Origin of the sequence: Franconibacter sp. IITDAS19, from assembly GCF_023079515.1 — a bacterium.
GTDB classification, from domain to species: Bacteria; Pseudomonadota; Gammaproteobacteria; order Enterobacterales; family Enterobacteriaceae; genus Franconibacter; species Franconibacter pulveris.
On the sequence record NZ_JALJCP010000010.1, the window covers coordinates 112,013 to 161,513 of the forward strand.

At 55.6% G+C, this 49,501-nt stretch carries 47 protein-coding genes (1 of these 47 only partly in view); 18 read left to right on the plus strand and 29 right to left on the minus strand.

Features of this window, described 5'->3' with window-relative positions; translation table 11 throughout:
* Window positions 1-130, minus strand: partial view of a carboxymuconolactone decarboxylase family protein gene (locus tag MT962_RS20215; RefSeq protein ID WP_024556832.1) — the start only. It extends 179 nt beyond the left edge of the window; 130 of the gene's 309 nt are visible here — the first part of the coding sequence; the start codon lies at window positions 128-130; the stop codon falls past the left edge of the window.
* 100 nt (window positions 131-230) lie between these two features.
* Here MT962_RS20215 and MT962_RS20220 point away from each other — a divergent pair, with 100 nt between their 5' ends.
* From MT962_RS20220 to MT962_RS20230, 3 genes are all read left to right on the plus strand, one after another.
* A complete protein-coding gene (locus MT962_RS20220) occupies window positions 231-1,112 on the plus strand; it encodes a LysR substrate-binding domain-containing protein (RefSeq protein ID WP_247366310.1) in 882 nt (293 codons plus the stop codon).
* Between the two features lie 179 nt (window positions 1,113-1,291).
* A complete protein-coding gene (locus MT962_RS20225) occupies window positions 1,292-2,032 on the plus strand; it encodes a hypothetical protein (RefSeq protein ID WP_247366311.1) in 741 nt (246 codons plus the stop codon).
* A 34-nt stretch (window positions 2,033-2,066) separates the two neighbouring features.
* Window positions 2,067-2,633, plus strand: coding sequence for an NADPH-dependent FMN reductase (locus tag MT962_RS20230; RefSeq protein WP_024556835.1), 567 nt, complete (start codon window positions 2,067-2,069; stop codon window positions 2,631-2,633).
* Window positions 2,634-2,679: 46 nt separating this feature from the next.
* Here MT962_RS20230 and MT962_RS20235 read toward each other — a convergent pair whose 3' ends face one another.
* Window positions 2,680-4,017, minus strand: a complete 1,338-nt coding sequence (locus MT962_RS20235; RefSeq protein WP_247366312.1) for an NCS2 family permease — start codon at window positions 4,015-4,017, stop codon at window positions 2,680-2,682.
* Between the two features lie 168 nt (window positions 4,018-4,185).
* Between MT962_RS20235 and yieH the strand changes: the two genes are divergently transcribed.
* Window positions 4,186-4,851 carry a 6-phosphogluconate phosphatase gene (gene yieH / locus MT962_RS20240; RefSeq protein ID WP_247366313.1) on the plus strand — a complete coding sequence of 222 codons (666 nt, stop codon included), beginning with the start codon at window positions 4,186-4,188 and terminating at the stop codon, window positions 4,849-4,851.
* Window positions 4,852-4,957: 106 nt separating this feature from the next.
* Here the strand turns inward: yieH and MT962_RS20245 are convergent, their stop codons facing one another.
* A complete protein-coding gene (locus MT962_RS20245) occupies window positions 4,958-6,073 on the minus strand; it encodes an alpha/beta hydrolase-fold protein (protein WP_247366324.1) in 1,116 nt (371 codons plus the stop codon).
* 346 nt (window positions 6,074-6,419) lie between these two features.
* Between MT962_RS20245 and MT962_RS20250 the strand changes: the two genes are divergently transcribed.
* From MT962_RS20250 to MT962_RS20275, 6 genes are all read left to right on the plus strand, one after another.
* Window positions 6,420-6,848 (plus strand): PTS mannose transporter subunit IIAB, encoded by a 429-nt coding sequence (locus tag MT962_RS20250; protein WP_024556839.1) that lies wholly within the window; start codon window positions 6,420-6,422, stop codon window positions 6,846-6,848.
* Window positions 6,845-7,315 carry a PTS sugar transporter subunit IIB gene (locus tag MT962_RS20255; protein ID WP_024556840.1) on the plus strand — a complete coding sequence of 157 codons (471 nt, stop codon included), beginning with the start codon at window positions 6,845-6,847 and terminating at the stop codon, window positions 7,313-7,315. Before MT962_RS20250 ends, MT962_RS20255 begins: the two co-directional genes overlap by 4 nt.
* A 10-nt stretch (window positions 7,316-7,325) precedes the next feature.
* Window positions 7,326-8,069 (plus strand): PTS mannose/fructose/sorbose/N-acetylgalactosamine transporter subunit IIC, encoded by a 744-nt coding sequence (locus MT962_RS20260; RefSeq protein ID WP_024556841.1) that lies wholly within the window; start codon window positions 7,326-7,328, stop codon window positions 8,067-8,069.
* A 2-nt stretch (window positions 8,070-8,071) separates the two neighbouring features.
* A complete protein-coding gene (locus MT962_RS20265) occupies window positions 8,072-8,938 on the plus strand; it encodes a PTS system mannose/fructose/sorbose family transporter subunit IID (protein WP_024556842.1) in 867 nt (288 codons plus the stop codon).
* A gap of 15 nt (window positions 8,939-8,953) precedes the next feature.
* Window positions 8,954-10,015 carry an SIS domain-containing protein gene (locus MT962_RS20270; RefSeq protein WP_247366314.1) on the plus strand — a complete coding sequence of 354 codons (1,062 nt, stop codon included), beginning with the start codon at window positions 8,954-8,956 and terminating at the stop codon, window positions 10,013-10,015.
* Between the two features lie 65 nt (window positions 10,016-10,080).
* On the plus strand, window positions 10,081-11,070 hold the full coding sequence (locus MT962_RS20275) for an SIS domain-containing protein (protein WP_024559898.1): 990 nt from the start codon (window positions 10,081-10,083) through the stop codon (window positions 11,068-11,070).
* Between the two features lie 30 nt (window positions 11,071-11,100).
* On the opposite strand, the gene MT962_RS20280 is transcribed toward MT962_RS20275, so the two are convergent.
* The 22 genes from MT962_RS20280 to asnC all read right to left on the minus strand — a co-directional run bounded on the left by MT962_RS20280 (window position 11,101) and on the right by asnC (window position 35,065).
* Window positions 11,101-13,824, minus strand: a complete 2,724-nt coding sequence (locus MT962_RS20280) for a sigma-54-dependent transcriptional regulator (protein WP_247366315.1) — start codon at window positions 13,822-13,824, stop codon at window positions 11,101-11,103.
* Window positions 13,825-14,050: 226 nt separating this feature from the next.
* Complete coding sequence (gene phoU, locus MT962_RS20285) at window positions 14,051-14,776, minus strand: phosphate signaling complex protein PhoU (RefSeq protein ID WP_024556846.1); 726 nt, start codon at window positions 14,774-14,776, stop codon at window positions 14,051-14,053.
* Between the two features lie 58 nt (window positions 14,777-14,834).
* Window positions 14,835-15,608 (minus strand): phosphate ABC transporter ATP-binding protein PstB, encoded by a 774-nt coding sequence (gene pstB / locus MT962_RS20290; RefSeq protein WP_024556847.1) that lies wholly within the window; start codon window positions 15,606-15,608, stop codon window positions 14,835-14,837.
* Between the two features lie 47 nt (window positions 15,609-15,655).
* Window positions 15,656-16,549, minus strand: coding sequence for a phosphate ABC transporter permease PstA (gene pstA / locus MT962_RS20295; RefSeq protein ID WP_029696825.1), 894 nt, complete (start codon window positions 16,547-16,549; stop codon window positions 15,656-15,658).
* Window positions 16,549-17,508: a phosphate ABC transporter permease PstC gene (pstC, locus tag MT962_RS20300; RefSeq protein ID WP_024556849.1), complete on the minus strand. Its 960-nt coding sequence runs from the start codon at window positions 17,506-17,508 to the stop codon at window positions 16,549-16,551. Before pstC ends, pstA begins: the two co-directional genes overlap by 1 nt.
* A gap of 192 nt (window positions 17,509-17,700) precedes the next feature.
* Entirely contained in the window at window positions 17,701-18,741 is a 1,041-nt protein-coding gene (gene pstS, locus MT962_RS20305; RefSeq protein ID WP_024556850.1) for a phosphate ABC transporter substrate-binding protein PstS, read from the minus strand.
* Window positions 18,742-19,042: 301 nt separating this feature from the next.
* A complete protein-coding gene (locus tag MT962_RS20310; RefSeq protein WP_247366316.1) occupies window positions 19,043-19,627 on the minus strand; it encodes a hypothetical protein in 585 nt (194 codons plus the stop codon).
* An 85-nt stretch (window positions 19,628-19,712) separates the two neighbouring features.
* Window positions 19,713-21,542, minus strand: a complete 1,830-nt coding sequence (gene glmS, locus MT962_RS20315; RefSeq protein WP_024556852.1) for a glutamine--fructose-6-phosphate transaminase (isomerizing) — start codon at window positions 21,540-21,542, stop codon at window positions 19,713-19,715.
* Window positions 21,543-21,725: 183 nt separating this feature from the next.
* On the minus strand, window positions 21,726-23,096 hold the full coding sequence (gene glmU / locus MT962_RS20320; protein ID WP_024556853.1) for a bifunctional UDP-N-acetylglucosamine diphosphorylase/glucosamine-1-phosphate N-acetyltransferase GlmU: 1,371 nt from the start codon (window positions 23,094-23,096) through the stop codon (window positions 21,726-21,728).
* A gap of 519 nt (window positions 23,097-23,615) precedes the next feature.
* Window positions 23,616-24,035, minus strand: a complete 420-nt coding sequence (locus MT962_RS20325; RefSeq protein ID WP_024556854.1) for a F0F1 ATP synthase subunit epsilon — start codon at window positions 24,033-24,035, stop codon at window positions 23,616-23,618.
* 20 nt (window positions 24,036-24,055) lie between these two features.
* Entirely contained in the window at window positions 24,056-25,438 is a 1,383-nt protein-coding gene (gene atpD, locus MT962_RS20330) for a F0F1 ATP synthase subunit beta (RefSeq protein WP_024556855.1), read from the minus strand.
* Window positions 25,439-25,464: 26 nt separating this feature from the next.
* On the minus strand, window positions 25,465-26,328 hold the full coding sequence (gene atpG / locus MT962_RS20335) for a F0F1 ATP synthase subunit gamma (RefSeq protein ID WP_024556856.1): 864 nt from the start codon (window positions 26,326-26,328) through the stop codon (window positions 25,465-25,467).
* Window positions 26,329-26,378: 50 nt separating this feature from the next.
* Entirely contained in the window at window positions 26,379-27,920 is a 1,542-nt protein-coding gene (gene atpA / locus MT962_RS20340; RefSeq protein ID WP_024556857.1) for a F0F1 ATP synthase subunit alpha, read from the minus strand.
* A 12-nt stretch (window positions 27,921-27,932) separates the two neighbouring features.
* A complete protein-coding gene (gene atpH / locus MT962_RS20345; RefSeq protein WP_024556858.1) occupies window positions 27,933-28,466 on the minus strand; it encodes a F0F1 ATP synthase subunit delta in 534 nt (177 codons plus the stop codon).
* A 14-nt stretch (window positions 28,467-28,480) separates the two neighbouring features.
* Complete coding sequence (gene atpF, locus MT962_RS20350; protein WP_024555015.1) at window positions 28,481-28,951, minus strand: F0F1 ATP synthase subunit B; 471 nt, start codon at window positions 28,949-28,951, stop codon at window positions 28,481-28,483.
* Window positions 28,952-29,016: 65 nt separating this feature from the next.
* Window positions 29,017-29,256 carry a F0F1 ATP synthase subunit C gene (gene atpE, locus MT962_RS20355; protein ID WP_000429386.1) on the minus strand — a complete coding sequence of 80 codons (240 nt, stop codon included), beginning with the start codon at window positions 29,254-29,256 and terminating at the stop codon, window positions 29,017-29,019.
* A 51-nt stretch (window positions 29,257-29,307) separates the two neighbouring features.
* Window positions 29,308-30,126 (minus strand): F0F1 ATP synthase subunit A, encoded by an 819-nt coding sequence (gene atpB, locus MT962_RS20360; RefSeq protein WP_024556859.1) that lies wholly within the window; start codon window positions 30,124-30,126, stop codon window positions 29,308-29,310.
* 8 nt (window positions 30,127-30,134) lie between these two features.
* Entirely contained in the window at window positions 30,135-30,515 is a 381-nt protein-coding gene (atpI, locus tag MT962_RS20365; protein WP_024556860.1) for a F0F1 ATP synthase subunit I, read from the minus strand.
* Window positions 30,516-31,130: 615 nt separating this feature from the next.
* The gene (gene rsmG / locus MT962_RS20370) at window positions 31,131-31,754 is read right to left on the minus strand and encodes a 16S rRNA (guanine(527)-N(7))-methyltransferase RsmG (protein WP_024556861.1); all 624 of its coding nucleotides are present in this window, start codon (window positions 31,752-31,754) and stop codon (window positions 31,131-31,133) included.
* 52 nt (window positions 31,755-31,806) lie between these two features.
* The gene (gene mnmG / locus MT962_RS20375; RefSeq protein WP_024556862.1) at window positions 31,807-33,696 is read right to left on the minus strand and encodes a tRNA uridine-5-carboxymethylaminomethyl(34) synthesis enzyme MnmG; all 1,890 of its coding nucleotides are present in this window, start codon (window positions 33,694-33,696) and stop codon (window positions 31,807-31,809) included.
* A gap of 379 nt (window positions 33,697-34,075) precedes the next feature.
* Window positions 34,076-34,516, minus strand: coding sequence for an FMN-binding protein MioC (gene mioC / locus MT962_RS20380; RefSeq protein WP_247366317.1), 441 nt, complete (start codon window positions 34,514-34,516; stop codon window positions 34,076-34,078).
* Between the two features lie 90 nt (window positions 34,517-34,606).
* Window positions 34,607-35,065, minus strand: a complete 459-nt coding sequence (gene asnC / locus MT962_RS20385) for a transcriptional regulator AsnC (RefSeq protein WP_024556864.1) — start codon at window positions 35,063-35,065, stop codon at window positions 34,607-34,609.
* Window positions 35,066-35,218: 153 nt separating this feature from the next.
* On the opposite strand from asnC, the gene asnA reads away from it, so the two are divergent.
* Window positions 35,219-36,211, plus strand: coding sequence for an aspartate--ammonia ligase (gene asnA, locus MT962_RS20390; RefSeq protein ID WP_247366318.1), 993 nt, complete (start codon window positions 35,219-35,221; stop codon window positions 36,209-36,211).
* 3 nt (window positions 36,212-36,214) lie between these two features.
* On the opposite strand, the gene viaA is transcribed toward asnA, so the two are convergent.
* Both viaA and ravA read right to left on the minus strand, forming a co-directional pair.
* Complete coding sequence (viaA, locus tag MT962_RS20395; RefSeq protein ID WP_247366319.1) at window positions 36,215-37,666, minus strand: ATPase RavA stimulator ViaA; 1,452 nt, start codon at window positions 37,664-37,666, stop codon at window positions 36,215-36,217.
* Window positions 37,660-39,156: an ATPase RavA gene (gene ravA, locus MT962_RS20400; RefSeq protein WP_024559895.1), complete on the minus strand. Its 1,497-nt coding sequence runs from the start codon at window positions 39,154-39,156 to the stop codon at window positions 37,660-37,662. The genes viaA and ravA overlap by 7 nt, the downstream gene beginning before the upstream one ends.
* A 220-nt stretch (window positions 39,157-39,376) precedes the next feature.
* Here ravA and kup point away from each other — a divergent pair, with 220 nt between their 5' ends.
* From kup to rbsR, 7 genes are all read left to right on the plus strand, one after another.
* The gene (gene kup / locus MT962_RS20405; RefSeq protein ID WP_247366320.1) at window positions 39,377-41,245 is read left to right on the plus strand and encodes a low affinity potassium transporter Kup; all 1,869 of its coding nucleotides are present in this window, start codon (window positions 39,377-39,379) and stop codon (window positions 41,243-41,245) included.
* 172 nt (window positions 41,246-41,417) lie between these two features.
* Entirely contained in the window at window positions 41,418-41,837 is a 420-nt protein-coding gene (rbsD, locus tag MT962_RS20410) for a D-ribose pyranase (protein WP_024559893.1), read from the plus strand.
* Between the two features lie 7 nt (window positions 41,838-41,844).
* Window positions 41,845-43,350: a ribose ABC transporter ATP-binding protein RbsA gene (gene rbsA / locus MT962_RS20415; RefSeq protein ID WP_024556870.1), complete on the plus strand. Its 1,506-nt coding sequence runs from the start codon at window positions 41,845-41,847 to the stop codon at window positions 43,348-43,350.
* 5 nt (window positions 43,351-43,355) lie between these two features.
* Window positions 43,356-44,321, plus strand: a complete 966-nt coding sequence (gene rbsC, locus MT962_RS20420) for a ribose ABC transporter permease (protein WP_024556871.1) — start codon at window positions 43,356-43,358, stop codon at window positions 44,319-44,321.
* Window positions 44,322-44,347: 26 nt separating this feature from the next.
* On the plus strand, window positions 44,348-45,238 hold the full coding sequence (gene rbsB / locus MT962_RS20425) for a ribose ABC transporter substrate-binding protein RbsB (RefSeq protein ID WP_024553605.1): 891 nt from the start codon (window positions 44,348-44,350) through the stop codon (window positions 45,236-45,238).
* Between the two features lie 66 nt (window positions 45,239-45,304).
* A complete protein-coding gene (gene rbsK / locus MT962_RS20430) occupies window positions 45,305-46,234 on the plus strand; it encodes a ribokinase (RefSeq protein ID WP_024556872.1) in 930 nt (309 codons plus the stop codon).
* Between the two features lie 3 nt (window positions 46,235-46,237).
* Complete coding sequence (gene rbsR, locus MT962_RS20435; protein ID WP_024556873.1) at window positions 46,238-47,230, plus strand: ribose operon transcriptional repressor RbsR; 993 nt, start codon at window positions 46,238-46,240, stop codon at window positions 47,228-47,230.
* On the opposite strand, the gene mdtD is transcribed toward rbsR, so the two are convergent.
* Entirely contained in the window at window positions 47,227-48,621 is a 1,395-nt protein-coding gene (gene mdtD, locus MT962_RS20440; protein WP_024556874.1) for a multidrug transporter subunit MdtD, read from the minus strand. The two genes, rbsR and mdtD, sit on opposite strands and share 4 nt — an antisense overlap.
* Window positions 48,622-48,638: 17 nt before the next feature.
* Window positions 48,639-49,340 (minus strand): FadR/GntR family transcriptional regulator, encoded by a 702-nt coding sequence (locus MT962_RS20445; protein ID WP_048887573.1) that lies wholly within the window; start codon window positions 49,338-49,340, stop codon window positions 48,639-48,641.
* Window positions 49,341-49,501 lie beyond the last annotated feature (161 nt).

Consider the following 49,501-nt stretch of genomic DNA (forward strand, 5'->3'; position numbering starts at 1 on the left):
TTATCAGGCTGCGTTCGCGGGGCGTCAGTTCCGGACGTTGCCAGATATCGCCAAACAGCACCTGCTGGCTAAGTTCAGCGAGTTTCGGGGCGAGATCCGCCAGCGTGTGTTGATCAAGGCGTTGCGGCATAGCTTTTCTCCTCTGCTTACGATGACGCCATTGTGCGCAGCTGATAGGATTTAAAAAATCGCAATATTCAGAACCCATCATCCCGAAAAACAGGACTGTTATGGAGAAGCTTCCCGTCGCGCTGGATACCGACGCCCTGCGCAGTTTCGTCACCGGCATTGAGCTTGGCAGCTTTGCGCTGGCGGCCGGGCGCCTGTGCCGCTCTACTTCCGCCGTCAGCGCGCAGCTACGCAAGCTGGAACAGCAATGCGGCACAACGCTTGTGACAAAACAGGGGCGCGGGCTTGCGCTTACGCCAGGCGGCGAGCTGCTGTTGAGCTACGCCAGAAGGCTGCTGGCGCTGAATGACGAAGCGCTGCTGGCGGTGAAAGGCGAACTGTTGCAGGGCGAGATAAGCCTGGGAATGCAGGAAGATTTTGGCGAAACGCTGATGCCGGAAATTTTAGGGCAGTTCAGCCGCCAGCATCCCGGCCTGCGCCTTACCGCACACGTGGCGCGCAACAAAGCGCTGGTGGAAGGCATAGCGCGCGGCGAGCTGGATCTGGCGCTGGCCTGGCAGCCGGAAACGCTGCCAGCCGGGGCTTGTCTGTTAAAACAGCTGGAGCTGCAATGGATAAGCCACCCGATGCTGGATCTTAGCGCTTACCTTAACGGAAGCGCGCCGCTGCCGCTGGTGGTCTTTGACGCCCCCTGCCTGATGCGCAGCCGCGCCATCGCCGCACTCGATCGGGCGAACATTGCCTGGCGCATCGCCTTTACCAGCCGCAGCCTGAGCGGCATCTGGGCGGCGGTCAGCGCTGGTCTTGGCGTAACGGTGCGTACGCGGCTGGGCATGCCCGCTTCGCTTATGCCGCTACCTGCGCTAACGCTTCCTTCTCCGGGTTCGCTTGGCGTTGCTCTGCTGAAGGCGGATAACCGCGCTTCGCCGCCGCTCACTCAACTAAGCGACGTGGTGAAAAAGGCGGTGCAAAACAGCATCTGAAGCGTGTCGCACGCCTCACGGTAAAGATATATTTGTAAAGATGCTTCAACCGGTCTGGTCAGCTTCCCTTTTTCGCATTAAAACCTAAACATAAGTTTGCTGACTGGATTCTGATCTACCATTCACAGATTCTATGTTCTAAGCCTTATCATTATCTGACCATTATCACGGAGCGACGAATGGCAACGCATTTCGCACGAGGGACGTTTAACGCCGATCACCTAATCTCGCCCAGGCTCTCCGAGGAGTGCTATAACGAAGCGCGGGAGCTGCCTGAACATCGCCGTCACCGCTTTCTGGCTTCTCGCTCGCTGCTGGCGGAGCTCATGTTCATGCTTTACGGCTTAAAAACGTTGCCCTCTTTAAGTCGCGACGAGCAGGGGCGCCCGCACTTCAGCGATGCAGGTCTTGCGGATTTTTCTCTCTCGTATGCCGGAAATCTGGTCGGCGTGGCGCTGACGACCGAGGGGCGCTGCGGTCTGGGTATGGAACTGCAGCGCATCGCCCGCAACCTTTCGCACCCGCTCGCCTCGCGCTGCGAACCCGGATTAACCAGCAATGAAACCATCTGGATAGCCAATCAGAACGATCCCGTCGAGGCAAAATCTCAACTGATGACGCTGCGCCGCAGCGTGCTGAAACTCACCGGCCAGCCGAAGCAGGAACTGCAACTGCTGCCCGGCGCCGGCAGGCTGCGCGTGGCCGATACGCCCAACGTCGAAGCGGTCTGCGATGCGGAAGACGTGCTGGTCTGGGCGATAGCGGTATCGCCGACCACGGATAAGCTCAAAGTCTGGGAATTCGATATGCAACAAGGCTGGCGCGGCCTGCCGGATACGCAAAAGCGCACCCAGGGGGCCGAGGCGCGCCTGATGCGCTTCACCAGCCTGCCCGCCGAGAAAGCGCTTATACTCAACTGATCGTTTATTGCTACCGCTTACCGAAGGAGAGACCATGTCCGAAACGCTGAAAGTTGTCACGCTGCTGGGCAGCCTGCGCAAAGGTTCCTTTAACGCCATGGTGGCGCGCACGTTGCCAAAAATCGCCCCGGCGGGGCTGGAAGTGAGCGCGCTGCCCTCAATCGGCGATATTCCGCTTTATGACGCCGATATTCAGCAGGAAGAGGGCTTTCCGCAGAGCGTGGAAGCGATAGCGGAGCAGATCCGCCAGGCGGACGGGCTGGTAATTGTGACGCCGGAGTATAACTACTCGGTGCCAGGCGGCCTGAAAAACGCCATCGACTGGCTTTCGCGTCTGCCGGAACAGCCGCTGGCGGGCAAACCGGTGCTTATCCAGACCAGTTCCATGGGCGCCATCGGCGGCGCGCGCTGCCAGTATCATCTGCGCCAGATCCTGGTCTTTTTGGACGCCATGGTAATGAACAAGCCGGAATTTATGGGCGGGGTGATTCAGAACAAAGTCGACCCGCAGACGGGCGAAGTGATAGATCAAAGCACGCTGGACCATCTCACCGGCCAGTTGACCGCCTTCGCCGACTATATCCAGCGGGTGCGCAACTAACAAAAAGGGCCAGCGATGCTGGCCCTTTTCTTTTAACGCTCAGGCTTTAGTGCGCGTCGATAAAGACAATCTTCAACACGAACAGCAGCGCGACAACCACGACGCAGAGGCTGAGGTCTTTAAAGCGACCGGTGAAGATCTTCATGATGCAATAAGAGATAAAGCCCAGCGCGATGCCTTCGGTAATCGAGAAGCTAAACGGCATCATCACGGCGGTGATAAATGCCGGCACCGCTTCCGTCAGGTCATCCCATTTCACGCGCGACAGGCTGGAGGTCATCAGCACCCCGACGTAAATCAGCGCGCCAGCGGCGGCGTACGGCGGCACCATGCTCGCCAGCGGCGAGAGGAAAATCACCACCAGGAACAGCAGGCCCACCACAATCGCCGTCAGGCCGGTGCGCCCGCCAACGGAGACACCGGAAGAGGATTCGATATAGGCGGTTACCGAAGAGGTGCCGATAAACGACCCGGTTACGGAAGAGATACTGTCCACATACAGCGCCTGCTTCATGCGCGGGAACTTACCCTGCTCGTCGGTGAGACCCGCTTTATCCGTCACGCCAATCAGCGTACCGGAGGAGTCGAACAGGTTTACCAGCATAAAGGAGAAGATAACGCCCGCGAGACCAATATTCAGGGAGCCGGCGAGATCCACCTGGCCTACGACAGAGAGCACGCTCGGCGGCGCAGAAACAATGCCAGTGTAATGCACATCGCCCAGCATCCAGCCCAGCAGGGTGGTGACGATGATGGAAACCAGCACCGCCGCATGAATGTTACGCGACGCGAGAATGGCGATAATGAAGAAGCCGAGCGCCCCCAGCAGCGTGCTATGGGACGTAAGGTTGCCGATGCTGACCAGCGTTTCCGGATTCGCGACAATCACGCCTGCGTTTTTCAGGCCCATCATGCCGATAAACAGGCCAATGCCGCTGGTGATACCGACGCGCAGGCTCAGCGGAATATTGGCGATCATCCAGTAGCGCACGCGGAAAATCGTCAGCAGCAGCAGGCCAACGGCGCCCCAGAAAATCGCGCCCATGCCCACCTGCCAGGAGAGACCCATTGCGCCTACCACTACAAAAGCGAAAAAGGCGTTCAGCCCCATCGCCGGCGCCAGTGCGACCGGCAGGTTCGCGAACAGGCCCATCAGGATGCTGCCGAAGGCGGCAATCAGACAGGTGGTGACGAAGACCGCGTGGGTGTCCATCCCCGCCGCGCCCAGGATTTGCGGGTTAACAAAGACGATGTAAACCATCGTCAGGAAGGTGGTAAAACCGGCAATCACCTCGGTGCGCGCCGTCGTGCCGTGCGCGCGCAATTTAAACACGCGCTCAAGCAGCCCCTGGCCGGAGCCCTGGGCAGTGTGTTGTTGGCTCATTCTCAATTCCGTGCAAAAGGAGGGAAAATTCGCCGCTATCCTATACCAAAAAGCGGCGATGTTGACGCTCGTCACACACTTTTTTTCATTGATTTTGCTTATACGGCATCGATTGCGTGGCGTAAACCGCTTAGAGTAAACGTTCAACTTGCGATAACAGGAAACGGCATGTCCCGTATTGAAGCGATCTTTTTCGACTGCGATGGCACGCTGGTGGACAGCGAAGTCATCTGCTCACGCGCCTATGTTCATATGTTTGCGCAGTGGGGCATTCAGCTTGAGCTGGACGAGGTGTTCAAACGGTTCAAGGGCGTAAAGCTCTATGAAATCATCGATACCATCAACGGCGAATATGGCGTAAACCTGCAAAAGGCGGATCTGGAGCCGGTTTATCGCGCCGAAGTGGCGCGGCTCTTTGAGGCCGAACTGGTGGAGATCCCAGGGGCGGCGGCGCTGCTTGATAAGGTCACGGTGCCGATGTGCATCGTATCCAACGGGCCGGTGAGCAAGATGCAACAGTCGCTTGGCAAAACCGGCATGTTGCGCCATTTTCCCGATAAGCTTTACAGCGGCTACGACATTCAGCGCTGGAAGCCCGACCCGGCGCTGATGCACTTTGCCGCTGACGCGATGCAGGTAGAGGTGAAAAACTGCATTCTGGTGGATGATTCCGCCGCGGGTGCCAGGGCAGGCATCGCCGCGGGCATGCAGGTGTTCTATTTTTGCGCCGACCCGCATAATCCGCCGCTCGATAATCCCAACGTCACAGTGTTTACTGACCTGGCGGAGTTGCCTGCGCTGTGGCGGGAACGCGGCTGGGAAGTCACGCTTTAAATGTTTCCTCCTCTCCCTTTCAGTGTGAAAGGGAGAGGCGCGCTTATCAACGTGCCGGGCGGCTCCCTCTTGCGTGAGCCGCTCGGGAGTTAGCGCAACAGCCACCTTAAAAGATCTTCTGCACCCACGCGGCGTAGGCCGGACGCCAGACATCCATCTCATGACCCAGCCCTGGGTATTCGACGTAATCAAACTTCACTTTCTGGCGCTCAAGCTCGGTTTTAAGCCCGGCGATATCTTTCCCGGTCACGCTGTCTTTATCGCCCACCACCAGCGTGAAGTTACGCAACTGCTGGTTGATCTCGTCGGCGCGCGAAAGCTGTTTCGTTACCTCATCATTGGGCACCGTTGCGGTGGTGACGCCGCTGAAAGAGGCCAGCCAGCCGAAACTTTGCAGATGGCTCATGCCGGAGACCAGCGCCTGGTAACCGCCCTGGGACAGTCCGGCCAGCGCGCGGCCCTCGGCGTCTTTGCGCACGTTAAAACGCTGCCCGATCAGCGGAATGATATCGTTCATTAACTCTTTGTCCGCGGCCTGGGCGTTAATCGGGTAGAAATCCTTGCGCCGGTCGGCGGGCGGGAAGTTTTCCGGCACCGCTTCGCTGATGTCCGTTTCGGTATCCGGCACCACGACCAGCATTGGTTTGATTTTGCCCTCAGCCAGCAGGTTATCCATGATTTGTGGAATACGCCCCTGGGTAATCGCCGAAAGCCCGGTATCGCCGAAGCCGTGATAGAAGTAGAGCACCGGCAGCGGGTCGCTCTCCTGGCTGTAGCCCGGCGGCGTCCAGACATAAACCTTGCGCTCTGATTTCAGCGCGCCAGAGCGATAGCTTAGCGTGATGAGATCGCCGTGCGGCACCGCCCGGTCATCAATAATGCTGCCTGGCACCAGGATAAGCGACGTATTGGGCTGGCGCTGGGGCTTAACGTAGGGGTTGCCGGTATCGATAGAGCGGAAGCCGTCAACGTCGAAAAAGTATTCATAAAGGTTGGGCTTCATCGGCTCGCTTTTCCATGTCCAGGCGCCGTTCGCCTCTTTTTTCATCTCATGCGACACCTGGCTGTCCACCGTTGAGCCAGTCACCACGGCGACGCGCTTCGCCGCAGGCGCGAACAGGCGGAACGTGATCGATTTGTCGTCATTGACCTGCGTAATGAACTGGTTTAGCGGCACCGCCTGGTCAGGCGCGGCGGGCAACGGCGACGCGTGCAGCGGCATAACGGCGGCTGCGATAAGCAAAGCAAGCGGGCTAATCAGACGTTTCACAAGCGTGTTCCTTTTCACAGGTAGCGGAGTGGCAGTAAAAGTATTGCGTAAAATCAGCCGCTTCGGGAAAAAGTTCAGCCTCATTTCCGCATAAGCAGACTGAATTCATGATAACAGTCGCCTTCCCGCTTCGTAGTGTCAGCTTTTCGCTTTCCTGTCGCTTCACTGTGCCAGGTTTCTGGTTTTTAGTGCCAATAAAACTATTTAACCAACTGATAAATAACCATTTAAATTTATGGCACAGCTTTTGCTCTTTTTAGCTTAGCCCAACACGCTAACCCAAAAAGAGGATGAACAGGTGAAACATGTTTATGTAGCCAGCCACGGTAATTTCGCCACCGGCGTGGTGGAGAGTCTGGCGCTGCTGATTGGCGAAGAGCATGGCGTAAAGCCTGTGTGCGCCTATCAGGGTGAGATAACGACCACGGAGCAACTCGAACGGGTGTTCGAAGAGCTGGTGGTTCAGGCAAAAGGTGAAGACGTGGTGATTTTCACCGATCTGCTGGGCGGCAGTGTCAATAACAGCGCAGCCAGAACGGTACTGCTCCACGACAACGTCTATGTCGTGGCGGGCGTTAACCTCACTCTGCTGCTGGAGTTTTTGCTCTGCGAAGCGCAGAGCGTTAAGGAAGCGATTAACTACGCCACGGCGACCGCCAGGGAATCCATCGTTTTTATCAATGCCGTATTGCAATCCCCCACTGAAATTGCCGGAGACCACCCATGATCAAACTCGTTCGTATTGATTACCGCCTGCTGCATGGTCAGGTTGTGTTTGCCTGGACGCGCGCGCTGGATATCGACTACATCATCGTCGCGGATAAAAAAGCCGCCAGCGATCCTTTTGTCACCATGTCTCTTAACCTCGCCAAACCTGCGGGCGTAACGCTGGATATCGCCACCGTCGACCAGGCGGCGGCAAAGCTCAACAGCGGCAAGCTGGACCACAAGAAAGTGATGATCGTACTGGGAAATACCCGCGAAACCCTGGAACTGGTGGAAAAGGTGCCGGGCATCGACGCGGTGAATTTCGGCGGCATCGCCCAGAAAGAGGGGGCGCAGCAGTTCGGCAAGGCCATTTACCTGACGTCGGATGAGATAGCGGACAGCCGGCAAATGAAAGAGAGAGGCATCCGCATGGAGATGCGCCAGGTTCCGGCGCACTCTGCGGAGCTGCTCAACGAGAAAGTGTGAGGAGAAGACCATGTTGCTGACAGCAACCCTGCTGGGGCTTATCGCCGCGCTGGGCATTCTCGAAGGGCGTCTGCTGGGGGTGACGATGATCGATCGCCCGCTGGTAATGTGCACCCTGACGGGCCTGGTCTGCGGCAATCTGACGGAAGGCATTCTCATCGGCGCCACGCTTGAGCTGATTTTCCTCGGCAACGTGGCGATTGGCGCGGCCCACCCGCCCGATATCGTCACCGGCGCGATTCTGGCGACCGCATTTTCGATTATGTCTGGCCGCGGGCCGGAAGCGGCGCTGGCTATCGCTATTCCGGTTTCCATGCTGGCCCAGACGCTGGGGATTCTGGTGCGCGTCGCCAATGCCCGCTTCGGCCATCTGGCAGACCGCTACGCAGAGCAAGGCAATACCCGCATGGTGGCCTTTATGCATCTTGGGGGACCGACGGCGCTCTATTTCCTGAGCGGCTTTCTGCCGGTTTTCTTCGCCATCCTGCTGGGTTCGTCTGCCGTCACCTGGTTTCTGGACGCTATCCCGCCGGTCATCACCAATGGGCTGGTCATCGCCAGTAAGATTTTGCCCGCGCTTGGCTTTGCGTTGCTTATCAACATGATGCTCAGCACCAAACTACTGCCCTACCTCGGTCTCGGCTTTCTTATCGCCGCCTATACCGGGCTGGATATTATCGCGATTGCGCTGTTCTCGGTGGTGCTGGCCTTCATCATCAGCCAGTTCCTCAATAACCAACAGCCGGAGGCATAACCATGAGTCAGTTAACGGAACATCTCGACGACAAGGCGACAGCAGAGACTCAGACACCGGCGGACACCGAAGGGAAAGTCACGGCGCGGGAGTTGCGCAGCGTCTTCTGGCGTTCATTTACCCTGCAGGGGTCATGGAACTACGAGCGTCAGCAGCATATGGGCTGCGCGTTTATCATGAGCCCGGCGCTGCGCCGCATTTATAACACGCGAGAAGCGCTAAGCCGGGCGCTCCAGCGCCATCTGGTGCTGTTCAATACCACGCCGCACCTCTCCACCTTTATCTTCGGGCTGGCGATTGCGATGGAGGAGGAGAACCGCCGTAATCCGGAGTTTAACGAAGAGTCGATTAACGCGGTGAAAACCAGCCTGATGGGGCCGCTGGCGGGTATCGGCGACTCTATCTTCTGGGGCTCGCTTAAGGTTATCGCCGCCGGGATGGGCATCTACTTCGCCCAGCAAGGCAGCATCCTGGGGCCTGTCGTGGCGCTGCTGGTCTATAACCTGCCGCACCTTTTCTGCCGCTGGTACGGGCTGAAGCTTGGCTACCGCGCCGGCACCACCTGGCTTATGCGCATTTACCAGAGCGGGCTCATGGACAGGGTGACCTATATCGCCTCGATTGTGGGCCTGATGGTGGTCGGCGCCATGACCGCCAGCATGATTGATATTCACACGCCGCTGAGCTTCACCACCGGCAATACCACTATCAAAGTGCAGGATTTTCTCGACAAAATTCTGCCTTCGCTGCTGCCGCTGCTCTTCACGCTTGGGATGTACAAGCTCATCCGCAAGGGCGTCAGCATTAACTGGGTTCTGTCAGGCACCGTGGCGTTTGGCCTGCTGGCCAGCGCCCTGGGCATTCTTTAACTGAGGGTTTTGATAATGCAGATGGAAGATTACATGAACGAAGCGCCGCAGCGTCTGCTGGCGATGCTGGAACAACGCCGCGACGACCTGGCGCAGGCTGCACGCGCCGTATTAAACCAGGATGTGACGCGAATCATTCTTACCGGTTCCGGCACCTCTTACCACGGCGCGTTGACCGCGCGCCGCTTTATGCAGCAGTGGTGTCACGTGCCGGTAGAAGTCAGCTATCCGTTCTTGCTCGACAGCGCCACGCTGGCCCAGGGCGGCAAGGCGTTGCTGATTGGCATCTCTCAGGGGGGCGGCAGCCTCTCTACACTTGAAGCGATGACCCGCGCCAGGGAGGCGGGGCATATAACGGCGTCGATGGCGGGCGTCGAGAACGCGACGATTGACCGCGTCGCGGACCATGTGCTGACCGTGCCCTGCGGCGAAGAAAAAGCGGGAGCGAAAACCAAAGGCTATCTCTGCACCATGCTGAACCTGATGCAGCTGGCGCTCACCCTCGCCGAACAGCGCAGCGCGATTACGCCGGCGCAACAGGAGGCGGTGAAAGCGCGCATGGCGAACACGTTCCGCCATCTGCCTGCGGTGATTGACGCCGCCGCCGCCTGGGCGCAGGGCCCGGCTCGCCCGCTTGCCGAAAGCCAGGATCTGCGGCTGGTGGCGCAGCCTGAGCTCTACGGCACGGTGCAGGAGGGCGCGCTGAAGCTGCTGGAAACGCTGCGCTGCCCGGTTTCCGGCTATGAATTCGAAGAGTTTATCCACGGTATCTATAACGCTTTCAACAGCGGCTCAGCGCTTATCATGCTGGATAATCATCCGGATGAGCGCAGCGAAAATCTGGTGGCGATTCTCTCGCAGTGGACAACCCATATTTACCGCATTGGCAGCCAGGTGGAAGAGAACGGGAAAAATATGCGTTTCCCCTTTATTAACGATAAAGACTTCAGCGTCTTTGAATACATTATTCCGCTGCAAATGCTGTGCGCGAAACTGGCGCCGGAAAAAGGCATTAACCCGGCCATTCCGAAAGATCCGCAATTTCATCAGAAAATGAAAAGCAAACAAGCCGCTTAATTAAATCAGAACGTTAACGCCATCCGCGCAGCGCGGAGGCCCCCCTACGCCCGAAGGAGAAGAAAATGTCACATCCTCATCAGCAGTCCCGTCAAATTATCAGCGCTATTTTGCAAAGCAGGCCTGCTATTGAACGCGTCTATTTTGTTGGTTGCGGCGGTTCGTTAACCGGTTTTTATCCGGCGAAATATTTCCTCGATTGCGAAGCGAAAAAGCTGGCGGTGGGGTATATCACCAGCAATGAATTTGTTCACGCCACGCCGCAGGCGCTCGGTGAAAATAGCCTGGTTATCCTGGCTTCCCAGCAGGGCAATACGCCGGAAACGGTGGAAGCGGCCCGGGTGGCGCGGGCAAAAGGCGCCGCCACGGTAGGCCTGACCTTCGCGCCGGCCTCGCCGCTTTGCGAGCACAGCGATGAAGTTATCGAATATCGCTGGGCGCGCTACCCGGAAACGGTCAACCCGGCGCAGCAAAAGGCGGCTTATGGCTTATGGCTGGCGCTTGAGTTGCTGCAACAGACAGAAGGCTATGCCCATTACGAAGCCATGGTCAGCGCGTTTGAGCAGTTTGAAGAGGTCGTGCGCGAAGGGCAGCGCAAGGTGCAGGAAGACGCGCAGCGCTTCGCCCAGGCTTACAAAGATGACAAGGTAATTTATATGATGGGCAGCGGCCCGTCGTTCGGCGCCGCGCATCAGCAGTCTATCTGCATCCTGCTGGAAATGCAGTGGATCAACTCCGCCAGCGTGCACAGCGGCGAGTATTTTCATGGTCCGTTTGAAATCACCGAGGAGGGTACGCCGTTTGTGCTGCTGCAAAGCGAAGGCCGCACCCGCGCGCTGGATGACCGCGCCATCCGCTTCATTCGTCAGTATGGCGGCAAGCTGCAGCTGATTGACGCCAGAGAGCTTGGCATTAACGCCCTGCCGGAAACGGTGCGCGACTATTTCTGCGGCCTGTTCCACACCGCGTTGCTGGACGTTTATAACCTCGCGCTCTCGCAAGCGCGCCATCATCCGCTGACGACCCGCCGCTATATGTGGAAAGTTGAGTATTAAGGCTAACGGGGCGGTTCGTCCGCCCCGCTTTTACTGGCTGAACTCCGCCACCCGCAACTCAAAGATATCGTGGATATACCCTATTTCCGCCACCGGTAAGGCGATGTTATAGAGCGATTTAAAACGCTGGAAGGAGCGGTTCACCATCGCGATAAAATCGCCGTGCCGTTCGGTAAACCTGTCCAGATTGCGGTAATGGGTTATCTCATTACGCATTACCAGCCGCTCAATCATGCAGCTCAGATGCACGTAAAGGCCGATGATCAGGTTATTGGAGAAGGTGAACCCCAGCGCCTGCTGCCACTCCGCAATAATCTCTTCGATATAGCTCAGCGTCTTGCTGGCGTTGAGAATGGTCAGCGAGTTCACCACATTATGCAGTGAAAACTCGCGCACCATATTCTGGTTAATGGCGTTAATCTGTTTCTCGGTTAAATAGCCGCTCAGCAACTGCGTTAAATTGGCGTGCCCCTGCTCGCCGAGCAGCTCTTCAATGCCCATATAGGGCACGCCTTCTACCTGCGGGTCGAGCGTGCCGATAATGGCAATCACATCATATTGCGTGAAAAGCGCGTTAGGCTGATGCTTCAGACGGGTAAATTCGCAGGCGATGATATTGATGTTGAAATCGGCCAGCAGGCTTTTTTCCATCAAACTCTTAAACTTAAATGCCGTACCAATGCCAGTAATGCAGGTGACCAGCAGCGCTTTCTCTTTTTTATGGCGCGGATAGTGAATGTCCCAGCTTGAGCGGTTAAGCGGCACAATCTCTTCGGCTATCGACTCAATGCTTTTCGACAGGGCGATTTCGCTGGCGATATTCAAAGCGAGGCGCGTCGTGACGTTATCAATCACCACCAGCGGCCCGTAAATAGCGTCAAGCAGCGTGTCCGCTATTTCGCGGCTGTAGCCCATATCAATCAGGATCATCACCCCGGCGCTGGTGTCGGTGTGCTGTAAATAATCCAGAATGGCGCGGCTGACGTCGCTGAAGGCGACATCAACCGGCATATCTATCGCGTGATAAATTTTCTCGCCGATAAGCCGGTTCGCCACGCTTGCGATACTGCTGGCGGTAGAGTAGCCGTGCGCCACAATCACCGCTTTGATTTTGCTGTTCACGGTGGCGTCGATGGCGTTGCTGACAATCGCGGTAATGGCCACGCGATCCAGCACAGTGATTAACAGATCGTATTTCGCCACAATCACTTCAATGAGCTTTTGTGCCACCCGGTGCGCGAGCCCCGCCTCCTGCGCAAGCCAGTTCGTCATTATCTGCTGTGAAGCTTCATCCGGCTCACGCAGCGTCAGCGGCAGGCTGGTGAGATAGCGCCCGGTAAGAAAAGCGAATTCGCCGCTTAGCGACAAATCATAATTGGCGGCGATAAGCTTGCCGGCGTCCTCAATAAAACGCAGCCGTTTTTCCTGCTGCGCCATTTCGCTCTCTTTGTTCATCAACGCGTCCAGGTACTGGGTGACGTTCTGATAAACCAGCTTGCCAAAAGCGCGCGAGCTGATGTTCTCACGCGTTAACTCAAGACACAGCCCGCAGACATTGCGGGTTAGCCGCTCATACTCCTGCTGCCTGCCCGGAAGCGCCGGCACGCCCTGGCTGTCGCGCAGGATAATGACTTTTTCCTGGTTGAGCAGCGGCAGCAGCGGACGGCCCGGCAGCAGTTTATCCGGTATATGTCCGGCCTTTACCTCAAGTATCCCTTCCCGACGCAGCCCGAACGCCCAGGCGTTAGCGCAGACGTTTTTAATCAGGTTCTCCAGCCCGCCTACGTTGCCCTCTACCGGCTCCTCCAGCAGCAATTGCATGATTTCGCCATCCACCGCGAGATCGTGTTTAAGCTGGCGCGCCTGGGTCTGGAAGAAGTGCCAGATAAACGCCATGCGTTCATACTGGCCGCGCTCCGCCACCGGCAGGATTTTCACTATCATGGGAATACGGCGGATAAAGGTGGCGAGGAAATGTTTATCCGGCGCTTCCGTGGTGGCGAAAATAAGCCGCACGCAGGCCCGCCGTTCCTGGCTGCTTTCGCCAAGCCGTCGCCAGGTGCCGTTATCCATAAAGTGGAACAGCTTTTCCTGGCCTTCCGGCGTAAGCCTGTGCACTTCATCGATAAACAACACGCCGCCGTCGCTGGCATCAATTAACCCCTCGACGTTCCTGTCGGCGCCGGTAAACGCGCCTTTAACGTGACCAAAAAGCTTGGAGGTGAGTAACTCAGGGTTGTTGGCGTATTCCGCGCAGTTAAAAACCTGGAAGGGAGCGTCTGGCGCGAGGATGTGTTGTTCAATAGCGTAGCGCCAGAGGCGCCCGGCCAGAAAGCTTTTACCGGTGCCCGTCGGCCCTTTCAGCAGAACCGGCAGGCCGCTGCCAGGGTAGCTGATAGCCGCTTTACACTGGCGAATGGCCTCCTGCAGGCTCCCCTGCGCGCCAATCAGCGTCTCCAGGCTGTCCTGTCGGTCCTCCAGCAGCCCGGCAAGCGAGGCGTATTCCATCTGACGCACCGCCAGGCCGTGCCGCTCCCGAAGCTGGTTTACCGGCAGAAAAAGCACGGGACGACTGTTTATTTTAACGACCCGCTGTTCGCGGTGCAGATTATTCAGATGATGGCTGACGATATTGCGCTTTTGACGAAAGTGGCTGGCAATCTGCATGGCGCTGAAATCGCTGGTATCCGCCGCTGTTAATTGTCGCTGGCCGCACTCCTTTTCAAGCCATTGAAAGATCAAATCCTTATTCATGGATCTGGACACTCCGTTCACTAACAGGGTTTCCTAAAATAGCCACATTAGTGCATGAAAAATAGCCTTCGCATGGTGAAAACGGGCGAGCGGTCAAAGGAAAAATGCATGCTTGCTGTAACGGCGAACTTTCCGGGCGAGCGGCGGATAAAAAAACGCCTCTGGCCCGACAGGCAAGAGGCGTTCAGGTTGTTAACGCAGGCCGCTGTTTTGCAGCCGCGCTTGATTACTCTTTCGGGTCTTTGCCCGCCAGCAGCTTGTCCAGCTCATCGCCGCCCACGTGGCGGAAATCCTGCCCTTTGACAAAGTAGAAGATGTATTCGCAGATGTTCTGGCAGCGGTCGCCGATACGTTCGATAGAGCGGGCGCAGAACAGCGCGGTGAGCACGCTCGGAATCGTGCGGGAATCTTCCATCATGTAGGTCATCAGCTGACGCACAATGCCTTCGTATTCCTGATCCACTTTTTTGTCTTCGCGATAAATTCGCACCGCTTCGTCGAGATCCATGCGCGCGAAGGCATCCAGCACGTCGTGCAGCATCTGCACCGTATGGCGGCCCAGCGACTCCAGGCTGACCAGCAGCGGCTGGTGCTGCTGGGAAAATTTCTCCAGCGCCGTGCGGCAGATTTTATCCGCCACGTCGCCGATGCGCTCCAGCTCGGCGATGGTTTTGATGATAGCCATCACCAGACGCAGGTCGCTCGCGGTCGGCTGACGCTTGGCGATGATGCGCACGCAGGCTTCATCAATCGCCACTTCCATCATGTTGACCTTCTGATCGCCTTCGATAACCCGTTTGGCCAGATCGCTGTCCTGGTTGTGCATGGCGGTAATCGCGTCGGAGAGCTGCTGTTCAACCAGCCCACCCATGGTCATCACCTGAGTACGGATGTACTCCAGCTCCGCGTTAAACTGACCAGAAATATGTTTATTAAGATTAAGGTTGTCCATTTAGCACTCCGCATGCCCGATAGATTCAAAAGCGGCTTACCTGAAATATCAGGGCATATCAGCCGTAACGACCCGTGATGTAATCTTCAGTCTGTTTCTTTTTCGGCTTGGTAAAGAGATCGTCCGTGTTGCTGAACTCAATCAGCTCGCCGAGGTACATAAACGCCGTGTGATCCGAGCAGCGCGCCGCCTGCTGCATGTTGTGCGTGACTATCACCACGGTGTAATCCTGCTTAAGCTCGGTGATAAGCTCCTCGATGCGCCCGGTGGAGATCGGGTCCAGCGCGGAGCAAGGCTCGTCGAGTAACAACACTTCCGGGCGAATAGCGATACCGCGCGCGATGCACAGACGCTGCTGCTGACCACCGGAGAGAGAGTACCCGCTCTGGTGCAGTTTATCCTTGGTTTCATTCCATAATGCGGCCTTGGTCAACGCCCACTGCACGCGTTCGTCCATTTCCGCACGGGAGAGCTTTTCGAACAGGCGCACCCCGAAAGCGATGTTGTCATAAATCGACATCGGGAACGGCGTCGGCTTCTGGAACACCATGCCGACTTTGGCGCGCAGCAGGGCGATATCCTGCGCGTGCGTCAGAATGTTTTCGCCATCCAGCAGGATTTCGCCTTCCGCGCGCTGCTCCGGGTAGAGCTCAAACATTTTGTTGAAGGTGCGCAGCAGCGTTGATTTGCCGCAGCCAGACGGACCGATAAACGCCGTCACCTGGTTTTTAGCGATATCCAGGCTGATGTTTTTCAGGGCATGGAATTTCCCGTAATAAAAGTTCAAATCGCGAACCTGAATTTTGCCCGGGGCAGTGTCAACCATACTCATTGCAATCTTTTCCTTATCCGGCGCCGCGCTGTGCCGCGCCGCATCAATTAACCGTGTTTACGTTTAGCGAACAGCACGCGCGCCAGGATATTCAGCAACAGCACGCACAGCGTAATAATCAGCACGCCGGCCCAGGCAAGCTGCTGCCACTCGGCAAACGGGCTCATGGCGAATTTGAAAATCGTCACCGGCAGGTTGGCGATAGGCTGCATCATGTCCGTGCTCCAGAACTGGTTGGAGAGCGCGGTAAAGAGCAGCGGAGCGGTTTCGCCTGCGATACGCGCCACCGCCAGCAGCACGCCGGTCAGGATGCCGGAAACCGACGCCTTCAGCGTAATGGCGGAAATCATCTTCCACTTCGGCGTCCCGAGCGCATAGGCCGCTTCGCGCAGGCTGTCCGGCACTAGTTTGAGCATGTTCTCGGTGGTGCGGATAACAATCGGCACCTGAAGCAGCGCCAGCGCAATCACGCCCGCCCAGCCGGAGAAGTGCTCCATCTGCGCCACGACGATGGTGTAGACGAACAGGCCCACCACAATGGAAGGCGCGGAGAGCAGAATGTCGTTAATAAAGCGGATAACTTCGGCAAGCCAGGACTTGCGTCCGTACTCCGCGAGATAAATCCCCGCCATGATGCCAAGCGGCGTACCAAACACGGTCGCCCAGAGGATAAGCAAGCCGCTGCCCGCCAGCGCGTTCGCAAGCCCCCCGCCCGCCGTGTTGGGCGGCGGCGTCATTTCGGTGAACAGGGCAAGCGACATGCCGTCGAAGCCGCGCGCCACCGTTGAGAACAGGATCCAGATAAGCCAGAACAGGCCGAACGCCATGGTCGCCATGGAAAGCGTCAGGGCGATGCGGTTTTTAGTGCGGCGCTTCGCCTGCATCTTACGGCGCGACTGCGCCAGCTCCTGGGAAGTTTGCAATTCCAGAGTGGTCGCCATTATCGTGCCCCCTCGTTTTTCGCCAGACGCATAATCATGACTTTAGAAATCGCCAACACGATAAACGTGATAACAAAGAGGATCAGACCCAGCTCCATCAGCGCCGCCACGTGCAGGCCAGACTCCGCTTCGGCGAATTCGTTCGCCAGCGCCGAGGTGATGCTGTTGCCCGGCATATAAAGTGACGCACTGTCGAGCTGGTAGGTGTTGCCGATGATAAAGGTAACCGCCATGGTTTCGCCCAGCGCGCGGCCAAGGCCAAGCATTACGCCGCCAATCACGCCGTTTTTGGTGAACGGCAACACGATGCGCCAGATAACTTCCCAGGTGGTGCAGCCGATGCCGTAGGCTGACTCTTTCATCATCACCGGGGTTTGCTCGAAGACATCGCGCATCACCGCCGCAATGTAAGGAATAATCATGATGGCGAGGATCACGCCTGCCGCGAGGATACCGATGCCGAACGCCGGGCCGGAGAAGAGCGCGCCGACAAACGGAATAGTAGAGAGCACGTTGCCCACCGGCTCCTGAAAATACGTGGCGAACAGCGGCGCGAAAATAAACAGCCCCCACATGCCGTAAACGATACTCGGGATAGCGGCCAGCAGTTCAATCGCGATGCCGAGCGGACGCTTTAACCAACCCGGGGCCAGCTCCGTCAGAAACAGGGCGATGCCGAAACTCACGGGAACCGCAATCAGCAGCGCAATAAACGAGGTGACCAGCGTGCCGTAAATCGGCACCAGCGCGCCATAAATGTCGTTAGGGGCATCCCATTCTTTGGTCCAGAGGAAGGAGAAACCAAATTTCTGGATGCTGGGCCAGGAGGAAATAATGAGGGAGACGATAATGCCGCCCAGCAGCAAAAGCACAATCAGCGCAGCCAGACGAACCAGCGCGCTGAAGATCATGTCACCCTTTTTCCCCGGAGGGTTAAATGCAGGCTTTGTCGCAGCCATAAGTCACTCTTTCAGTTTGGGCCAGGAAGCGCGCATTTTATCGTTCTTCCTGGCTAACGTAATGCTATACCCTAAATAATTCGGGTTGCAGCAAGGCGGCAAGCTTGTGAATCCCCAGCAGCATAGATTCACTATGTCACTGGGGTGAACAAGCGCAGCCAACACAGCTGCGGCTCGAAGTATGACGGGTATTTAGTACAACGCTTTACCGCTGCTGTCTTTCACGCTGGTCTTCCATGCCGCGCGAACCTGCTCAACCACGCTGTCCGGCAGAGAAGCATAGTCCAGGTCGTTAGCCTGCTTCGCGCCTTCTTTATAAGCCCAGTCGAAGAACTTCAGCACTTCAGCGCCCTGCTCAGGTTTCTTCTGCTCTTTGTGGACCAGAATGAAGGTGGTGGAGGTAATCGGCCACGCATTGTCGCCTTTCTGGTTAGTCAGGTCCTGCGCGAAGGATTTGCTCCAGTCCACGCCTTTCGCCGCGTTGGAGAAGCTCTCTTCGGTCGGGTCAACCGGCTTGCCGTCGGCGGAAACCAGTTTGGTGTAAGTCAGGTTGTTCTGCTTGGCGTAAGCGTATTCCACATAGCCGATGGAGCCCGGCAGGCGCTGTACGAACGCGGCGATGCCGTCGTTGCCTTTACCACCGAGACCGGTCGGCCAGTTAACGGTAGAGCCGGCGCCGATTTTGGATTTCCACTCGTCGTTCACTTTAGCGAGGTAGCTGGTGAAAACGAAGGAGGTGCCGGAACCGTCAGCGCGACGCACTACTGCGATATTCTGTGAAGGCAGTTTTTTGCCCGGGTTCAGCTTAGCAATCGCTTCGTCGTCCCACTTCTTGATTTTGCCAAGGTAGATATCGCCAAGGGTTTTGCCATCCAGCACCAGTTCGCCCGCTTTGAAGCCCGGCAGGTTAACCGCCAGCACCACGCCGCCGATAACGGTCGGGAACTGGAACAGGCCTTCCTGCTGCAGTTTTTCATCAGACAGCGGCGCATCGGAAGCGCCGAAATCCACGGTGTTGGCAATGATTTGCTTCACGCCGCCGGAAGAGCCGATCCCCTGGTAGTTCACTTTGTTACCGGTGGATTTCTGGTAAGTGTCAGCCCACTTGGCATACACCGGCGCCGGGAAGGTTGCACCGGCGCCAGTCAGGCTTGCGGCCGCGTTAACGGCGAAAGCGCTCATCGATAAGGTCGCGGCGACAACAGTTGCGACGGTGGTACGCATAACTTTCATAATGTCTCCTGCATGAGGTAAACGTAATTCATTGTTAAGTGGCTACGCTCTGCAAAATAGGACAATTGGGTGACAGTTAAATGTACGAATTATGACAGTTTTATGACAAGGCGGAATCCGGGTATTTGCGTTAAGTAATACATAATAAATTCAATGAGTTAAATTAGTTTATGACGAGGGGATGAAAGAAAAATTTTCTTTTTATGACAGGGTAAACATAGCTCCGCAAGCGTAATTTGTCATAGACGTCGGTCGTTTAGCCGGACGGGAATTCAGCGATGATCACTCATAACAAAGCGTCTCAACGCCCCTTTTTAACGGAGCGGCGCTGAAGCTGACGCGCATGTTCTTGCTGCATTTTGAGCCGCAGACACCAGCGGACCAGGTTAACCATCTCCCGGCTGTTTATCATTCGCCAGGCAAGCCATAACAGCATCACGCCTGTGGCCCAACTCAGCCCAAACAGAAGCGAGAGTGGCTGAAAAACCAGCCCGCAAACCAGCGTCGCCAGGCTTATCACCAGATGTAAAAACCAGCCATAAAACAGCGTAAGCAGGCCGCTGCGCCGGCCTTTTGTAATAGTCAGCGTGCTGGTCATGAGCAACGCCAGCCAGACGATGCCTGCGATTATCCACACGAGAGAAAAAGCCGGACGCAGCGCAGCGACGTTTGCCACTGCGCTGAAGAATAGTGCGTAGCCGCTCGCCACCAGCACATGGTAGTAAGAGGAGGTGCCGAAATAGCGGGATGTGGGCGCATCGCTACACTGCGCTATGTTCCGCTTCAGCTTGTGCAGCCTGCGATGCGAGATATCGTCTTCAACCTCGGCGCTGAACGCCAGCAACTGCGAGAACCGGGAACCGGAAATCCATGCAAACAGGGCCATAAAAGCGTGTTTTCCATTACGTTGCTGAAAAAAAAGAGGTTGCCGTCTGGCAACCTCTTCAGAGGATAACACGAGTCAGGAGAGATTATTCTACCGTAACCGATTTCGCCAGGTTGCGCGGCTGGTCCACATCGGTGCCTTTAATCAGCGCCACGTGGTAAGCCAGCAGTTGCAGCGGCACGGTGTAGAAAATGGGCGCAATCACCTCTTCCACATGCGGCATCGGGATAATGTGCATGTTTTCGCTGCTGGTGAAACCGGCGTCCTGATCGGCGAAGACATAGAGCTGGCCGCCGCGGGCGCGCACTTCTTCGATGTTAGACTTCAGTTTTTCCAGCAGTTCGTTGTTAGGCGCAACCACAATCACTGGCATATCCGCATCGATAAGCGCCAGCGGGCCATGTTTCAGCTCGCCTGCGGCATAGGCTTCCGCATGGATATAAGAGATCTCTTTGAGCTTTAACGCCCCTTCCAGCGCGATGGGGTACTGATCGCCGCGGCCCAGGAACAGCGCGTGGTGTTTCTCCGAGAAGCCCTCTGCGAGCTGCTCAATACGTTTGTCCTGGGAAAGCATCTGCTCAATGCGGCTCGGCAACGCCTGCAGGCCGTGAACGATGTCATGCTCGATGGAGGCATCCAGCCCTTTCAGACGGCTCAGCTTCGCCACCAGCATCAGCAGTACGGTTAACTGCGTGGTAAACGCTTTGGTCGAAGCCACGCCGATTTCGGTGCCCGCTTTGGTCATCAGCGCCAGCGAGGATTCACGCACCAGCGAAGAACCCGGGACGTTACAGATAGCGAGCGAACCGAGGTAACCCAGCTCTTTCGACAGGCGCAGCGCCGCCAGCGTGTCCGCCGTTTCGCCAGACTGCGAAAGGGTAATCATCAGGCTGTTGCGACGCACCGCGGATTTGCGGTAGCGGAATTCAGAGGCGATTTCCACGTCACAAGGCACGCCAGCCAGCGATTCAAACCAGTAGCGGGAAACCATGCCGGAGTTGTAAGAGGTACCGCATGCCACGATCTGGATGTGCTCAACCTGCGACAGCAGCTTATTAGCGTCCGGACCCAGTTCGCTAAGATCCACTTCGCCGTGGTTGATGCGCCCGGTCAGGGTGTTCTTAATGGCGTTCGGCTGCTCATAAATCTCTTTCTGCATGTAGTGACGATAAATGCCTTTATCGCCCGCATCGTATTGCAGATTGGATTCGATCTCTTCACGCGTTACCTGGTCGCCCGATTTTTCAAAAATGGTCACGGAACGACGGGTCACTTCAGCGATGTCGCCCTCTTCCAGGAAGATGAAGCGACGGGTCACTGGCAGCAGCGCCAGCTGATCGGATGCGATAAAGTTCTCGCCTACGCCAAGGCCGATGACCAGCGGGCTGCCGGAACGGGCCGCCAGCAGTACGCTCGGGTCGCGGCTGTCCATAATGACGGTGCCGTAGGCGCCGCGCAGCTGTGGGATAGCGCGCAGCACCGCTTCACGCAGCGTACCGCCTTTCGCCAGCTCCCAGTGGACGAGGTGCGCGATAACTTCGGTGTCGGTCTCGGAGATAAATTCGTAGCCGCGAGATTTCAGTTCTTCGCGCAGCGGTTCATGGTTTTCGATAATGCCGTTATGCACGACCACAATGTGGCCGGAAACGTGCGGGTGCGCATTGCCTTCAGAAGGCTCGCCATGCGTTGCCCAACGGGTGTGAGCAATACCGGTACCGCCACGCAGCGGTTGTTCTTCCGCCGCCTGAGCCAGCATCTGGACTTTGCCAAGGCGACGCAGGCGAGTCATATGCCCTTCGCTGTCAACCACCGCCAGCCCCGCAGAGTCGTAACCGCGGTACTCCAGACGACGTAAGCCTTCAAGCAAGATTTCAGCAATATCACGTTGCGCGACTGCGCCAACAATTCCACACATAGTTAATGGTTCCTGATTATGGCTTTACGCCATACGTTGTCGACGACCTGTATTGCCCTTTTTGGGCGCCCCGAGCCTTGTAGAGAGTGGGGTTATTTTTATGTATCCCTTACGGGACAAGAGCGGGGGCGGTTTATTATGTGCCCCTCTGCCCGAACCGCTTCCTGCAGGAAGCGACAACACTTACTTTTTCTTCACCGGGCGCTGCCAACCCTGGATATGGGTCTGCTTCACACGACTGATAACCAGTTCATCTTCAGCGATATCACGCGTGACCGTCGTGCCCGCGCCGATAGTCGCGCCGCGCGCCACGCTTACTGGCGCCACCAGTTGCGTATCGGAACCGACAAAGACATCATCGCCGATAATGGTTTTGTGTTTATTCGCGCCATCGTAATTACAGGTGATGGTGCCTGCGCCGATATTCACATTGGCGCCGATTTCCGCATCGCCGAGATAGGTCAGGTGGCCCGCTTTGGAGCCTTTCCCCAGACGCGCTTTTTTCATTTCCACGAAGTTGCCGACGTGGGCGCCCTCTTCAAGCTCCGCACCTGGGCGCAGGCGAGCAAACGGACCGATGGTGCAGGCCGCCTCCAGACGCGCCTCTTCTACTACGGAGTAAGGGCTGATTTCGCAGTCATCGCCGATGATGCTGTTTTTAATAACGCAGCCCGCGCCGATTTTTACGCGATTGCCAAGCGTTACGCGCCCTTCGATAACGACATTCACATCGATTTCAACATCGCGGCCGTGTTCAAGCTCGCCGCGCAGGTCAAAACGGGCCGGATCGCGCAGCATGACGCCCGCCAGCAGCAGTTTTTCCGCCTGCTCGGCCTGATAAACGCGCTCCAGACGCGCCAGCTGCAGACGGTTGTTAACACCTTCCACTTCGCTTAAGCGATCCGGATGTACCGCAGCGATGTCGTGGCCTTCCTGGTGAGCCATGGCGATAATGTCGGTGATGTAATATTCGCCCTGCGCGTTGTTGTTGTTCAGCTTCGCCAGCCAGCGCTTAAGATCCGCGCCGTTCGCGATCAGGATGCCGGTATTGATTTCATTGATCAGACGTTGCTGTTCAGTGGCATCTTTATGCTCGACAATGCCGGTGACGTTGCCGTTATCACGCGTGATGCGGCCATAGCCCGTCGGGTCTTCAAGCTTAACGGTCAGCAGGCCAATACCGCCTTGCGGTTTGGCTGCACGCAGGCGCGCAAGCGTCTCCACGCTAATGAGCGGTACGTCGCCGTAGAGCATCAGGATGTCTTCGTCGTCGCTAAAAAACGGCGCCGCCTGCTGCATGGCGTGTCCGGTGCCCAGCTGTTCCGCCTGCAATACCCAGTTCAGCGAGTCATCACGAAGCGTTTGCTTCAGCAGTTCGCCGCCATGGCCATAAACCAGATGTACGCGCTGCGCGCCTACCTGTTTAGCGGCATCGATAACATGCTGCACCATGGCTTTGCCAGCCAGTTGGTGCAACACTTTCGGAAGGTCGGAATACATGCGGGTGCCTTTGCCTGCTGCAAGGATCACCACGCTCATCGCACTGTTTGACATACACGTCCTGACTTTTAAAAGTGAATGAAGTAAAGCGAGTTAATACCGAAAATTCTACATATTTTTCAGCATAAAAAGGATCGCTGTTTAATCCCGCATTTTTCCTCTCACTTAACTCTTTTGGGTTTATAAAAGCACTACAAAAACGGCATTTCGCTGGTTAAACCTGCTTAAAAACAATCTTAATCAGCGCCTTATCAGTTTTTTCACTATTAAAATAAAGCGATGGTTTGCGTCTCTAGCCTTTCGCATATCAGCTTAGTCATTCTTCTGAAATTGTAAGCACGACCGCGCATACGGCGCCCCATTCTCTGAAGCGTTTTGAGTCTGGCAGACAGCAGAATTTGATCAATCATCCGAATGAACTAGTCACGATGTTGAAACACAAGGAATTCATAGCGAAAGAAGCGGATTAACAGATAAAAAGTATAATAAATAATCAATGCCAGGTGGTGGCAGTGAAATGCAGATAAAAAAAATGCCAGTCATCAGACTGGCATTTTCAATTACAAGCCGGTGTTACATCGCTTTTTTAGTCAACTCGATAACGCGCAGTTTGGCGATAGCTTTAGCCAGCTCAGCAGAAGCCTGAGCGTAGTCCACGTCGCCGTGAGAGCTGCTAATATGCTCTTCCGCCTTACGCTTCGACTCCAGAGCTCGCGCTTCGTCGAGATCCTGGCCACGAATCGCGGTGTCCGCGAGCACGGTTACGTTGCCCGGTTGCACTTCCAGCACGCCGCCGGAGAGATAAATAAACTCTTCGTGGCCGTGCTGTTTCACGATGCGGATCATACCAGGCTTAATGGCGGTGAGCAGCGGGGCGTGTCCCGGGTAAATACCCAGTTCACCTTCACTGCCCGTAACCTGGATTTTCTCAACCAGACCAGAAAACATCTGCTGTTCTGCGCTGACGACATCCAGGTGGTAAGTCATTGCCATATCACCCTCCGATTAAGGCGTTAAAGTTTTTTGGCTTTTTCCACGGCTTCGTCAATGGAGCCAACCATGTAGAACGCCTGCTCCGGCAGGTGGTCGTATTCGCCTTCCATGATGCCTTTAAAGCCACGGATGGTGTCTTTCAGCGAAACGTATTTACCCGGAGAACCGGTGAACACCTCTGCTACGAAGAACGGCTGGGACAGGAAGCGCTGGATCTTACGCGCGCGAGCTACCACCAGTTTGTCTTCTTCAGACAGTTCGTCCATACCAAGGATGGCGATGATGTCTTTCAGCTCCTGATAACGCTGCAGAATAGACTGCACGCCGCGAGCGGTATCGTAGTGTTCCTGACCTACCACCAGCGGGTCCAGCTGACGGCTGGTAGAGTCCAGCGGGTCAACTGCCGGGTAGATACCCAGAGACGCGATCTGACGGCTCAGTACCACGGTTGCGTCAAGGTGCGCAAAGGTGGTTGCAGGAGACGGGTCAGTCAAGTCATCCGCCGGTACGTATACCGCCTGAACGGAGGTGATAGAACCGGTTTTGGTGGAAGTGATACGTTCCTGCAGAACACCCATCTCTTCCGCCAGGGTCGGCTGGTAACCTACCGCTGAAGGCATACGGCCCAGCAGTGCGGATACTTCAGTACCGGCCAGGGTGTAACGATAGATGTTGTCAACGAACAGCAGTACGTCACGACCTTCGTCACGGAATTTCTCAGCCATGGTCAGGCCGGTCAGCGCCACGCGCAGACGGTTTCCCGGCGGCTCGTTCATCTGGCCGTAAACCAGGGATACTTTGTCCAGAACGTTGGAGTCGGTCATTTCGTGGTAGAAGTCGTTACCTTCACGGGTACGCTCGCCCACGCCCGCAAACACGGAGTAGCCGGAGTGCTCGATCGCGATGTTACGGATGAGCTCCATCATGTTTACCGTTTTACCTACGCCCGCACCACCGAACAGACCGACTTTACCGCCCTTAGCGAACGGACACATCAGGTCGATAACTTTGATGCCGGTTTCCAGCAGTTCCTGAGAGCTGGACAGCTCTTCGTAAGTCGGAGCGGAGCGGTGAATCGCCCAGCGCTCTTCTTCGCCGATATCGCCTTTCATGTCGATCGGCTGACCCAGCACGTTCATGATACGGCCCAGGGTCGCTTTGCCTACCGGGACTTCGATCGGGTGCTCGAGGTCTGCTACAGGCAGACCACGACGCAGACCGTCGGAAGAACCCATCGCGATGGTACGCACGATACCGCCGCCGAGCTGCTGCTGCACTTCCAGCACCAGACGCTCATTACCATTTGTTACCTCAAGGGCGTCGTACACCTTCGGTACGGCATCCTGAGGGAACTCGACGTCCACCACGGCGCCGATTACCTGGACAATCTTTCCAGTAGCCATCTTGAATCCTCTACGAAATAACCTGGTTAAACCGCGGCGGCCCCCGAGACGATCTCGGTGAGTTCCTGAGTAATGCTGGCCTGACGAGCTTTGTTGTATACCAACTGCAGCTCTTTAATCAGGCTGCCGCCATTATCGGTTGCGGCTTTCATCGCCACCATTCGTGCGGCCTGCTCGCTGGCCAGGTTTTCAACCACGCCCTGATAAACCTGCGATTCCACATAACGGCGCAGCAGGGTATCCAGCAGCGCTTTCGGGTCGGGTTCATACAGGTAATCCCAGGATTTACGTTTCAACTCTTCATCTTCTGAAGCCGGTAGCGGCAGCAGTTGAGTGATGGTTGGAGCCTGAGACATGGTGTTAATAAATTTGTTGCTGACAATGTAAAGCTTGTCCAGACGACCTTCATCGTAGGCCTGCAACATCACTTTAACCGGGCCGATCAGTTCAGACAGCGAAGGGTTATCCCCCATGCCAGTCACCTGAGCGACAATGTTGCCGCCTACGGAATTGAAGAAAGAAACGCCCTTGGAGCCGATCATTGCGAGGTCGCACTGAACGCCTTTATCGGACCATACTTTCATATCCGCCAGCAGTTTTTTGAACAGGTTGATGTTCAAGCCACCGCACAGACCACGGTCGGTAGACACCACCAGGTAGCCCACGCGTTTAACGTCGCGTTCTTCCAGGTAAGGGTGCTTATATTCCAGATTACCGGTAGCAAGGTGACTAATCACTTTGCGCATGGTATCTGCATAAGGACGGCTGGCCGCCATGCGATCCTGCGATTTACGCATTTTGGAAGCGGCGACCATCTCCATCGCTTTAGTGATCTTTTGCGTGTTCTGGACGCTTGCGATCTTACTACGTATCTCTTTTGCGCCGGCCATGAGCTTCTCCTCAATGCCTTGCGGCTTGCCTTACAGCAAGCCGCCAGACGTTACCAGGACTGGGTTGCTTTGAAGGAGTCGAGGAGGCTTTTCAGCTTGCCTTCGATCTCATCGTTATAGCCACCGTTCTGGTTAATCTCTTGCATCAGCGGAGCGTGGTCACGGTCAGCGTAAGCCAGCAGAGCGGCTTCGAAGCTACCGATTTTCGCCAGTTCCACATCTTCGAGGTAACCGCGTTCCGCCGCAAACAGTACCAGGCCCTGCTGTGCAACAGACATCGGCGCATACTGTTTCTGCTTGAGCAGCTCGGTCACTTTCTGACCATGGCTCAGCTGCTTACGGGTCGCTTCGTCAAGATCGGAAGCGAACTGAGAGAACGCCGCCAGTTCACGATACTGCGCCAGCGCGGTACGGATACCACCGGACAGTTTCTTGATGATCTTGGTCTGAGCTGCGCCACCCACACGGGATACCGAGATACCCGGGTTAACTGCCGGACGAATACCGGAGTTGAACAGGTTGGTTTCCAGGAAGATCTGACCATCGGTAATGGAGATTACGTTGGTCGGAACGAACGCGGAAACGTCACCCGCCTGGGTTTCGATGATCGGCAGAGCGGTCAGGGAGCCGGTTTTACCTTTCACTTCACCTTTAGTGAAGTTCTCAACGTATTCCGCGTTAACGCGGGATGCGCGCTCCAGCAGACGGGAGTGGAGGTAGAACACGTCGCCCGGGAATGCTTCACGTCCTGGCGGACGACGGAGCAGCAGGGAAACCTGACGGTAAGCGACAGCCTGTTTGGACAGGTCATCGTAAACGATCAGCGCGTCTTCGCCGCGGTCGCGGAAGTATTCACCCATTGCGCAACCGGCATACGGTGCCAGGTATTGCAGCGCAGCGGATTCAGACGCAGTCGCAACCACAACGATGGTGTTGGACAGCGCGCCGTGCTCTTCCAGCTTACGAACCACGTTAGAAATGGTGGACGCTTTCTGGCCGATAGCCACGTACACGCATTTGATGCCGGAATCGCGCTGGTTGATGATGGCGTCGATTGCCATCGCGGTTTTACCCGTCTGGCGGTCGCCGATGATAAGCTCACGCTGGCCGCGACCGATTGGAATCATGGCATCGACGGATTTGTAACCGGTCTGTACAGGCTGGTCTACGGATTGGCGATCGATAACGCCCGGTGCGATAACTTCGATTGGCGAGAAGCCATCGTGTTCAACCGGACCTTTACCGTCGATCGGCGCGCCCAGGGTGTTAACCACACGGCCCAGCAGGCCACGGCCAACCGGCACTTCCAGAATACGGCCAGTACACTTAACCTTCATGCCTTCGGCGAGGTCAGCGTAAGGACCCATGACTACGGCACCTACAGAGTCGCGCTCCAGGTTCAGTGCGATAGCGTAACGGTTACCCGGCAGGGAGATCATTTCACCCTGCATACAATCGGCCAGGCCGTGGATACGGATAACACCGTCACTTACAGAAACAATAGTACCTTCGTTATGAGCTTCGCTCACAACATTGAACTGAGCAATGCGCTGCTTGATCAGTTCGCTGATTTCGGTGGAATTCAGTTGCATGCTCCAGTCCCCTTAAGACTGCAAGACGTCTGCAAGGCGCTCAAGACGGCCGCGAATGCTGCCATCAATGACCATATCACCCGCACGGATGATGACGCCTGCCATTACAGACTTATCGATTTTGCAATTCAGCTTCACTTTGCGTGACAGACGTTTTTCCATCGCGGCGCTGATTTTCGCAAGCTGTTCTTCGCTTAACGCGCTGGCCGAGGTGACATCCACCTCAACAGTAGCCTCAAGGGCTGCGCGCAGTTGCATGAACTGCTCAAGAACATCAGGAAGGACCTTCAGACGACCGTTTTCCGCCATCACCCGAATCAGGTTCTGGCCATTTTCGTCCAGCTGGTCACCGCAAATTGCGATAAACGACTCAGAGAGCGTTTCCGGCGCCAACGCGCCGGAGAGAAGCTCTGCCATTTGTTCGTTTTTAGCCACCTCAGCGGCAAACGCCAGCATGTTCTGCCAGCGGTCGAGGCTTTGGTGTTCGACGGCAAAGTCAAAAGCTGCTTTGGCGTAGGGGCGAGCTACCGTTACAAATTCAGACATCAGCCCCTCCCTCCTTACAGTTCAGCGACAAGTTTATCCACGATGTCGCTGTTAGCAGCTTCATCCACGGAACGTTCGATGATCTTCTCGGCGCCAGCAACAGCCAGCGTAGCGACTTGCTTACGCAGCTCTTCGCGTGCGCGTTTGCGTTCGGCTTCGATTTCCGCCTGCGCTTGCGCGACGATTTTGTTACGTTCCTGCTCTGCTTCAGCTTTGGCTTCGTCCAGGATCTGCGCGCGGCGTTTGTTCGCCTGCTCGATGATTACCTGAGCTTCCGCCTTCGCTTTTTTCAGCTGGTCGGTCGCGTTGGCCTGTGCAAGGTCCAAATCCTTTTTAGCTCGTTCAGCAGAAGCAAGGCCGTCAGCAATCTCTTTTTGACGCTTTTCGATGGCAGCCATTAAAGGCGGCCATACATACTTCATGCAGAACAGAACGAACAGGACAAACGCGATGGCCTGGCCGAGGATTGTTGCGTTAAGATTCACAGCACAATGCCTCTTATCTGGTTAATGTTCTGATATTGCCCGTTAATTCCAGACAACTTCGTTTACTACGCGACAGCGAACATCACGTACAGACCCAGACCCACAGCGATCATCGGGATAGCATCCACCAGACCCATTACGATAAAGAACTGAGTACGCAGCAGAGGAATCAGATCAGGCTGGCGCGCAGCGCCTTCCAGGAATTTGCCCCCGAGGATGCCGATACCGATCGCAGCACCGATTGCCGCCAGACCCATCATCACAGCGGCAGCCATGTACAGCAGATCCATATTCAGGTTTTCCATGACAGTCTCCAGTTTGTTTCAGTTAAAACGCAGTAGTGTTGAGTAAAAAAATCAATGCTCTTCAGACGCCATCGACAGATAGACGATCGTCAGAACCATGAAAATGAAGGCTTGCAGCGTAATGATCAGGATGTGGAAAATAGCCCAGGGCACGTTCAACACCCATTGCGACCACCACGGCAGCAGACCAGCAATCAGAATGAAAATCAGCTCACCGGCATACATGTTGCCGAACAGTCGCAGACCGAGAGAAACCGGCTTAGACAGCAGGCTCACGCCTTCCAGAATCAGGTTGATTGGAATGAACGCCCAGTGATTGAACGGCTGAAGCGTCAACTCTTTCGTGAAGCCGCCGATGCCTTTCATTTTGATGCTGTAGAACAGAATGAGAATAAACACGCCAAGCGCCATGGACAGGGTGATGTTCACGTCAGCAGACGGCACCACGCGCAACGCAGGCAGGCCGAACACATGCTCACCGATATACGGCAGCAGGTCGATTGGCAGTAAATCCATCAGGTTCATCAGGAATACCCAGACGAAAATCGTCAGGGCCAGCGGGGCAATCAGCTTGCTTTTACCGTGGTACATGTCTTTCACGCTACCATGGACAAAGCCGATGACCAGCTCTACCGCCGTCTGGAATTTACCCGGTACGCCGCTGGTCGCGTTTTTAGCGACTTTACGGAACAGCACCAGAAACAACAGACCCAGCACCACCGAGAAGAACATGGAGTCGATGTTGAGCGTCCAGAAGGTGGCCGGGGGGTTATGCGGATCCACCAGCGAGAAGGTACGCAGGTCAATCTGAAGGTTATTCAGATGGTGACCTATATACTCCTGCGGCGTCGAGATTTCTCCTGCAGACATGATGCCTCTTACCCTTTGTTGTTGATTACAGCTGGTGCCAGTATCTGAACCACCAGCACCGAAACCCACGTCACTATGAGCGGTACAAATTCCGCTTTGAATACCGCCAGCGCCACCACCAGCAGAGTAAAGGTCGCAACCACCTTAATCGCTTCGCCGAGAGCGAATGTCCAGGCCACGCGGCCTTGAGCGGGTGTATGCGCCTGATGGCGCCAGGCAAAAATCATAAAAAACACATTCGGCAGCAAGACTGCCAGGCCTCCGCTTACTGCGGAAGCGCCCCAGAAGGGGTCTTTGAGGCAAAACAGCAATCCGATTGCTATTGCCGCCAGCAGTTGAATGAACAGAAGCTTGCGAGCAACGTTTCTACTCAAAAGCGACACCGGCATAAGATTCCACTCCTGCTCCCTTCGAGGTATGTCGCGTGTCGTATAAAACTGTCTTTGCAGCTTAGAGTCAAGCTTCAAAAAGCGCTCAAATTATACGGGGCGGCCTCGTGATTTCAAACAATAAGTAGCTAAAAGGTGAATAAATGTTTAAATAATTTTCGGCATAGCGATTTTCTCACTTTTTTATGAAACGCCAGCGCGAGAAGCGAAATCAGCGGAATGCGCGTAATTACGGCAATTAAAGCGTGCTTTGGATCACATTATTAACATTTACGCTTACAGAAAATTTATTTCATTTAAGAATGTAAGCCACCCATCCTACTGAAATATAAACGCTTTAAATTCGCTATTTTTCAAAACAGCGAAAAACACGATAAAAACCTTTTATTGACATCCGCGACAAAAATTTAACATTTAAAACTTTGCTGACGCACACTTTTAGCAGGCTGATATTTTCACTGTTGATTATTTAAATTGGCATACAAAACGTGCGCCGTTAAGAAACAGAAAACCCACAGTAAATAAAGGGTAAATTCGCAACGGAATAATTGCTTATTTTTAAAGCCCTAATTAACAAAATGGAAACATCCCTATTTCCACTTTTTTTGATAAAAATTAAATTTTGTTTGGTTTAATCGTAACCAGATGACGTTCGCCTTCAAGGGACGGCACCTTCAACGGCACAATTTCCTCAACGCTGAAGCCTGCAGGTAACGAAGCGATTTCATCATCAGGGCGAAGACCTTTGAGGGCATAAAAACGCCCCTCCCCTGCCGGCAGGTGATGGCACCAGCTCACCATATCCGACAACGAAGCGAAGGCGCGGCTGATAACGCCGTCAAACGGCGGCTCGGCGGGAAACGCCTCGACGCGGCTTTGTACCGGCGTGATATTTTCCAGCTTCAGCTCATGCTGCACCTGTTTTAAAAAGCGAACGCGCTTGCCAAGGCTATCCAGCAGCGTGAAATGCGCCTGCGGCATGACTATCGCCAGGGGGATTCCCGGTAGCCCCGGTCCTGTGCCGACATCGATAAAGCGAGTGCCTTTCAGGTAAGGCGCCACGACAATGCTGTCGAGGATATGGCGCACCAGCATCTCCTGCGGGTCGCGCACGGAGGTCAGGTTATAGGCCTTATTCCATTTGTTCAGCATACCGACATAGTCCAGCAGCTGTTCTTTCTGGCGATCGGGCAGCGAAATGGTCGCCGCATCCAGCAGACGATTAAGTGAATTGAGCACAACAGTATCCTAAAAAAAGGGCCAGCCTGGCGCTGACCCATGTTTAACATGCTCAGGCGCTGCGGCGCAGCAGCCCTTGTTTTTTCAGCCAGACCAGCAGAATGGAGATAGCGGCTGGGGTGATCCCGGAGATACGGGACGCCTGACCGATAGAAGCTGGCTTATGATCGTTTAGCTTGGCGATAACCTCATTGGAAAGACCGTTCACCTGGCGGTAGTCGAGGGTTGCCGGCAGTAACGTGTTCTCGTTACGCTGCTGCTTCTCAATCTCGTCCTGCTGGCGAGCGATATACCCCTCGTACTTGACCTGAATCTCGACCTGTTCGGCCGCCTCTGCATCAGCCAGACCGGGACCGAAGCTTTCCAGCTTCACCAGCTGCTCGTAAGTCATTTCCGGGCGACGCAGTAAGTCTTCGCCGCTCGCTTCACGGGAGAGCGGCGCCGTTAAGTGAGCATTCACTTCGGATACATTTTCTGCATTCGGGTGTACCCAGGTTTCTTTCAGGCGCTGGCGCTCGCGTTCAATGTTCTCCAGCTTCTCGTTGAAGCGCGCCCAGCGTTCGTCATCCACCAGGCCCAGTTCGCGGCCAATAGTGGTCAGACGCAGGTCGGCGTTATCTTCACGCAGCATCAGTCGATATTCTGCGCGGGAGGTAAACATGCGGTACGGCTCTTTGGTGCCGAGGGTGCAGAGATCGTCCACCAACACCCCAAGGTAAGCCTGATCGCGACGCGGCGACCAGCCCTCTTTTTCCGCAGAGTAGCGGCCAGCGTTCAGCCCTGCCAGCAGCCCCTGCGCGGCGGCTTCTTCATAGCCCGTCGTGCCGTTAATCTGTCCGGCGAAGAACAGCCCCTGAATGTATTTGCTTTCAAGGGTAGGTTTCAAATCGCGCGGGTCGAAGAAGTCATATTCAATCGCGTAGCCCGGGCGTACGATGCGCGCGTTTTCCATTCCCTTCATGGAGCGGACAATCTGCATTTGTACGTCAAACGGCAAGCTGGTGGAGATGCCGTTCGGGTAAATTTCGTTACTGGTCAGCCCTTCCGGTTCGAGGAAGATCTGGTGCGCGTTGCGATCGGCAAAGCGCATCACTTTGTCTTCGATAGAAGGACAATAACGCGGGCCGATCCCCTCAATGATCCCGGCATACATCGGGCTGCGGTCGAGGTTATTGCGGATCACGTCGTGCGTTTTTTCGTTCGTGTGCGTGATGTAGCATGGCACCTGCGCCGGATGCTGGGAAACAGACCCCATGAACGAGAACACCGGCATCGGGTTATCGCCGTGTTGCTGCGCCAGCTCGCTAAAATCAATGGTGCGGGCATCAATGCGCGGCGGCGTACCGGTTTTAAGGCGGTTTACACGCAGCGGCAGTTCACGCAGGCGGCGAGCCAGCGGAATGGAAGGCGGGTCGCCTGCACGGCCGCCGCTGTAGTTATCAAGTCCAATATGAATTTTGCCGTCGAGGAAAGTGCCGACCGTCAGCACGACTGCTTTAGCGCGGAACTTCAGGCCCATCTGTGTAACCGCGCCGACAACGCGATCGTTTTCCACGATCAGGTCGTCTACCGCCTGCTGGAAGATCATCAGATTAGGCTGGTTCTCAAGCGCAGTGCGCACCGCCTGCTTATAAAGCACACGGTCTGCCTGAGCGCGGGTGGCGCGAACCGCCGGCCCTTTGCTTGCGTTTAGTATCCTAAACTGAATGCCGCCCTGATCGATCGCTTTCGCCATTAACCCGCCGAGGGCGTCCACTTCCTTAACCAGATGTCCTTTACCAATACCGCCGATCGCCGGGTTGCAGGACATCTGTCCCAGCGTGTCGATATTGTGTGTCAATAGCAGGGTCTGTTGACCCATACGTGCAGCGGCCATCGCGGCCTCGGTACCTGCATGACCCCCGCCAATGATGATGACGTCAAAAGGATCCGGATAAAACATGGTGGTGTAACCTCGCGGTGTTGCGAATGAGGATGGGAAGTCCCGGGCCGTGGATTCTACTCAACTTTAGCGTATCGAGAAAGCATCGGGATCGTTGGTATTAAAAAGAAGATCTTTTATATAGGGATCTTTTTTACTGTGATCTCTTATTAAGATCGACCTGTCCTGTGGATAACGGCAAACCCCCTTTCAGGATCAATGCGTTATCCAGGATCGCTTGCTGTGAATGATCGGTGATCCCACACCGTATAAGCTGGGATCAGAAACGAAGGTTATGCACAACTCAAAAAGTAAACAAAGGTTATACTTTGGATAACTACGGCTTGATCCAAGCTTTTCAGCAGGTTTATCCACAGAAAAAAATCGATCTTTGTCGTAATCAGAGTAAATTTTTCCAGGATCCCAGCCAGATTTCGGCCGGATCTTCCGGAATGTCGTGATCGAGAATGTTAATTTTCAGCAGATCGCCGACGCGTTTTGCTCCACAGGCGGTAAGCAGTTCGTCCATTTTCTCAATGGCGCCGCAGAAGGTGTCATACTCCCGGCTACCGATACCAATAGCGCCGTAGCGTAAACCACTCAGATCGGGGTGCTGTTCGTTCAGCTCGTCATAAAGCGGCTGAAGGTTATCCGGCAGATCGCCTGCGCCATGGGTCGAACTTACCACCAGCCAGACGCCTTCTTTATTCAGATCATCCAGCAGGGGGCCGTGGAAGGTTTTTGTAGAAAAGTTGGCCTCTTCCAGCTTTTCCGCCAGATGCTCGGCCACGTACTCCGCGCCGCCCAGGGTGCTGCCGCTGATCAGGGTAATGTCTGCCATGGTGTCCCGCCTTTAGTAAAACGAGTTGCATTGTACGCTGTGAGCGGGCTGGGATCTACCTGTGGATAATATGGGTATCAAAAAAGAGACCTATGGCCGGATGGTGCGCATGATCGGGTTTTGTAAGGAGATCAGCGTCTCCGTGGACTGAATTTCATCAATTGTCTGGATCTTGTTGATAAGTACCTGCTGCAGCGCGTCAATGGAGCGGCACATCACTTTAATAAAGATACTGTAGTGCCCGGTGGTGTAATAAGCCTCCGTCACTTCCTCCAGGCTTTCCAGCTTCGCCAGCGCCGCCGGGTAATCTTTCGCGCTCTTGAGAATAATGCCGATAAAGCAACAGACGTCATAACCAAGCTGTTTCGGGCTTACGTCTATTCGTGCGCCGGTAATAATGCCTGCCTGCTTCATCTTCTCAACCCGTACGTGGATAGTGCCAGGGCTTACGCCAAATTGTTTGGCAAGCTCCGCATAGGCGGTGCGGGCGTTTGCCATCAAAGCGTCGAGAATGCCGCGGTCCAGATTATCGATCTGATAATTTTCCATCACTTTTTCCTATGACTAATAAAGAATTCCGATTTTTAAGCCATTCATTTTAGCGAAACGAAAACCTGAACGGCTTTTTTATTATTGATTATTGAATAGTAGCCGTTTTCTGTTGCTTAATCATTGGTATTGGACGCACAGGAGCCGCAAAAAATGAAAACCGCTTATATCGCAAAACAACGCCAGATCAGCTTCGTAAAATCCCATTTCTCTCGCCAGCTCGAAGAAAAGCTAGGCCTGATTGAAGTCCAGGCGCCGATCCTGAGCCGCCTCGGGGATGGCACGCAGGATAACTTATCCGGCAGCGAGAAAGCGGTGCAGGTAAAAGTGAAGACGCTACCGCAGGCGCAGTTTGAAGTCGTGCATTCGCTGGCAAAATGGAAGCGCAAGACGTTAGGACAACATGACTTCAGCGCAGGTGAAGGGCTTTATACGCATATGAAGGCGTTGCGCCCGGATGAAGACCGGCTGTCGCCCGTGCACTCAGTCTATGTGGATCAGTGGGACTGGGAGCGCGTAATGGGTGACGGCGAGCGCCATCTCGGCACCCTGAAACAGACGGTTGAAACGATCTGGGCGGCGATTAAAGTCACCGAAGCGGCAGTGAGCGAGCAATTTGGCCTGAAGGCCGCCCTACCGGAGCAGATCCACTTCGTACACAGCGAAACGCTGCAAAGCCGTTTCCCGGAACTGGATGCAAAGGGGCGCGAGCGCGCCATTACCAAAGAGCTGGGCGCCGTCTTTCTTATTGGTATTGGCGGCAAGCTGGGCGACGGCAAACGCCACGACGTGCGTGCACCCGATTATGATGACTGGACGACCCCATGCGAAGGCGGTTTCGCCGGGCTGAACGGCGATATTCTGGTCTGGAACCCGGTGCTGGAAGACGCTTTCGAAATCTCTTCTATGGGGATCCGCGTAGACGCCGAAGCCCTGAAACGTCAGCTGGCGCTGACCGGGGATGAAGACAGACTGGCGCTGGAATGGCATCAGGCCCTGCTGAAAGGCGAAATGCCGCAGACTATCGGCGGCGGTATTGGCCAGTCGCGTCTGACTATGCTGCTGTTGCAGTTGCCGCATATCGGTCAGGTGCAGTGCGGCGTATGGCCTGCCCAGGTGCAGGAAAGCGTCAGCGGTCTGCTGTAAAGCTTAACGCCGCCAGCGCCGAAGCAGGCGGCTGCGTAACCCGGTATCAAAGCGCCAGATATGGTCGAAGATGCGCATGATGCCGGGTTTGCCATGCGCCGACATCGCCACGGCATGAAACCGGTGCTGGTTTATTCGCTGCAGCGTTTTTACTTTATTCACCACCTCATCCGGCAACCGCTGGGCAATAAAGTCTGAAATGACCACCGCGTCGGCATCGCGCCATTCGCCGCCGTGTATCTTCTCAATAATGGCGCGAAAGCAGCTCGCAAGATCGGTACCGCCGCGAAAACGCTGGCTTAAAAAGCGGATCGCCTGCTCGATGCCGTCGCGTCCCGCCAGCTCATAGCGCACCACTTCGCTGGAAAACAGCATAATAAAACAGCGCCGGTTATCAGCGAGCGCGATGCGCATCAGCGCCAGACAAAACGCTTTAGCGCACTGTTCGTTAAAGCCCCCCATGGAGCCGGAGGTGTCCACGCAGACGATAAACGGGCCGCGCGGCTGCTCCTCAACATCCTTATGGGTAACAGGCCGCTGCATTACTTTCTCCCGCCATGCATCGCCCTGTAATCGGTATGTAAGCAATTGCTTCTCTGCCAGTCTTCGATAGAAGTCAAACTCCAGTTCCGTCAGCCCGAGCGTTGCCAGTTCCGGTGGCAGCAGGCGAAGAATATCGTCGCTGTGCTGTAAGCCTTCCACCTGTTCCGGCACGGTCGCCGGTTCGCGGACCAGCGTGCGGAACGTCTCCAGCGGCGCATCGTTCTTCGGCACCGATTTGGCTTCCCGTGAACGGCCTAGCTGCTCTGCCAGATGAAGAAGTTCCGGCTGCTGCGTCAGGAATTCGCCATAGTTGACGATAAGTTGATAGTCGCCGCGCTTGAGTTTGCCCGCGCTCATATCCCACAACCTGCCGGCGGAAGCGTCATTTTCCGTGAGCACCGGCGCAAGCTGTCCACTCAGGGTGAGACGTTCCTGCATCTCAGTCAGCAACTGTTCCCGCTCGTTCTCAAGCAATTGCTGATTCAGCGTGGTGGCCTGCACCACCAGACTCAGACGCCAGCGCTGGAGGAAAAGCGTATGCAGCGCCGGCGTGAAGGTGGTGTTTTCCGCCACCAGCTGCGCGGCTTGCGCGGCGAAAGGGGAGTTGACCGCGTTAAGCTGGCGAAGCGTCTGTGGCAGTTGAACAATAAACTGCGTGGTGGAGAGCAACTGGCTTTGCTGATAGCAAACCACCTCCTGCGCCAGCTCCGGCGGCACGTGCGCTTCGCGCAGACGCGCTTTAAGCTGCTCCCGCCAGCGGGGGATATCCTGAGTAAGGGCTTGCTTCAGACGAGGAAACTTTTCAAAAAAAATGGCGAGTTGCGGCGAGGCCAGCAAAGTGAGGATCAACTCCTCTATCATCTCCCCTTCGCTCACCGCCAGCATCACGTTGAGCGTATCGAGCGTCAGCATTGTCGCGCCTGCTTGATCTGAGCGCCCACGTCCTGCAGGCTCGCTTCAATCCGACCCAGCCAGTCGCTGTGAATAAAGAGGCACTTCTGCTGTTCGCTAAAGCGGTTGTGCTGCTGATGCCATTCGTTATCGAGCGCGTCGAGCTGTTGCTTAACCTCTTCCGGCACGCTCTGTTCCTGCGCGCCCGGCAGCGCCAGCGCGGTGCCCTGCAGGCTTACGTCACGAATGATAAGATGCTGGCGATTGTCCACTTCCAGGTTAAGCGGCTGAGCAAAGCCAATGCCGTTAAGCTTGCCGCGGATCTCGCCGCCCTTTTGCAGCCAGGCGTCCAGCGCTTCACGCGCCAGAGTGATATGAATAACATCCATATCGTGCAGCCGTAGCGGCTTTTGCAGCAGCAAGGTAAGGGTTTCGCCCTGTACGCCCTCCGGCAACTGGTAATGCGGTCGGCGGCTGAACATGCTGCCCTGTTTTATCACCGTCAGCGCCTGTTGGTCGCTCTGTTGCTGTTGAAGCTGCAGACGGCGCTGTTCAATCGCGCCGAGTTTAGTCAGCATGGCGTGCTGCTGCCAGGCGTGGCCGGTCATCAGCGCTTCAATTTGCTGCTGCATCAGGGTCATGGCGCTGGCGTCGTGCCACAGACAATCTTTCAGCAGAATAATGTCGATGGGGGCCACCGCCTCGCGACCGCTGAAAAAGGCGCTCGCCTGCAGCAGACGTATCGCTTTTTTCCAGCGGCGGTCGGAGACATACGGCGCCTGCGGCAGATTTTCCAGCTGCTGGCGTAAAAGGAAGACGAGTTCAAAGACGTTATCAGGCAGCGCGACTTTCCCAATCTCCTGCTGCCAGCGCTCATACTCTTCGTCGGTAACCTGAAGCCCTTTCGGCACCGGGTTTTCATTTTCATCCTGCTGGCTAATCAGCATGGCGCGGAAATTATTCTTCTCATGCACTTTATCGAGCCACAGGCGAATCAGCATACGGTCGTAAAGCGCCTCCAGGCTGCTGTCGGCTTCCGGCAGTTCGTTGGACGCGGTAACCAACAGTCGCATTGGGATTTTCTCTTCCCGCGCGCCGTTGCGAAAACGCCGTTCGTTGATAGCGGTCAGCAGCGTGTTGAGAATCGCCGGCCCCGCTTTCCAGATCTCATCAAGAAAAACAATTTCCGCCTCGGGAAGATAGCCTTGCGTCAGGCGCTCGTAGCGTCCTTCATCTTTCAGCGCCTGAATAGAGAGCGGCCCGAAGACCTCCTCCGGCGTCGAAAAGCGGGTCATTAAGTACTCAAACGCGCGGGCATGCTCAAAAGCGAATTTCAGGCGGCGGGCTATCAGACTTTTGGCGATGCCGGGCGGCCCGAGCAGGAACACGCTTTCGCCGCTAAGCGCCGCCAGCAGGCAGAGACGAATGGCGTGGCTGCGTTCAAAGAGCCCTTTTTCCAGCGCAGCGCTGAGCCGCGAAATTCTTTCTGCCAGAAGATGTGTTTGAGCCATAATAGTTACTCTGATCCAGACGCTGCCATCCGATGAAAGGGCGAGTATAAACGTTCCGCTTATTCGCTAATAATAGATTGATGCTTCGGTTAATTCCGGTTGACGTAGATAAAGGCATTGCCATTTAGGGGTACGATTTTTTGGTGAATCGTGCATACTGTGCGCTTTTTGTGGGCCAAGGGACTAAGCACACCCATTTCTCCCAACGAAAGATTAGTCTATGAGCACTGACAATAAGCAATCGCTGCCTGCCATAACGCTGGCCGCAATCGGGGTGGTTTACGGTGATATCGGCACCAGCCCGCTTTATACCCTAAGAGAGTGTCTGTCAGGACAGTTCGGGTTTGGCGTTGAACGGGATGCCGTTTTCGGTTTTCTTTCTCTTATTTTCTGGCTGTTGGTTTTTGTTGTCTCTATTAAATACCTCACCTTTGTTATGCGGGCGGACAACGCCGGTGAAGGGGGGATCCTGACGCTTATGTCGCTGGCGGGCCGCAACACGTCGGCGCGCATGACGTCGGTACTGGTCATCCTGGGGTTAATTGGCGGCAGCTTCTTTTATGGCGAGGTGGTTATCACCCCGGCTATTTCGGTGATGTCGGCGATAGAAGGGCTGGAGATAGCCGCACCCTCGCTGGACGCCTATATCGTTCCGCTTTCCATTATCGTTCTTACGCTGCTGTTTATTATTCAGAAGCATGGCACCGGCATGGTGGGCAAACTTTTTGCGCCGATTATGCTTGCCTGGTTTCTCGTCCTGGCGGTACTGGGCGCGCGCGGCATTATAGGCAACCCTGAAGTGTTGCAGGCGCTGAATCCGGTCTGGGCGGTACACTTCTTTCTGGAATATAAAACGATCTCTTTTGTCGCGCTGGGCGCGGTGGTGCTGTCCATTACCGGCGTGGAAGCGCTGTATGCCGATATGGGGCACTTCGGCAAACTGCCGATTCGCGTGGCATGGTTCAGCGTGGTGCTGCCTTCGCTGGCGTTGAACTATTTTGGCCAGGGCGCGCTGCTGCTGAAAACGCCGGAAGCGATTAAGAACCCCTTCTTTTTGCTGGCGCCGGACTGGGCATTAATTCCAATGCTGATTCTGGCGACGCTGGCTACCGTTATCGCTTCGCAGGCGGTTATCTCCGGCGTCTTCTCATTAACCCGCCAGGCGGTGCGTCTCGGTTACCTGTCGCCGATGCGCATCATTCACACCTCTGAGATGGAGTCCGGGCAGATTTACATTCCGGTGATTAACTGGACGCTCTATTTCGCCGTGGTGATTGTCATTATCAGCTTCGAACATTCGAGCAACCTCGCTGCGGCTTACGGCATCGCGGTGACTGGCACCATGGTGCTGACCTCGATTCTTTCCTGCACCGTGGCGCGTAAAAACTGGAACTGGAATAAGCTGTTCGTCTTGCTTATCGCCACCGCCTTCCTGTGTGTGGATATCCCGCTCTTCTCGGCGAACCTGGATAAACTCTTCTCCGGCGGCTGGCTGCCGCTGAGTCTCGGCATCGTGATGTTTATCATCATGACCACCTGGAAGAGCGAGCGTTTTCGCCTGTTGCGCCGTATGCATGAGCACGGCAACTCGCTGGATGCGATGATCGCCTCGCTGGAGAAATCACCGCCAGTGCGCGTGCCGGGCACCGCGGTGTATATGTCCCGCGCGCTTAACGTTATTCCTTTCGCCTTGCTGCATAACCTGAAGCACAACAAGGTGCTGCATGAAAGGGTTATCCTGCTGACGCTGCGCACCGAGGACGCGCCGTATGTACATAACGTTCGCCGGGTGCAGATTGAGCAGCTTTCGCCGACGTTCTGGCGCGTGGTGGCAAGCTACGGTTGGCGCGAAACGCCGAACGTAGAAGAAGTGTTCCACCGCTGCGGGCTGGAAGGCTTAAGCTGCCGAATGATGGAAACCTCGTTCTTTATGTCGCATGAATCACTGATTATCGGCGACCGGCCCTGGTACCTGCGGCTGCGCGGCAAGCTATTCCTGCTGCTTCAGCGCAACGCCCTGCGGGCGCCGGACCAGTTTGAAATCCCACCTAACCGGGTTATCGAACTGGGCACTCAGGTTGAAATTTAACGTCTTTTTAACGCCTCGCTACAATGCGGGGCGTTTTTCTTTTTCCTCCCCGCAAATTTACGTTAGCGAAACGTTTCGATAACGATCACAAATTCGTTACGCCGCGATTGTTTTCTGAACATGCTCTTCACTACACTGCCAACAGCGAAACGTTTCGCTAAGGGAGCATAAAATGAAAAAAGGCACCGTACTCAACGCAGGCATCTCTTCCGTCATCGCCCGTCTCGGTCATACCGATACGGTTGTGGTGTGCGACGCAGGCTTACCCATTCCCGGCGCGACTGAGCGAATCGATCTTGCGTTAACGCAGGGCGTTCCTGGTTTCATGCAGGTTGTGGAAGTGGTCACGAAGGAGATGCAGGTCGAGGCGGCATACCTGGCGGAGGAGATTAAGCAGCACAATCCGCAGCTCCACGAAACGTTGCTTGAGCACATCAGGCAGCTGCAGCAGCACCAGGGAAATCATATTGATGTACGTTACATCACACACCAGCAGTTTAAAAAACAAACCGCAGACAGTCAGGCGGTCATTCGCAGCGGGGAGTGTTCCCCGTATGCGAATATCATTCTCTGTGCCGGCGTAACCTTCTGAGGCCGTCATGGAAGCGTTATTACAACTCAAGGGGATCGATAAAGCGTTCCCCGGCGTAAAAGCCCTCTCCGGCGCGGCGCTTAACGTTTACCCAGGCCGTGTGATGGCGCTGGTGGGGGAAAACGGCGCCGGTAAATCCACCATGATGAAAGTGCTGACCGGCATCTATACCAAAGATGCGGGTTCGCTGATGTGGCTTGGTAAAGAGACCGCCTTCAGCGGCCCGAAATCCTCGCAGGAGGCGGGCATCGGCATTATTCATCAGGAGCTCAACCTTATTCCGCAGCTCTCCATCGCAGAAAACATCTTTCTGGGCCGCGAATTCGTTAACCGTTTCGGCAAAATCGACTGGAAAACGATGCACGGCGAAGCGGATAAGCTACTTAAAAAACTTAATCTGCGCTTTAACAGTCACCGCCTGGTAGGCGATCTCTCTATTGGCGACCAGCAGATGGTGGAGATAGCCAAGGTGCTGAGCTTCGAGTCGAAAGTCATCATTATGGATGAACCGACCGATGCGTTGACCGACACCGAAACCGAGTCGCTGTTTCGTGTGATCCGCGAACTGAAAGCGCAAGGGCGCGGCATTGTTTATATCTCCCACCGCATGAAAGAAATTTTCGAGATTTGCGACGACGTGACGGTTTTTCGCGACGGCCAGTTTATCGCCGAACGCGAGGTCGACACGCTCACCGAAGAGACGCTTATCGAAATGATGGTGGGACGCAAGCTCGAAGACCAGTATCCCCGTCTTGATAAAGCGCCTGGCGAAACCCGCCTGCGCGTATCAAACCTCTCCGGCCCTGGCGTGCATGATGTCAGCTTTACCCTGAAGAAAGGGGAAATTCTCGGCGTGGCCGGGCTGATGGGCGCCGGGCGCACCGAACTGATGAAAGTGCTTTATGGCGCCCTGGCGCGTACCGGCGGCCGCGTGGAGCTGGACGGACGCGAAGTGGTGACTCGCTCACCGCAGGACGGGCTGGCGAACGGCATCGTTTATATCTCTGAAGACCGCAAGCGCGACGGGCTGGTGCTCGGCATGTCGGTAAAAGAGAACATGTCGCTTACCGCGCTGCGTTATTTCAGTCGCGATGTCGGCAGCCTGAAGCATAAAGACGAGCAGCAGGCGGTGAGTGATTTCATCCGTCTGTTTAATGTAAAAACGCCTTCGATGGATCAGGCGATTGGCCTGCTCTCCGGCGGCAACCAGCAGAAAGTGGCGATTGCCCGCGGTCTGATGACGCGACCCAAAGTGCTAATCCTTGATGAGCCGACGCGCGGCGTGGACGTAGGGGCGAAAAAAGAGATTTATCAGCTCATCAACCAGTTCAAGGCCGAAGGGCTGAGCATCATCCTGGTCTCCTCCGAAATGCCGGAAGTGCTGGGAATGAGCGATCGCATCATGGTGATGCATGAAGGGCATCTCGGCGGTGAATTCACACGTGAGCAAGCCACCCAGGAAGTACTGATGGCGGCAGCCGTCGGCAAACTGAATCGCGTGACTCAGGAGTAAAAGACATGACTACCCAGACCGTGGCGACACGTCGTTATTTCAGCAAAGCATGGCTGATGGACCAGAAATCACTGATAGCCCTGCTGGTGCTGATTGCGATTGTCTCAACCCTGAGCCCGAACTTCTTCACCCTGAACAACCTGTTCAACATCCTGCAGCAAACCTCCGTCAACGCCATCATGGCGGTGGGGATGACGCTGGTCATTCTTACCTCCGGAATCGATCTGTCCGTCGGTTCCTTACTGGCGCTGACCGGAGCGGTGGCCGCCTCGATTGTCGGTATTGAGGTTAACGCGCTGGTGGCGATTGCCGCCTCGCTCGCCCTCGGAGCCGCAATCGGGGCCGTGACCGGCGTGATTGTCGCGAAAGGCCGCGTGCAGGCTTTTATCGCCACGCTGGTGATGATGCTGCTGCTGCGCGGGGTCACGATGGTTTATACCAACGGCAGCCCGGTAAATACTGGCTTTACTGAAAACGCCGATCTGTTTGGTTGGTTTGGTATCGGCCGCCCGCTCGGCATCCCGACGCCCGTCTGGATTATGGCGATTGTGTTTATCGCTGCCTGGTACATGCTGCACCATACCCGTCTTGGTCGTTATATCTATGCCCTGGGCGGCAACGAAGCGGCGACGCGCCTTTCCGGCATCAGCGTAAACAAAGTCAAAGTGATTGTTTACTCTCTGTCCGGCCTGCTGGCGGCGCTGGCGGGGGTTATCGAAGTGGCGCGTCTCTCCTCGGCGCAGCCGACGGCGGGTACCGGGTATGAGCTGGACGCGATTGCTGCGGTGGTGCTGGGCGGCACCAGTCTTGCCGGCGGCAAAGGACGCATTGTTGGGACATTGATCGGCGCTTTAATTCTCGGTTTCCTGAATAATGGTTTGAATTTATTAGGGGTTTCTTCCTATTACCAGATGATCGTCAAAGCGGTGGTGATATTGCTGGCGGTGCTGGTAGACAACAAAAAGCAGTAACTCATTACTCAACAGGACATCTGACTATGAACATGAAAAAGCTGGCTACCCTGGTTTCCGCCGTTGCGTTAAGCGCGACCGTTAGCGCGAACGCGATGGCGAAAGAGACCATCGCGCTGGTTGTCTCCACCCTTAACAACCCGTTCTTCGTTTCGCTGAAAGATGGCGCGCAAAAAGAAGCTGACAAACTCGGCTATAACCTCGTGGTGCTGGATTCCCAGAATAACCCAGCGAAAGAGCTGGCTAACGTGCAGGATCTGACGGTGCGTGGCACCAAACTGCTGCTGATCAACCCCACCGACTCCGACGCGGTGGGCAACGCCGTGAAGATGGCTAACCAGGCGAAGATCCCGGTCATTACGCTGGACCGCATGGCGGCAAAAGGCGAAGTGGTAAGCCACGTTGCTTCTGATAACGTGGTTGGCGGCAAAATCGCGGGCGACTATATCGCTAAAAAAGCAGGCCAGAGCGCGAAAGTTATCGAGCTGCAGGGCATTGCCGGCACCTCCGCCGCGCGTGAGCGTGGCGAAGGTTTTCAGCAGGCCGTAGCGGCTAACAAGCTGAATGTGCTGGCAAGCCAGCCGGCCGATTTCGACCGCACCAAAGGCCTGAACGTGATGCAGAACCTGTTAACCGCGCATCCGGACGTGCAGGCTGTGTTCGCCCAGAACGATGAAATGGCGCTCGGCGCGCTGCGTGCCTTGCAAACCGCAGGCAAATCCGATGTGCTGGTTGTTGGCTTTGACGGCACAGCGGACGGCGTGAAAGCGGTTGAAGACGGCAAGCTGGGCGCAACCATTGCGCAGTTGCCGGAGCAAATCGGCGCAATCGGCGTACAAACTGCCGATAAAGTGCTTAAAGGCGAGAAAGTTCACGCTAAAATTCCGGTCGACCTGAAACTGGTCGTCAAACAATAAAGACATCATAAGAAATGCAGGGCAACGCGCCACAGGATGTGGCGCACTTTAACCAGACAAATAACGGTGAACAGCGTGGGCAAACTCGTCGTTCTCGGCAGCATCAATGCCGACCATATCCTTAATCTTGATGCTTTCCCCTCACCCGGAGAAACCGTAACCGGCAACCATTACCAGGTGGCGTTTGGCGGCAAGGGCGCTAACCAGGCTGTAGCGGCCGGGCGCAGCGGCGCGGATATCGATTTTATCGCCTGCGTGGGCAGCGATGATACTGGCGCCCGGGTTCGTCAGCAGCTGGTTCAGGACAAGGTCGACGTCGCGCCGGTCAGCGTTATTGAGGGCGAGTCCACTGGCGTGGCGCTTATTTTTGTTAATGGCGAAGGCGAAAACGTGATTGCTATCCATGCTGGCGCCAATGCGTCGCTGACGCCTGCGTTGGTAGAAGCCCAACATGAGCGCATCGCCAAAGCTTCCGCCTTGTTAATGCAACTGGAATCACCGGTAGAGAGCGTGCTGGCGGCGGCGCGCATTGCGCAGCAGAACCACACTCGCGTTATTCTTAACCCCGCGCCAGCCCGCAGGCTTTCTGATGAATTGCTTGCGCTGGTGGATATCATTACCCCCAATGAAACCGAAGCGGAGAAGCTGACCGGCATCGCCGTAAAAAATGACGACGACGCGGCGAAAGCGGCGGCGGCGCTGCATGCTAAAGGCATTGGCACCGTTATTATCACGCTTGGCAGCCGCGGCGTTTGGGCAAGCGTTAACGGTGAAGGTCAACGGGTTCCTGGTTTCAAAGTAAAAGCTATCGACACTATCGCAGCGGGCGACACCTTTAACGGTGCGCTGCTTACGGCGCTGCTGGAAGAAAAACCGCTGGCGGAAGCTATTCGTTTCGCGCATGCGGCGGCGGCTATCGCCGTTACCCGTCCCGGCGCACAGCCTTCCGTACCGTGGCGCAAAGAGATTGACGACTTTCTGGCGCAGCAGGAGTAGCTTGTGGCGACCATGAAAGATGTCGCCCGCCTGGCGGGCGTCTCCACCTCCACCGTTTCACACGTCATTAATAATGACCGCTTCGTCAGTGAGGCGATTCGCGAGAAAGTCGAGGCGGCCATCCAAAGCCTGAACTACGCGCCCTCCGCGCTGGCGCGCAGCCTCAAAATCAACCAGACCCGAACCATCGGCATGTTGATCACCGCCAGCTCCAACCCTTTCTTCTCCGAACTGGTTCGCGGCGTGGAGCGCAGCTGCTTTGAGCGCGGTTACAGCCTGGTGCTTTGTAATACCGATGGCGATGAGCAGCGAATGAACCGCAATCTGGAAACGCTGCTGCAAAAACGCGTCGATGGCTTGCTGCTGCTCTGTACCGAAACACATCAGCCTTCGCCGGAAATCATGCGCCGTTATCCGGCTATCCCTACGGTTATGATGGACTGGGCACCGTTCGGCGGCGAGGGAGATCTGATTCAGGATAACTCGCTGTTGGGCGGGGATATCGCCACGCAATATCTAATTGATAAAGGCTATACCCGCATCGCCTGTATTACCGGGCCGCTCGATAAAACCCCGGCGCGTCTGCGTGTGGAAGGGTATCGCAACGCGATGGCGCGCGCCGGGCTTACTGTAAAAGAAGGATATGAAGTTAACGCAGACTTCGAGTTTCGCGGCGGTTTCGACGCCATGCAGGCGTTGCTGGCATTGCGTGAGCCTCCGCAGGCGGTATTTATGAGTAACGACGCCATGGCTGTTGGCGCCTATCAGGCGCTCTACCAGGCGGGGTTACGCATTCCTCAGGATATGGCGCTGGTGGGGTATGACGACATAGAGCTGGCGCGCTACATGACGCCGCCGCTGACCACCATTCATCAACCGAAGGACGAACTGGGCGAGCTGGCCATCGATGTGCTGATTCATCGCATGGCGCAGCCCGATTTACAGCAGCAGCGGCTCCAGCTGACGCCGGAGCTGGTGGAGCGCGGTTCGGCTTAAGCCTTATGCCGCTCTCTTATCAGGTTGTTGCCATCTTTGGCGCGCAGCAGCATAAAGACCGCTGCGGAAATAACGGTTATCACACCCATCGTAATAAAGGTGTAGTGGAACTGCTCAATGGTATTGGCATTTTCAAACCCTTCATAAAAGCGCAGCACGGCGGCGCTGACCGCCACCCCAAGGCTGATGGAAAGCTGCTGCGTCACTGCCAGCACGCTATTGCCGCCGCTGGCGTTCTCATCTGAAAGGTCTGCAAGCGTAATGGTATTCATCGCCGTAAACTGGGTCGACATCGCCATACCGAGGATAAACAGCGGCAGGATCAGCATCCACACCTCTTTCCCCGGCGACTGGATAGCGAACTGCGCAATCATCAGACCGATAAAAATCGTAATGCCTACCAGCGTTTTACGATAACCAAAACCGCGCAATACCTTTGTGACTACTGATTTCGCGAGAATCGAGCCTACCGCCGTCGGCGCCATCATGCAGCCCGCAATGAATGCCGGATAGCCGAACCCTACCTGTAACATCAGCGGCATCAGGAAAGGTACGCACCCTGTGCCGAGGCGTGAAGCAATATTACCGGCAATGCCAACGGAGAAGGTTCGCGTCTTAAACAGCGGCAGGGCGATAAGCGGCGTTGGGTGACGACGAGCGTGCCAGATATAAGCCAGCAAAAGCAGCAGCCCGCCCATAATGACCAGCAGCGCCAGCCAGGTGGCGACGATGCGCTCGCCAAAAAGCTCCATGCCGCTGGAGATAAAGACCAGGCTCAAGCCAAACAGGAAGAACCCAGATAAATCAAAACGGCGGCGCGGTGTAGTGAAGTTCGGCATATATTTACGCGCGTACAGCAACCCGGCGATGCCAATGGGAATATTAATAAGGAAGATCCAATGCCAGCTCGCCCAGGTGACCAGCACCCCGCCTAATAATGGCCCCAGAATTGGTCCTACCAGCCCTGGCATGGTGACGAAGTTGAGCACAGGCAAGAGTTCGCTGCGTGGGTAGGCGCGAAGCAGAGCCAGACGCGCGACGGGCATCATCATTGCGCCGCCAACCCCCTGCACTACGCGAAAGATAACCAGTTCGCCTAGCGAACCAGAAAGGGCGCACGCCAGCGACCCCAGCGTGAAAAGCGTTACTGCCAGCATAAAGACGCGACGGGTGCCGAAGCGGTCTGCCAGCCAGCCGCTGACGGGAATCAGCATGGCGACGGTCAGGGTATAACTGATAATCGCGGACTGCATCGCCAGAGGGGAACGGTTAAGGCTTTGGGCGATAGCTGGTAGAGCGGTGTTAAGAATAGTGGCGTCCAGCGCCTGCATAAAAAAGGCCATGGCCGCTATCCATGGCAGGCCTGCCATACTGCGCGCTTTTTTGGTCATGCGGATCCTGTTTTTAGTTATTGCTCTTGAGCATCGTTATCCTGCAAAAGCGTCTGACAGGCGGTAGAAGCGGCTTCGCTCTTTCCTGTCAGTATCGCTTCGACAATGGTTTGATGAAGCTCAAGCTTAATCACCTCATTATGGGTAATCGCGGTAAAGTAGGTGTAATAGATGGAGCGAAACAGACTGGCGAAAGAGGTCATAAAAGGATTTCCGCTCATCTCGTAGATTTTCTCGTGATAAGCCATATCCGCTTCCACCCAACGTTCGCGGTCGAACTTTGCTTTCAGTGAGAGCATTTCATCGAGCGTCGCTTTTAGATCGCGTTTCTGGTTTTCATTGCCGTGGCGCGCGGCAAGGGCGCAGGCCTGAGGTTCAAGACTCTGTCGCATGACAAGAAAGTCTTTCACCACATTATTGAAATCTTCCACGGTCATCCACCAGGCGAGCAGTTCCTTATCGAGGAAGTTCCAATGGCTTTGCGGCATTACCCGTGTGCCGATACGCGGACGGGGTAAAACCATGCCTTTAGCGGTTAGCGTCTTAACCGCCTCCCTGACAGCTGTACGGCTAACGCCAAATTGCTCGCCCAGCTCTATTTCACCTGGCAATATGCTCCCCGGTGCGTACTCACCTTTTAATATGCGCTGCGCCAACTTCCCGGCAAGAACATAAGAGAGGTTTTTTTGGGCCGCCAGTTGTTGAGTGGATAACGACATGCGAGCAGTTCCTTTAGCTTTATCTCGCTAAGTAGTATGCCATCGGGTAGAGAGATGAGGTGCAAAAAACGGCAAATATCACAATATATAAGCAGTTATGATATGTTTTGGTTGAAAAGTGTGCGGTTGAGCATTTTTTTTAAATTTACTCTTGTCAGCTC

Coding starts and splice junctions, on each gene's coding strand:
- MT962_RS20245 (WP_247366324.1), bottom strand. CDS start 6,073: ATGCCGCTGCACGCGTCGCCGTTGCCCGCCGCGCCTGACCAGGCGGTG.
- atpD (WP_024556855.1), bottom strand. CDS start 25,438: ATGGCTACTGGAAAGATTGTCCAGGTAATCGGCGCCGTGGTGGACGTC.
- rbsD (WP_024559893.1), top strand. CDS start 41,418: ATGAAAAAAGGCACCGTACTCAACGCAGGCATCTCTTCCGTCATCGCC.
- MT962_RS20325 (WP_024556854.1), bottom strand. CDS start 24,035: ATGGCAATGACTTACCACCTGGATGTCGTCAGCGCAGAACAGCAGATG.
- MT962_RS20275 (WP_024559898.1), top strand. CDS start 10,081: ATGTCACATCCTCATCAGCAGTCCCGTCAAATTATCAGCGCTATTTTG.
- kup (WP_247366320.1), top strand. CDS start 39,377: ATGAGCACTGACAATAAGCAATCGCTGCCTGCCATAACGCTGGCCGCA.
- mnmG (WP_024556862.1), bottom strand. CDS start 33,696: ATGTTTTATCCGGATCCTTTTGACGTCATCATCATTGGCGGGGGTCAT.
- MT962_RS20310 (WP_247366316.1), bottom strand. CDS start 19,627: ATGGCCCTGTTTGCATGGATTTCCGGTTCCCGGTTCTCGCAGTTGCTG.
- rbsA (WP_024556870.1), top strand. CDS start 41,845: ATGGAAGCGTTATTACAACTCAAGGGGATCGATAAAGCGTTCCCCGGC.
- MT962_RS20255 (WP_024556840.1), top strand. CDS start 6,845: ATGATCAAACTCGTTCGTATTGATTACCGCCTGCTGCATGGTCAGGTT.
- atpA (WP_024556857.1), bottom strand. CDS start 27,920: ATGCAACTGAATTCCACCGAAATCAGCGAACTGATCAAGCAGCGCATT.
- asnA (WP_247366318.1), top strand. CDS start 35,219: ATGAAAACCGCTTATATCGCAAAACAACGCCAGATCAGCTTCGTAAAA.
- MT962_RS20225 (WP_247366311.1), top strand. CDS start 1,292: ATGGCAACGCATTTCGCACGAGGGACGTTTAACGCCGATCACCTAATC.
- mdtD (WP_024556874.1), bottom strand. CDS start 48,621: ATGACCAAAAAAGCGCGCAGTATGGCAGGCCTGCCATGGATAGCGGCC.
- ravA (WP_024559895.1), bottom strand. CDS start 39,156: ATGGCTCAAACACATCTTCTGGCAGAAAGAATTTCGCGGCTCAGCGCT.
- mioC (WP_247366317.1), bottom strand. CDS start 34,516: ATGGCAGACATTACCCTGATCAGCGGCAGCACCCTGGGCGGCGCGGAG.
- atpI (WP_024556860.1), bottom strand. CDS start 30,515: ATGCCGGTGTCGCTTTTGAGTAGAAACGTTGCTCGCAAGCTTCTGTTC.
- MT962_RS20260 (WP_024556841.1), top strand. CDS start 7,326: ATGTTGCTGACAGCAACCCTGCTGGGGCTTATCGCCGCGCTGGGCATT.
- yieH (WP_247366313.1), top strand. CDS start 4,186: ATGTCCCGTATTGAAGCGATCTTTTTCGACTGCGATGGCACGCTGGTG.
- MT962_RS20230 (WP_024556835.1), top strand. CDS start 2,067: ATGTCCGAAACGCTGAAAGTTGTCACGCTGCTGGGCAGCCTGCGCAAA.
- atpG (WP_024556856.1), bottom strand. CDS start 26,328: ATGGCCGGCGCAAAAGAGATACGTAGTAAGATCGCAAGCGTCCAGAAC.
- atpB (WP_024556859.1), bottom strand. CDS start 30,126: ATGTCTGCAGGAGAAATCTCGACGCCGCAGGAGTATATAGGTCACCAT.
- phoU (WP_024556846.1), bottom strand. CDS start 14,776: ATGGACAACCTTAATCTTAATAAACATATTTCTGGTCAGTTTAACGCG.
- pstC (WP_024556849.1), bottom strand. CDS start 17,508: ATGGCTGCGACAAAGCCTGCATTTAACCCTCCGGGGAAAAAGGGTGAC.
- MT962_RS20445 (WP_048887573.1), bottom strand. CDS start 49,340: ATGTCGTTATCCACTCAACAACTGGCGGCCCAAAAAAACCTCTCTTAT.
- atpH (WP_024556858.1), bottom strand. CDS start 28,466: ATGTCTGAATTTGTAACGGTAGCTCGCCCCTACGCCAAAGCAGCTTTT.
- pstA (WP_029696825.1), bottom strand. CDS start 16,549: ATGGCGACCACTCTGGAATTGCAAACTTCCCAGGAGCTGGCGCAGTCG.
- MT962_RS20220 (WP_247366310.1), top strand. CDS start 231: ATGGAGAAGCTTCCCGTCGCGCTGGATACCGACGCCCTGCGCAGTTTC.
- pstB (WP_024556847.1), bottom strand. CDS start 15,608: ATGAGTATGGTTGACACTGCCCCGGGCAAAATTCAGGTTCGCGATTTG.
- viaA (WP_247366319.1), bottom strand. CDS start 37,666: ATGCTGACGCTCGATACGCTCAACGTGATGCTGGCGGTGAGCGAAGGG.
- rbsC (WP_024556871.1), top strand. CDS start 43,356: ATGACTACCCAGACCGTGGCGACACGTCGTTATTTCAGCAAAGCATGG.
- rbsB (WP_024553605.1), top strand. CDS start 44,348: ATGAACATGAAAAAGCTGGCTACCCTGGTTTCCGCCGTTGCGTTAAGC.
- pstS (WP_024556850.1), bottom strand. CDS start 18,741: ATGAAAGTTATGCGTACCACCGTCGCAACTGTTGTCGCCGCGACCTTA.
- MT962_RS20235 (WP_247366312.1), bottom strand. CDS start 4,017: ATGAGCCAACAACACACTGCCCAGGGCTCCGGCCAGGGGCTGCTTGAG.
- MT962_RS20270 (WP_247366314.1), top strand. CDS start 8,954: ATGCAGATGGAAGATTACATGAACGAAGCGCCGCAGCGTCTGCTGGCG.
- MT962_RS20265 (WP_024556842.1), top strand. CDS start 8,072: ATGAGTCAGTTAACGGAACATCTCGACGACAAGGCGACAGCAGAGACT.
- glmS (WP_024556852.1), bottom strand. CDS start 21,542: ATGTGTGGAATTGTTGGCGCAGTCGCGCAACGTGATATTGCTGAAATC.
- asnC (WP_024556864.1), bottom strand. CDS start 35,065: ATGGAAAATTATCAGATCGATAATCTGGACCGCGGCATTCTCGACGCT.
- MT962_RS20280 (WP_247366315.1), bottom strand. CDS start 13,824: ATGAATAAGGATTTGATCTTTCAATGGCTTGAAAAGGAGTGCGGCCAG.
- glmU (WP_024556853.1), bottom strand. CDS start 23,096: ATGTCAAACAGTGCGATGAGCGTGGTGATCCTTGCAGCAGGCAAAGGC.
- atpE (WP_000429386.1), bottom strand. CDS start 29,256: ATGGAAAACCTGAATATGGATCTGCTGTACATGGCTGCCGCTGTGATG.